The 53,390-nt window shown below is 66.5% G+C and carries 67 protein-coding genes and 6 pseudogenes (1 of these 73 running past the window's edge); 22 read left to right on the top strand and 51 right to left on the bottom strand.

Annotated elements, in window-relative coordinates:
- From C1N74_RS16800 to C1N74_RS16305, 4 genes are all read right to left on the bottom strand, one after another.
- A protein-coding gene (locus C1N74_RS16800) for a PepSY-associated TM helix domain-containing protein (protein ID WP_375538061.1) crosses the window boundary here: on the bottom strand, position 1 shows a 1-nt sliver of it. 788 nt of this gene lie to the left of the window's left edge; a 1-nt sliver of its 789-nt coding sequence is all that appears in the window; its start codon straddles the left edge of the window (only 1 of its three bases is visible, at position 1); its stop codon lies beyond the left edge, outside the window.
- An 8-nt stretch (positions 2-9) separates the two neighbouring features.
- Positions 10-1,236 carry a Dyp-type peroxidase gene (locus tag C1N74_RS16320; protein ID WP_137751089.1) on the bottom strand — a complete coding sequence of 409 codons (1,227 nt, stop codon included), beginning with the start codon at positions 1,234-1,236 and terminating at the stop codon, positions 10-12.
- Positions 1,236-2,408, bottom strand: a complete 1,173-nt coding sequence (locus C1N74_RS16745) for a copper chaperone PCu(A)C (protein WP_309147432.1) — start codon at positions 2,406-2,408, stop codon at positions 1,236-1,238. The genes C1N74_RS16320 and C1N74_RS16745 overlap by 1 nt, the downstream gene beginning before the upstream one ends.
- 117 nt (positions 2,409-2,525) lie before the next feature.
- The gene (locus tag C1N74_RS16305; RefSeq protein WP_137751088.1) at positions 2,526-3,143 is read right to left on the bottom strand and encodes a hypothetical protein; all 618 of its coding nucleotides are present in this window, start codon (positions 3,141-3,143) and stop codon (positions 2,526-2,528) included.
- Positions 3,144-3,890: 747 nt separating this feature from the next.
- Between C1N74_RS16305 and C1N74_RS16300 the strand changes: the two genes are divergently transcribed.
- Positions 3,891-4,733, top strand: coding sequence for an AEC family transporter (locus C1N74_RS16300; protein ID WP_258318048.1), 843 nt, complete (start codon positions 3,891-3,893; stop codon positions 4,731-4,733).
- Between the two features lie 135 nt (positions 4,734-4,868).
- Positions 4,869-5,378 (top strand): CGNR zinc finger domain-containing protein, encoded by a 510-nt coding sequence (locus C1N74_RS16295; RefSeq protein ID WP_309147431.1) that lies wholly within the window; start codon positions 4,869-4,871, stop codon positions 5,376-5,378.
- Positions 5,379-5,388: 10 nt separating this feature from the next.
- Here the strand turns inward: C1N74_RS16295 and C1N74_RS16290 are convergent, their stop codons facing one another.
- Positions 5,389-5,793, bottom strand: coding sequence for a helix-turn-helix domain-containing protein (locus C1N74_RS16290; protein WP_137751086.1), 405 nt, complete (start codon positions 5,791-5,793; stop codon positions 5,389-5,391).
- 55 nt (positions 5,794-5,848) lie between these two features.
- Here C1N74_RS16290 and C1N74_RS16285 point away from each other — a divergent pair, with 55 nt between their 5' ends.
- From C1N74_RS16285 to C1N74_RS16275, 3 genes are all read left to right on the top strand, one after another.
- Positions 5,849-6,694, top strand: a complete 846-nt coding sequence (locus tag C1N74_RS16285; protein WP_137751085.1) for an NmrA family NAD(P)-binding protein — start codon at positions 5,849-5,851, stop codon at positions 6,692-6,694.
- A 338-nt stretch (positions 6,695-7,032) separates the two neighbouring features.
- Positions 7,033-7,377, top strand: a complete 345-nt coding sequence (locus C1N74_RS16280; RefSeq protein ID WP_137751084.1) for a helix-turn-helix transcriptional regulator — start codon at positions 7,033-7,035, stop codon at positions 7,375-7,377.
- Entirely contained in the window at positions 7,374-8,057 is a 684-nt protein-coding gene (locus C1N74_RS16275) for a cation diffusion facilitator family transporter (protein WP_137751083.1), read from the top strand. The genes C1N74_RS16280 and C1N74_RS16275 overlap by 4 nt, the downstream gene beginning before the upstream one ends.
- A 32-nt stretch (positions 8,058-8,089) precedes the next feature.
- Here C1N74_RS16275 and C1N74_RS16270 read toward each other — a convergent pair.
- The 10 genes and pseudogenes from C1N74_RS16270 to C1N74_RS16225 form a co-directional block, all read right to left on the bottom strand.
- Positions 8,090-9,075 (bottom strand): annotated as a pseudogene (locus tag C1N74_RS16270) (arsenic resistance protein).
- Positions 9,072-9,515 carry a MerR family transcriptional regulator gene (locus C1N74_RS16265; RefSeq protein ID WP_137751082.1) on the bottom strand — a complete coding sequence of 148 codons (444 nt, stop codon included), beginning with the start codon at positions 9,513-9,515 and terminating at the stop codon, positions 9,072-9,074. The pseudogene C1N74_RS16270 and the gene C1N74_RS16265 overlap by 4 nt, the downstream one beginning before the upstream one ends.
- A gap of 172 nt (positions 9,516-9,687) precedes the next feature.
- Positions 9,688-10,496 (bottom strand): annotated as a pseudogene (locus C1N74_RS16260) (AAA family ATPase).
- A complete protein-coding gene (locus C1N74_RS16255; RefSeq protein WP_016463903.1) occupies positions 10,496-11,878 on the bottom strand; it encodes a Mu transposase C-terminal domain-containing protein in 1,383 nt (460 codons plus the stop codon). Before C1N74_RS16255 ends, C1N74_RS16260 begins: the two are co-directional and overlap by 1 nt.
- Before the next feature lie 6 nt (positions 11,879-11,884).
- Positions 11,885-12,481: a recombinase family protein gene (locus C1N74_RS16250; protein ID WP_036282733.1), complete on the bottom strand. Its 597-nt coding sequence runs from the start codon at positions 12,479-12,481 to the stop codon at positions 11,885-11,887.
- A 235-nt stretch (positions 12,482-12,716) separates the two neighbouring features.
- The gene (gene crcB / locus C1N74_RS16245; RefSeq protein ID WP_137751081.1) at positions 12,717-13,088 is read right to left on the bottom strand and encodes a fluoride efflux transporter CrcB; all 372 of its coding nucleotides are present in this window, start codon (positions 13,086-13,088) and stop codon (positions 12,717-12,719) included.
- A complete protein-coding gene (locus C1N74_RS16240) occupies positions 13,085-13,588 on the bottom strand; it encodes a CrcB family protein (RefSeq protein ID WP_181405609.1) in 504 nt (167 codons plus the stop codon). The genes crcB and C1N74_RS16240 overlap by 4 nt, the downstream gene beginning before the upstream one ends.
- Positions 13,585-14,331, bottom strand: a complete 747-nt coding sequence (locus C1N74_RS16235; RefSeq protein ID WP_137751080.1) for a 2,3-diphosphoglycerate-dependent phosphoglycerate mutase — start codon at positions 14,329-14,331, stop codon at positions 13,585-13,587. Before C1N74_RS16235 ends, C1N74_RS16240 begins: the two co-directional genes overlap by 4 nt.
- On the bottom strand, positions 14,328-14,834 hold the full coding sequence (locus C1N74_RS16230) for a universal stress protein (RefSeq protein WP_137751079.1): 507 nt from the start codon (positions 14,832-14,834) through the stop codon (positions 14,328-14,330). Before C1N74_RS16230 ends, C1N74_RS16235 begins: the two co-directional genes overlap by 4 nt.
- 468 nt (positions 14,835-15,302) lie before the next feature.
- Complete coding sequence (locus C1N74_RS16225; protein WP_137751078.1) at positions 15,303-15,548, bottom strand: hypothetical protein; 246 nt, start codon at positions 15,546-15,548, stop codon at positions 15,303-15,305.
- A 171-nt stretch (positions 15,549-15,719) separates the two neighbouring features.
- Between C1N74_RS16225 and C1N74_RS16220 the strand changes: the two genes are divergently transcribed.
- From C1N74_RS16220 to C1N74_RS16195, 6 genes are all read left to right on the top strand, one after another.
- Positions 15,720-16,379: a CDP-alcohol phosphatidyltransferase family protein gene (locus tag C1N74_RS16220; RefSeq protein WP_258318047.1), complete on the top strand. Its 660-nt coding sequence runs from the start codon at positions 15,720-15,722 to the stop codon at positions 16,377-16,379.
- Between the two features lie 95 nt (positions 16,380-16,474).
- Positions 16,475-17,506 (top strand): zinc-binding alcohol dehydrogenase, encoded by a 1,032-nt coding sequence (locus C1N74_RS16215; protein WP_137751076.1) that lies wholly within the window; start codon positions 16,475-16,477, stop codon positions 17,504-17,506.
- Between the two features lie 20 nt (positions 17,507-17,526).
- On the top strand, positions 17,527-17,916 hold the full coding sequence (locus tag C1N74_RS16210) for a 6-carboxytetrahydropterin synthase (RefSeq protein WP_137751075.1): 390 nt from the start codon (positions 17,527-17,529) through the stop codon (positions 17,914-17,916).
- Positions 17,891-19,009 carry a glycosyltransferase family 4 protein gene (locus C1N74_RS16205; RefSeq protein ID WP_137751074.1) on the top strand — a complete coding sequence of 373 codons (1,119 nt, stop codon included), beginning with the start codon at positions 17,891-17,893 and terminating at the stop codon, positions 19,007-19,009. Before C1N74_RS16210 ends, C1N74_RS16205 begins: the two co-directional genes overlap by 26 nt.
- Positions 18,942-19,802: an SAM-dependent methyltransferase gene (locus C1N74_RS16200; RefSeq protein WP_137751073.1), complete on the top strand. Its 861-nt coding sequence runs from the start codon at positions 18,942-18,944 to the stop codon at positions 19,800-19,802. The genes C1N74_RS16205 and C1N74_RS16200 overlap by 68 nt, the downstream gene beginning before the upstream one ends.
- Positions 19,799-20,635, top strand: a complete 837-nt coding sequence (locus tag C1N74_RS16195; RefSeq protein WP_137751072.1) for a lysylphosphatidylglycerol synthase transmembrane domain-containing protein — start codon at positions 19,799-19,801, stop codon at positions 20,633-20,635. Before C1N74_RS16200 ends, C1N74_RS16195 begins: the two co-directional genes overlap by 4 nt.
- A gap of 77 nt (positions 20,636-20,712) precedes the next feature.
- On the opposite strand, the gene C1N74_RS16190 is transcribed toward C1N74_RS16195, so the two are convergent.
- Positions 20,713-21,495: a RibD family protein gene (locus C1N74_RS16190; RefSeq protein WP_137751071.1), complete on the bottom strand. Its 783-nt coding sequence runs from the start codon at positions 21,493-21,495 to the stop codon at positions 20,713-20,715.
- A gap of 349 nt (positions 21,496-21,844) precedes the next feature.
- A pseudogene (locus C1N74_RS16185) lies at positions 21,845-22,665 on the bottom strand (LysR substrate-binding domain-containing protein).
- Between the two features lie 204 nt (positions 22,666-22,869).
- On the opposite strand from C1N74_RS16185, the pseudogene C1N74_RS16795 reads away from it, so the two are divergent.
- From C1N74_RS16795 to C1N74_RS16160, 4 genes and pseudogenes are all read left to right on the top strand, one after another.
- Positions 22,870-24,024, top strand: a pseudogene (locus C1N74_RS16795) (TDT family transporter); the annotation flags it as partial.
- Positions 23,946-24,593: a uracil-DNA glycosylase family protein gene (locus tag C1N74_RS16790; protein WP_137751094.1), complete on the top strand. Its 648-nt coding sequence runs from the start codon at positions 23,946-23,948 to the stop codon at positions 24,591-24,593. The pseudogene C1N74_RS16795 and the gene C1N74_RS16790, both read left to right, overlap by 79 nt.
- 261 nt (positions 24,594-24,854) lie before the next feature.
- Positions 24,855-25,169 (top strand): hypothetical protein, encoded by a 315-nt coding sequence (locus C1N74_RS16165; RefSeq protein ID WP_137751070.1) that lies wholly within the window; start codon positions 24,855-24,857, stop codon positions 25,167-25,169.
- Positions 25,170-25,528: 359 nt separating this feature from the next.
- A complete protein-coding gene (locus tag C1N74_RS16160) occupies positions 25,529-25,852 on the top strand; it encodes a hypothetical protein (RefSeq protein WP_137751069.1) in 324 nt (107 codons plus the stop codon).
- 108 nt (positions 25,853-25,960) lie between these two features.
- Here the strand turns inward: C1N74_RS16160 and C1N74_RS16785 are convergent.
- The 10 genes and pseudogenes from C1N74_RS16785 to C1N74_RS16120 all read right to left on the bottom strand — a co-directional run.
- Positions 25,961-26,161 (bottom strand): annotated as a pseudogene (locus tag C1N74_RS16785) (thermonuclease family protein); the annotation flags it as partial.
- A 333-nt stretch (positions 26,162-26,494) separates the two neighbouring features.
- Positions 26,495-27,118: a M23 family metallopeptidase gene (locus C1N74_RS16730; protein WP_258318060.1), complete on the bottom strand. Its 624-nt coding sequence runs from the start codon at positions 27,116-27,118 to the stop codon at positions 26,495-26,497.
- Positions 27,055-27,477, bottom strand: a complete 423-nt coding sequence (locus C1N74_RS16725; RefSeq protein WP_258318059.1) for a hypothetical protein — start codon at positions 27,475-27,477, stop codon at positions 27,055-27,057. Before C1N74_RS16725 ends, C1N74_RS16730 begins: the two co-directional genes overlap by 64 nt.
- Positions 27,474-28,640: an ATP/GTP-binding protein gene (locus C1N74_RS16145; RefSeq protein ID WP_258318058.1), complete on the bottom strand. Its 1,167-nt coding sequence runs from the start codon at positions 28,638-28,640 to the stop codon at positions 27,474-27,476. The genes C1N74_RS16725 and C1N74_RS16145 overlap by 4 nt, the downstream gene beginning before the upstream one ends.
- A complete protein-coding gene (locus C1N74_RS16720) occupies positions 28,604-28,918 on the bottom strand; it encodes a hypothetical protein (RefSeq protein WP_258318057.1) in 315 nt (104 codons plus the stop codon). The genes C1N74_RS16145 and C1N74_RS16720 overlap by 37 nt, the downstream gene beginning before the upstream one ends.
- Positions 28,915-30,585, bottom strand: a complete 1,671-nt coding sequence (locus C1N74_RS16140) for a hypothetical protein (RefSeq protein ID WP_137751068.1) — start codon at positions 30,583-30,585, stop codon at positions 28,915-28,917. Before C1N74_RS16140 ends, C1N74_RS16720 begins: the two co-directional genes overlap by 4 nt.
- A complete protein-coding gene (locus C1N74_RS16135) occupies positions 30,582-31,853 on the bottom strand; it encodes a hypothetical protein (protein WP_137751067.1) in 1,272 nt (423 codons plus the stop codon). The genes C1N74_RS16140 and C1N74_RS16135 overlap by 4 nt, the downstream gene beginning before the upstream one ends.
- Positions 31,853-32,158, bottom strand: coding sequence for a hypothetical protein (locus C1N74_RS16715; protein ID WP_258318056.1), 306 nt, complete (start codon positions 32,156-32,158; stop codon positions 31,853-31,855). The genes C1N74_RS16135 and C1N74_RS16715 overlap by 1 nt, the downstream gene beginning before the upstream one ends.
- 370 nt (positions 32,159-32,528) lie before the next feature.
- Positions 32,529-32,810 (bottom strand): hypothetical protein, encoded by a 282-nt coding sequence (locus tag C1N74_RS16125; protein ID WP_114587663.1) that lies wholly within the window; start codon positions 32,808-32,810, stop codon positions 32,529-32,531.
- A 1-nt stretch (position 32,811) separates the two neighbouring features.
- Positions 32,812-33,804, bottom strand: coding sequence for a hypothetical protein (locus tag C1N74_RS16120; protein ID WP_258318055.1), 993 nt, complete (start codon positions 33,802-33,804; stop codon positions 32,812-32,814).
- A gap of 364 nt (positions 33,805-34,168) precedes the next feature.
- On the opposite strand from C1N74_RS16120, the gene C1N74_RS16115 reads away from it, so the two are divergent.
- Positions 34,169-34,486, top strand: coding sequence for a hypothetical protein (locus C1N74_RS16115; protein ID WP_114587665.1), 318 nt, complete (start codon positions 34,169-34,171; stop codon positions 34,484-34,486).
- A 586-nt stretch (positions 34,487-35,072) separates the two neighbouring features.
- Here C1N74_RS16115 and C1N74_RS16110 read toward each other — a convergent pair.
- The 18 genes from C1N74_RS16110 to C1N74_RS16035 all read right to left on the bottom strand — a co-directional run bounded on the left by C1N74_RS16110 (position 35,073) and on the right by C1N74_RS16035 (position 46,629).
- Complete coding sequence (locus tag C1N74_RS16110; RefSeq protein ID WP_137751066.1) at positions 35,073-35,462, bottom strand: hypothetical protein; 390 nt, start codon at positions 35,460-35,462, stop codon at positions 35,073-35,075.
- Entirely contained in the window at positions 35,459-36,220 is a 762-nt protein-coding gene (locus tag C1N74_RS16105) for a ParA family protein (protein ID WP_258318063.1), read from the bottom strand. Before C1N74_RS16105 ends, C1N74_RS16110 begins: the two co-directional genes overlap by 4 nt.
- A gap of 129 nt (positions 36,221-36,349) precedes the next feature.
- Complete coding sequence (locus C1N74_RS16100) at positions 36,350-36,784, bottom strand: hypothetical protein (protein WP_137751064.1); 435 nt, start codon at positions 36,782-36,784, stop codon at positions 36,350-36,352.
- Positions 36,785-36,795: 11 nt separating this feature from the next.
- Positions 36,796-37,005, bottom strand: coding sequence for a type II toxin-antitoxin system HicA family toxin (locus C1N74_RS16095; protein ID WP_114587669.1), 210 nt, complete (start codon positions 37,003-37,005; stop codon positions 36,796-36,798).
- 41 nt (positions 37,006-37,046) lie between these two features.
- Entirely contained in the window at positions 37,047-37,682 is a 636-nt protein-coding gene (locus C1N74_RS16090) for a hypothetical protein (protein WP_137751063.1), read from the bottom strand.
- Positions 37,679-37,942, bottom strand: coding sequence for a glutaredoxin domain-containing protein (locus C1N74_RS16085; protein ID WP_137751062.1), 264 nt, complete (start codon positions 37,940-37,942; stop codon positions 37,679-37,681). Before C1N74_RS16085 ends, C1N74_RS16090 begins: the two co-directional genes overlap by 4 nt.
- A gap of 990 nt (positions 37,943-38,932) precedes the next feature.
- Positions 38,933-39,496 carry a hypothetical protein gene (locus C1N74_RS16710; protein ID WP_258318054.1) on the bottom strand — a complete coding sequence of 188 codons (564 nt, stop codon included), beginning with the start codon at positions 39,494-39,496 and terminating at the stop codon, positions 38,933-38,935.
- Entirely contained in the window at positions 39,496-40,857 is a 1,362-nt protein-coding gene (locus C1N74_RS16080) for a hypothetical protein (RefSeq protein WP_258318053.1), read from the bottom strand. Before C1N74_RS16080 ends, C1N74_RS16710 begins: the two co-directional genes overlap by 1 nt.
- Entirely contained in the window at positions 40,857-41,435 is a 579-nt protein-coding gene (locus C1N74_RS16075) for a hypothetical protein (RefSeq protein WP_258318052.1), read from the bottom strand. The genes C1N74_RS16080 and C1N74_RS16075 overlap by 1 nt, the downstream gene beginning before the upstream one ends.
- A gap of 371 nt (positions 41,436-41,806) precedes the next feature.
- Positions 41,807-42,784, bottom strand: coding sequence for a helix-turn-helix domain-containing protein (locus tag C1N74_RS16705; protein WP_258318051.1), 978 nt, complete (start codon positions 42,782-42,784; stop codon positions 41,807-41,809).
- A gap of 299 nt (positions 42,785-43,083) precedes the next feature.
- Positions 43,084-43,326 (bottom strand): hypothetical protein, encoded by a 243-nt coding sequence (locus C1N74_RS16065; RefSeq protein WP_137751061.1) that lies wholly within the window; start codon positions 43,324-43,326, stop codon positions 43,084-43,086.
- A 297-nt stretch (positions 43,327-43,623) separates the two neighbouring features.
- Positions 43,624-43,989 (bottom strand): RES family NAD+ phosphorylase, encoded by a 366-nt coding sequence (locus C1N74_RS16060; RefSeq protein WP_181405614.1) that lies wholly within the window; start codon positions 43,987-43,989, stop codon positions 43,624-43,626.
- Positions 43,967-44,545 carry a hypothetical protein gene (locus C1N74_RS16055; RefSeq protein WP_137751059.1) on the bottom strand — a complete coding sequence of 193 codons (579 nt, stop codon included), beginning with the start codon at positions 44,543-44,545 and terminating at the stop codon, positions 43,967-43,969. The genes C1N74_RS16060 and C1N74_RS16055 overlap by 23 nt, the downstream gene beginning before the upstream one ends.
- 19 nt (positions 44,546-44,564) lie before the next feature.
- A complete protein-coding gene (locus C1N74_RS16050) occupies positions 44,565-44,903 on the bottom strand; it encodes a hypothetical protein (protein WP_137751058.1) in 339 nt (112 codons plus the stop codon).
- Positions 44,903-45,214: a hypothetical protein gene (locus C1N74_RS16045; protein ID WP_137751057.1), complete on the bottom strand. Its 312-nt coding sequence runs from the start codon at positions 45,212-45,214 to the stop codon at positions 44,903-44,905. The genes C1N74_RS16050 and C1N74_RS16045 overlap by 1 nt, the downstream gene beginning before the upstream one ends.
- Positions 45,214-45,510 (bottom strand): hypothetical protein, encoded by a 297-nt coding sequence (locus C1N74_RS16040; protein ID WP_137751056.1) that lies wholly within the window; start codon positions 45,508-45,510, stop codon positions 45,214-45,216. Before C1N74_RS16040 ends, C1N74_RS16045 begins: the two co-directional genes overlap by 1 nt.
- Positions 45,507-45,839: a DUF6527 family protein gene (locus tag C1N74_RS16780; RefSeq protein WP_219994774.1), complete on the bottom strand. Its 333-nt coding sequence runs from the start codon at positions 45,837-45,839 to the stop codon at positions 45,507-45,509. Before C1N74_RS16780 ends, C1N74_RS16040 begins: the two co-directional genes overlap by 4 nt.
- A 118-nt stretch (positions 45,840-45,957) precedes the next feature.
- Complete coding sequence (locus tag C1N74_RS16035) at positions 45,958-46,629, bottom strand: ThiF family adenylyltransferase (RefSeq protein ID WP_258318062.1); 672 nt, start codon at positions 46,627-46,629, stop codon at positions 45,958-45,960.
- Positions 46,630-46,765: 136 nt separating this feature from the next.
- On the opposite strand from C1N74_RS16035, the gene C1N74_RS16030 reads away from it, so the two are divergent.
- Positions 46,766-47,242: a hypothetical protein gene (locus C1N74_RS16030; protein ID WP_137751054.1), complete on the top strand. Its 477-nt coding sequence runs from the start codon at positions 46,766-46,768 to the stop codon at positions 47,240-47,242.
- Here C1N74_RS16030 and C1N74_RS16025 read toward each other — a convergent pair.
- Positions 47,197-47,577, bottom strand: a complete 381-nt coding sequence (locus C1N74_RS16025; RefSeq protein ID WP_181405613.1) for an E2/UBC family protein — start codon at positions 47,575-47,577, stop codon at positions 47,197-47,199. The genes C1N74_RS16030 and C1N74_RS16025 overlap by 46 nt on opposite strands.
- Positions 47,574-48,038: a multiubiquitin domain-containing protein gene (locus C1N74_RS16020; RefSeq protein ID WP_181405612.1), complete on the bottom strand. Its 465-nt coding sequence runs from the start codon at positions 48,036-48,038 to the stop codon at positions 47,574-47,576. Before C1N74_RS16020 ends, C1N74_RS16025 begins: the two co-directional genes overlap by 4 nt.
- Positions 48,039-48,170: 132 nt before the next feature.
- Between C1N74_RS16020 and C1N74_RS16015 the strand changes: the two genes are divergently transcribed.
- A complete protein-coding gene (locus C1N74_RS16015) occupies positions 48,171-48,356 on the top strand; it encodes a ribbon-helix-helix protein, CopG family (RefSeq protein ID WP_112617685.1) in 186 nt (61 codons plus the stop codon).
- A 257-nt stretch (positions 48,357-48,613) separates the two neighbouring features.
- On the opposite strand, the gene C1N74_RS16010 is transcribed toward C1N74_RS16015, so the two are convergent.
- From C1N74_RS16010 to C1N74_RS16000, 3 genes are all read right to left on the bottom strand, one after another.
- Positions 48,614-49,747 (bottom strand): ImmA/IrrE family metallo-endopeptidase, encoded by a 1,134-nt coding sequence (locus C1N74_RS16010; RefSeq protein WP_137751051.1) that lies wholly within the window; start codon positions 49,745-49,747, stop codon positions 48,614-48,616.
- Positions 49,740-50,420: a hypothetical protein gene (locus C1N74_RS16005; RefSeq protein WP_137751050.1), complete on the bottom strand. Its 681-nt coding sequence runs from the start codon at positions 50,418-50,420 to the stop codon at positions 49,740-49,742. The genes C1N74_RS16010 and C1N74_RS16005 overlap by 8 nt, the downstream gene beginning before the upstream one ends.
- Positions 50,421-50,739: 319 nt before the next feature.
- Positions 50,740-51,057 carry a recombinase family protein gene (locus tag C1N74_RS16000; protein WP_137751049.1) on the bottom strand — a complete coding sequence of 106 codons (318 nt, stop codon included), beginning with the start codon at positions 51,055-51,057 and terminating at the stop codon, positions 50,740-50,742.
- A gap of 5 nt (positions 51,058-51,062) precedes the next feature.
- Here C1N74_RS16000 and C1N74_RS16775 point away from each other — a divergent pair.
- The 4 genes and pseudogenes from C1N74_RS16775 to C1N74_RS16480 all read left to right on the top strand — a co-directional run.
- Positions 51,063-51,143: pseudogene (locus tag C1N74_RS16775) on the top strand (hypothetical protein); the annotation flags it as partial.
- 281 nt (positions 51,144-51,424) lie between these two features.
- The gene (locus tag C1N74_RS15995; RefSeq protein WP_137751048.1) at positions 51,425-51,880 is read left to right on the top strand and encodes an RHS repeat-associated core domain-containing protein; all 456 of its coding nucleotides are present in this window, start codon (positions 51,425-51,427) and stop codon (positions 51,878-51,880) included.
- Between the two features lie 147 nt (positions 51,881-52,027).
- Positions 52,028-52,390, top strand: a complete 363-nt coding sequence (locus tag C1N74_RS15990) for a hypothetical protein (RefSeq protein WP_137751047.1) — start codon at positions 52,028-52,030, stop codon at positions 52,388-52,390.
- A 278-nt stretch (positions 52,391-52,668) separates the two neighbouring features.
- Positions 52,669-52,947, top strand: a complete 279-nt coding sequence (locus tag C1N74_RS16480) for a DNA gyrase subunit A (protein ID WP_181405611.1) — start codon at positions 52,669-52,671, stop codon at positions 52,945-52,947.
- 68 nt (positions 52,948-53,015) lie between these two features.
- On the opposite strand, the gene C1N74_RS15980 is transcribed toward C1N74_RS16480, so the two are convergent.
- Entirely contained in the window at positions 53,016-53,390 is a 375-nt protein-coding gene (locus C1N74_RS15980) for a hypothetical protein (protein ID WP_141059868.1), read from the bottom strand.

Below are 53,390 nucleotides of genomic sequence, written 5' to 3'. Positions count from 1 at the left end.
TGGGTGCTTTCAGGTGAGGAGGGTTTCGCCGATGTACCCGCCTTCGGCGCAGCCGGGCGGGATCGCGAAGACAGCAGAACCGATCGGAACAGTCCACTCGTTGAGGAGGTCGAGTTCGTCGAGGCGTCTCTGCAATGGGGTGAATTGGGCGTCGACGTCGGCTTGGAAGGACACGAAGATCAGGCCGGAGTCCGACACAGACCCGTTTCCGGGTGGGATGTCGTAGTTGTAGGCGCGGCGGAAGATCCGTTGACGGGTGTCATCGGATCGAGACCGGCGGACGTGGGAGAACTCGGGGATGACGGGGAACCCGATCGTGGTGGTGGCAGTGAAGTCCGGCTCGTCGTGCTCGTTCGTCCCGGTCAGCGGGGCCCCGTTGGTGAGGTTCCGTCCGACGGACTGTTCACGTCCGGGACGGTCTAGACGGTCCCACTTGTCCAGGTCCATGTGAATGCGACGCACGACCATGCTCGTGCCACCGGTCAGCCACCCGCTGGTGTTCCACACGAGATCGTCGAAGTCCGTCGTGCCCGGTTTCGGGTTCGTGGTGCCGTCGACCTGGCCGAACAGGTTGCGCATCGTGGTGCCGGGCGCGACCGACCCGTAGCCCTGCCGGAACCCTTGCTGCACCCACCGCACCTCCGCGAAGCTGCGGGTGTCTTTCAGCATCATCCGCACCGCGTGGGCGAGGGTGATCGGGTCATCCGCTGCAAGCTGGATGAGCAAGTCACCGTCGGAGAACTCCGGCTGCAACCGGTCAATTGCGAACGCCGGCAGCGGCCGCAACCAGGCTGGCCCGCTCCCCTGAGCACGCTCAACGAACCGAGGTCCGAACCCGAACGTGACTGTGAGCCGCGCCGGGGTGGCTGCAAGCTCCGGTTCAGAGTCCGCAAGTGCGGGCACGCCCTGCGTGAGGCGGGCGGCGTCGTCGGTGAGGATTCGCATGAGCCGGCGCAGCCCGTCACGGTCAACGTCGTCGTGGAGGTCGAGGGCGATAAAAGTGCCATTGGATTGGGCGTCGGTGTCGATACCGGCTTGATGCACTCCGTAGAACGGCACGACGGTATCGCCATTGAGGGGGACGGACGCGCCCGCTTCAACGGGTGGCTGGTTCTGGTTGAGGGCAAGGTCGATGCCGATCGCGGCGGCGGCGCCGACGCCGGCGACGGCTCCTCCGAAGAGGAACTGTCGCCGGGTCGCGCCTTTTCGACGTGCGCCCTCATCGGGCACTGTCATCAGTGATCCATTTCCATGTCCATGTCCATGTCGCCGCCCTCGTAGTTCTCGTTCGCGCCGGAGTAGTCCTTCACCGGAGCGGTGAACTCGTACGTCGAGTCGTCGGAGAACGTCAGGGTGAACGTCACCTCATCGCCGGCGACGAGCGGGGCGGTGAGGTCCATGAGCATGATGTGGTTCCCGCCGGGCTCGAGGTCCATCGACCCTCCCGCGGGGATGACGAACCCGCCCTCGATCTGGCGCATGACCATCTCGCCGGACTCGTTCTCGACGGTCTCGTGCAGCTCGAGCATCGACGATGCCTCCGTGGTCGCAGAGACAACGGTCACGTCGGCGTCGGAGTCGTTGGTGAGCTCCCCGAAAGCCGCCGACATTCCCGAGTCAGCTGACTTCACCCAGCTGTCGGTGATCTGGACGCTGTCGCCGGCAATCGACGCTGCGGCTGCTTCTTCCTCGGTCGGGGTTGTGGAGGAGCATCCGGCAAGGATGAGGGTGGCAGCGGCAATGAGGGTGCCGAAACGGATGCTGTTGGTCTTGGTGTTCACAGGGGTGCCTTTCACGAGCGTGTCGACCCGGCCGTGTGCGCGGGGTCGTTGGTGCCGCCGGTGTCGCGTCGAGCGAACCGGCGGCGGATGAAATGGATGGCGATGAAGACGACGGCCGCTACGGCCGCGCCCCAGCGCCGATGAGTGCGATGCGGACAGCGCCGCTGGTTTCCTGTGTTCCCTGATCCGTTGTGTCATCGCCCGCTGCGAGAGCCCCGGGGTGGGGGTGGCCGCGGCGGTGCGGGTGAGTGGCTCGGCATCACCGATCGTGAACGGAATCAGACCGCTGATGGGGTGCCCGTCAGAGGACACCACCCGCCACCGGATTTCGTAACCGGCAACGGGCATCTCCGGGTCGACCATCACCGTGACCCGGCCCATATCCACTGCCGGCTCACCCAGCACCCAGTCCCGGCCCTGACCGTCGGCAATGATCACCGCGGCCCCTACTGTCATCACGTCGGCTGAGAAATCTAGCGTGATATCCGCCGGGGCGCCGGCGAGCCTGTCGCCTGAGGCAGGGCTACTCCCCACCAGCTCGTCGTGCGCGTACGCCGGAGACGCGAACGCCAACGACAGCAGCGCAGCGGCCGCAGCAGCCGCCAGAAGAGTACGGATACGAGACATCGGACCACCGTTCACAAGCACACCCGCGACGCGGGCACGCAACGCATGCCGGGGCAGGCAGCCCGCAGCCGCCCGCTCAGCGCACAGAAACATCGCCGCAGCGCAGCGATAGGAAACTCAGAGCGCCGACAGCGAGGGGGGCCCGCGACGAGATACCGACGCGAACGGAAGCACGCTCGTCAGCACGAGCGTGAGGGAGAAAACAGGTGCGATTCTGCGGCGGGATGGGGCGAGCACCAAGCCCACCAGACGGGCGAACACGAGCCTGACCCACGATCGCAGCTTCGCAAACAGCTCAAGCATCGAGCGCGCCGCGCGCTCTCCCCGGTAGAGGGCAGCGACCGTGACCGCGGCGGCTACCCCATGAGCGAGCCACATCGATACATCGCCGTGCAGAGCGGACGTCATCGCGCCACCGCCGGTCATCACCATTGAATGGGCATGGCTGTGGTGACCCCCGACGCTGCTCGAACCGCTCGGCGAGAAGGACCCCAGCACGAACAGAACGTGGAACAGGGACTGGCTCAGCATCACGGCGAGGGTGAGACGCGCAAGCGAAAGCGCCCGGCCCGCGAGGAGCACACACACGAACAGCGAGAGAACCCACGGCACGACGACACCGAGGACCCCGGGGACCGTGCCACCCGCCGCAACGTGAGACATCAACGCGATGAAAGTAGCGAACGACGAAGCGAGCAACCCCCGCACAACGCGGGGCCCCCTCGACGAACGCATGCGCCCATTGTGTCAGCTTCAAGCAGCCTGATGCCCCGAACCTACGCCGCCGACCGACCAAGCGACGCCGCGGCACCCCAGCGCGGGCTTTCCACCGAAAAGGGCCACCACAACCAGGTACCGGCCCACGTTTCTGGCGGTGGTCCCGAGCGTCCTTTCCGTGGTGCGCCGAAATCGATCGTTTGCGGCGTGGCTCCGGGGTGGAGACTTGGAGTGTGCGAGCACAGACGATTGCCTACAGGCGAACCCTCAGACGCGTCGTGGCCGTTCTCAACGAGGCTGATCCATACGGCCTCGAGCCCGGGACGCCGGAAGGTGCACCGAAAGACGAGTACGAGATGGAAGCGGTCGACCTGACCCGCATGCTTCTCAAGAATGGTGTCGTGACGACCCAAGAGGTCGAGAGAGTCTGGATGCGTTGGTTTGACGAATCCCTCGCTCAGCGGATCGGAGTGCCGCAGCTGACCCGTCTAGTTGACAGGCTGAACGCACTCGTTGGCGGCCCGCGATAGTCGTCGGTCCGGGAAGTAGGTAGGTCCTCTCGACCATGCAGGCTCCGCCATGTTGACGACCTCGACAACATCAGGCGTTAGCGTCGAGTAGGTCGAGCTAGCAATGGGACGTGCAAACCCGGGGGCCTTCGAGCGGTCATACAGCGATTCCTTCCGCCCGCAGCGCTCCGCCCGTCGAGCGGTCGAAGCCGCGTAATGGTTGAAGCGATATGACTGATTGCATCACTGTCGTCGGGTGTCCATCGTCTTCTCGGCTGTTCTGCCGATCGCTGCTGTTCTCACTCTCGGGGCGGTGCTTCGTCGCACGACTTTGAGGAGTCCCGATGTGTGGCGCGGGATCGAGTGGCTGAGCTACTTCGTGTTCACTCCAGCTCTGTTTGTCTCGTCGATCGGCGAGACCGACCTAGGTTCGCTCGACGCTATGCCGCTGCTTGCGAGCTTGGCTGTACCGCTGGTCTTAGCGACAGCTGTTGTCATCGCGTTGCGACGCCCGTTGAGGCTGTCCGGGCCGGCGGTGACATCGATGGTGCAGGGAAGCGTCCGCATCAACACGTACATCGGGCTCGCTTTCGCGGCGGCGCTTCATGGGACAGCGGGAGTGGCGTCGTTTGCGATTGCTAGCGCCGTCGTCGTGCCGTTGGTCAACGTCCTGTGCGTGTCCACCCTTGCCCGTTATGGCGACGTCACGGCGGCGCAGCCGCGGCCGAGGCTTGTGCGCGAGCTCGCCTCGAACCCTTTGATCCTTGCGTGCGCGGCCGGAGTAGCCCTGAGTTTGACCGGGGCGGGCGTGCCGGGTGCTGTCGCACCTCTGCTGGATCTCCTCTCGCCCCCGGCTCTGGTTGCGGGGACCCTTGCGGCGGGAGCAGCCATCCGATTCGACGCGCGCTGGCGGGACCTGTTGGATATCTCGCTAGCCAGCGTGCTGAAGCTTGTCGCGGTCCCGTGGGCCGCGGCTTCCATCGCGGTAGCGATGGGCATCTCGGGGACGCCTTTGGTGGCCATCGTGCTCATCACTGCCGTTCCCACCGCCCCGTCAGCCACAGTCCTCGCAGCCCGAATGGGGGCGACACAAGACTGATGGCCTCCATCACAGCTACTCAAACGATCCTGTCGGTCATCACGCTGCCGGCAGCACTCGCCCTGCTGGCAGGGTCGCCGTGAACGACCTGGACTTAGGTGGTGTAATCACTAAATGCAGTACAACCATGACAACATGACGGGCGTCACCCTCGCGGCCGACCTCGTCAATGCCGTGTCGGGGGGACGGCAATCGCTGTCCCGTGTGGCAGTGCAGGACGTGCTGCTCTCTCACGAGATCCGCCGGGCAGAGCTGTCCGATGAACACCTTCACGCTCTCGCGGAGTGGGCCGACCTCCTCAGGGAAGTGTTTTCAGCGTCCGCCACGGAGAACCGCACACGCGCCGCAAACGTGCTCCTCACAGAGGGGACAACGCGCGCCTACCTCACGACACATGATGGCTGGAGCCCCCACCTGCACTTCACCGGCGAGGACGAAGACATCGCCGCCCGCGTGAAGGCCGTCACCGCCGGTGGTATCGCGATCTTCCTCGTCGAAAGCGGAGGCGAACGGTTGGGTTTGTGCGCCCGCACCGACTGCAACAAGGTCTTCGTCGACACCAGCCGCAATGGGCGTCGGACGTACTGCTCAGCGCGTTGCGGCAACAACGATGCGGTCAGCCGTCACCGGCGACGCCAGAACTAGACCCCTCGCCTCACGCGCGTGAGGTCGGCTGGCTCGGTTCGTAGACGACGCCGGCGCAAGAGGTCGGGAGCGCGACCGCCTCTTCCTCGGCAACGGCCGGGGGAACGGTCTGCGCCCAGGCATTCATCGCATCGAGGACGGGACGGAGGCCTCGCCCTAACTCGGTGAGCTCGTACTCGACCCGGGGCGGGATCTCCGGGTAGGAGGTCCGGGTGACAATCCCGTACGTCTCAAACCGCCGCAGCCTGTCGGTCAACGTGTGCGCACTGATCCCTGGTAGAGCATCCCGTAGCTGCCCGAAACGATGGGGACCGTTCAAGAGTTCACGGACGATCAACGTCGCCCACGGCCCCTCAAGCAGGGACAGGAAGCGAGCGATTCCGCACTCCGGCCAGGTCTGTGCGGTGAACCCCATGACGTCTCCTTAGTGCACTTGAAGTAACCGGTGCATCCTATGCACTAATGGTCTCATGACAATCATCGTTCATGGTGCAACGGGCGCTCAGGGCGCTCCTCTCCTCACTCTCCTGCAGACCGCCGGCCACGACACCGCCGCCGCAGTGCGCGACACGACGAAGGTCGACGGGAAGGCCGTGGCCGTCGACTTCGACTCGGTGGCATCCCTCGCTGGGGCATATCAGGGTGCGGAGGGTGTTTTCGTTCACCTGCCGCTGGGTAGCCCGGACCAGCAGGTCGCGTTCGCCGCGGCGATCGGTGACGCGGTGGCCCAGGCCCGGCCGAGACGTGTCGTGTTCTCCACGAGCGGCTACCCGCTGACCCTGCCCGACGGCACGACGACGGCCCACGGGATCCTCCACGCCAAGCTGGAGGAGTCGGGAGTCTCCTACGCGGTCATCGCCCCGAAGACGTTCCTCGAGAACCTGCTGCTGCCGGTCACCCTCGAACCGGCCCGCACCGAAGGGAAGCTTCGCTACCCGATCCGTGAGGACTACGCCATCTCGTGGATCTCGCACCTGGACATGGCCGACATCGCCGTGAAACTCCTCACCGACAACATCGACGTGCAGGGCGTCGTCACCGCCGGGGCCCTCCCGGCACTTCTCGGCGATGACCTCGCCCAGGGATTCTCGGCTCACCTGAACAAGCCCGTCACCTTCGAAAGCCAGAACCCGGACGAGTACGGCAAGCTGATCATCCCCATCTTCGGCGCAGCCGGCGTCGAACCCGTCATCGCCTCGTACCACGCCCGTTGGTCAATGCCCGATGAGCGAATCGACGAGTCCCGTTCCGCCCAGAAGCTGCTCGGCGTCACCCCTCGCTCGGTCGAGCAGTGGCTCCGCGACTCGGGGGTTTAACTCCCCCACATGTGGCGCCGGCCTGAGGGCCGGCGCCACTAATTGTTTGTGACACCACGCTCCGCTCGGGACCGCGGCTTCACGACGAGCTCAGGTCCGGTGGCGCGGATGAGGACACCATCGGAGGACTCACTGCGTCGGCTACTTCACGCTCACGATCATGCGCGGAAAACGTCCGCCGAAACACGGTTCCGGCTCACCTTTCCGGGGCGCCATCTGAAGACCTCTCGCACCGCGGCCCAGAAACGATCAGTTTCGAGCGATTGCGGAAACCTACAACTACGGGGCGATCTAATACAGGCTTTTGTTAATTCACGGTTCGCTGTACCGTTGCTCACATGTCTACCGTAACCGTGTCCGCGACTGCGACTCACACCGCGGCATTGGCCCGCCTCGGTCACGCGCTCTCCGACTCCACGCGCGCGGGCGTCTTGCTGGCGCTGCGGGAGGCCCCCGCTTACCCCTCAGACTTGGCCGATGCCCTCGGCGTATCTCGACAGGTCATGTCGAACCAACTGGCCTGCCTGCGTGGCTGTGGCCTCGTCGAGGCCGTGCCCGATGGGCGACGCACCTGGTACCGACTCGCGGATGCCCACCTGGCCCCGGCCCTGGATGAGCTGCTGCGCGTCGTTCTCTACGTCGAGCCTGGCTGCTGCGCCGGAGAGAACTGCACCTGCGCATGACCACGACAACTCCCCGTCTCGCCGACGATCGCCGACTCGTTCTGCAACGCCGCATCCGCTGGATCGTCACCGCGACGATCGCCTACAACCTGATCGAGGCGGTGGTCGCGATCGCCGCCGGTACGGTGGCATCGTCGGCCGCGCTGGTCGGATTCGGTCTGGATTCGACGATCGAGGTTCTATCGGCGGCTGTGGTCGCCTGGCAGTTCACCCGCCGCGATCCCGAGCGGTGGGAGAAGGGCACGCTGCGCGTCATCGCAGTCGCGTTCTTCGCCCTGGCCACCTACGTCACGGTGACCTCGGCCCTCGCTCTCGTCGGCCAGGTCGACGTCGAGCACTCCACGCTCGGCATCGTCATCACCGTCCTGAGCGTGGTCATCATGCCCTTCCTTTCGCTCGCTGAGCGTCGCGCCGGTCGAGAGCTGGGATCAGCCACGGCCGTGGCGGACTCCAAGCAAACGCTCATCTGCACATACCTCTCCGCGGCCGTGCTGTTGGGCCTCGTCGTCAACAGCCTGTTTGGCTGGTGGTGGGCCGACGCGATCGCAGGCCTGGTCATCGCGGCCTTCGCAATCCGTGAGGGGATTGAGGCGTGGCGTGGCGACGCCTGCGCGACGTCGGTGGGGATGCTTCTCGAGGATGAGCACGACGATGAGCATCACGATCATCACGGCGCCTGACGACGCCGCTCGTCAAACACCGCCAGAGGCGACTACCAGGCCGTTACGAAGGTGCTTCTGCGGGTGATGCGCGGCACGAGCCGGACGAGCACGACCATGGCAACGAGTTCGACCAGCGTCTGAGTGACAACGGCGAGGGGTGCGATGCTCAGCGAGTCAGGCAAGGCGAGGGCGAGCGGCAAAACGACGAGGGAGTTGCGGGTGGCAGCTGAGAACATCACCGCCTGCGTCGAGGGCACATCGAGTCGAGCGAGACGGCCCGCGAGCAGCCCAGTCGTGACAGCCAGCGCGACAAACACGACGTAAACCGGGACGACCCGCAGGAGTGTGAGCGCCTGCGCACCAACGGCGGCGATCTGTGACCCAACGACCACCGCGAGGGTTGCCATCATCAGGGGGACCATCGCCCCCGCCATCACCCGTTCGATCACCTTCCCGACGGGGTGTCGTCGAGCGACCGCCTGCACGACCGCTGCGGCCGCAAGCGGGAGCACGATCAGCAGCAGGAAGGCTTCGACGAAAGGCCCGACGTCGATCACCGAGAGCACGTCGCCCCCGGCGAACAAGAACAGGAACACGGGCAGGAGAACGATCTGCACGAGCATCAACAGCGGCGCGGCCGCGAGCAGGCGCGCGCGAGCTCCGCCCGCCAGCCCGGTGAACACGATCACGTAATCGATGCACGGTGTAAGGAGGACAAATAGCACCCCCAGCAGCAGCCCCCGGTCATCCGCGACGAACCGAGACAGGCCCCATGCGATGACGGGAACGACGACGAAGTTGGCGACCAGGACCGTGCCGAGGAAGCGGATATCGCGCAGCGCCCGCCGACCTCGATGAGCGGCACGCCCAGGAAGGTAGCGAACAGCAGCACCATCAGCACCGGCTCGATCGAGTGCTCCAACGCGGGGGCGAGCTGCGGCGCAGCCAGGCCCAGGAGCGCCCCGCCCCCAATGGCTACGACGTAGAGCACGATCTGCTGGCGATCCCACCATTCGACGATCGCGGCAAGCTTCATCCAGCGCCGCCGATCGGCCCCGACTCCGACACGCACGACGCGCCCGATCGCGCGAGCACACATTGCGTCTGGCAGCGATCGCCGCTGTCGGGGCAGGCCGTGACCCGAGCCGTTGCCTCCACCAACCGCTCTCGAAGCTTGATCAGAACAGCCAGCCGCTCGTCGACGTCACGCAGGCGCTCATCCAGCTTCGGGCGCAAAGTCTCGCGGACCTGGGTGCAGCTCTCCGCCTCCACCACATCGAGCAACTCGACAATCTCGGGCAACGACAGGTCGAGCTGCTTCGCCCCATGCACGAAGGTCAGCTGGTCGACGGCACTCTCGTCATAGTCGCGATATCCGTTCGCCGCACGCGCGGCCACGATCAGGCCTACCGACTCGTAGAACCGGAGGGCGGTCGCCGGCACGCCGGAACGACGGGACAACTCAGAGATACGCACGGCCCGACACTAAACCTTCGAGTTGAGTCGAAGGTCAAAGCCGCGCCCCGAAACTGTGTCCCGAAACCGATCGGCCCGAAAGGTGGTTACGAGACGGCCCTACGTTTTGAGAGGTCGGTTTGTGGAGTTGCTCGCTTGATGGCGGTGTTCTGTGATCGTTCGGTGGCGCCGGTCAGCTCCCGATGACGAGTACGCTGGCGGCGGCTTCGACGACGTCGTCGGTGATTGTCTCGAGTTCGTTGATCTTGAGGATGCGGTTGATCTGGGGAACAAGCGCTCGAGGAGGCGGAAGTTTCCGCGGGTGATGCGTTCGATGGCGGCGACGGCTTGGGCGTCGGTGAAGTCGTCTGGGTTGAGGGTGCGTCCGAGGCGTGTCCAGTGTCGGTCGAGGACGAAGAGGAGTTCGTCTCGGCCAAGGGCGCGGTAGCGGTGGGAGAACCCGAGGCGGCTGTAGAGCTGGGGGTAGTGGCGGAAGCGTTGGTCGATGCCGGGCATGCCGATCAAGATGATCGCGAGATGGGTACGGTCGTGTTCGTCGCGAAGCAGCTCGAGCGCGGTGGGCGTGAGGCGCTCGGCTTCGTCGACGATGAGCAGTTCGACCCACCGTGTGGTGTCGGCGGTGTTCACTCCGGTGACTTTCCCGATGGTGCGGAGGTGCTCGTCGATACAGATGCCGACTTTGACACGCCATCTGCTGATGTCTCCCATGAGGTCTCTGGGTCGCGGGAGGACCTCGGGTGTGTAGAACACGGTGCGGGAGCGATGCGCGAGCGCGTAGTGTTTCGCGTCGTCCTCGCTCCTCGGGCCCCACGCGGTGATGAAAGGCTGGAGGGTGTCCCAGTTGGCGTAGCGGCGGGCGGAGTTGGTCTTTCCGACTCCAGCGTCACCGTGGCAGATGCCGATGGTGCGTTCCTTCTTCACCGCGTTCGCGAACTCGGTGAAGCGGCGGTGTTCCTTCGTGACGATGAAGCTCTGGGTCATCACTCCTCCTCGTAGGTGCGGAGTCGTTTCTTGGGCGGGGTCGAGTCCGCGAGGTGGGGTTCTTCGCGGTGGGCGATGGTGGGGATGCGGTCGTTGATGGTGCGGCGGAGTTCGTGGCGGCGGGCGCGGCGGGCGGCTTCGATGTCTCGGAGGCTGAGGCGGGTGTTGGGGTGGGCTTCGTCGACGGCGACGCAGATGAAGGTGCCGTGGTCGTAGACGCGGATCTCGGAGAGGTCGCGGGGGTCGTAGCGGATGGTGACTGCGTGTCCGACGAACGGTGCGAGGGTGGGCGCGAGATAGCGCTGGCCTTGGAAGTGGATGCCGTCTCGTTGCACGGTCCGATGCGTGGGCACGGTGAGCAGCAGGCCGTCGAGCTCGTTGAGGGTGTCGGGCATGCGGGGTATCCAGCCGTCCGCGACCCATGCGTCGCGTGGGGAGATGCCGAGCGCCTGATGGGTGCGCTGGTTGTAGGTCGCGATGAAGGCGCCGATCGCTCGGTCCAGGCCCGGGAGGTCGAGCACGGGCTGCGGGTTGCGGTTCCCGGGGCCGAGGTGGCCGGGGAGGGTTGGGAGGACTTCGGTGTTGATGGTGCCGAAGAATCGCTCGATTTTGCCGCGCCCCTGGGGCCTGCCGACGGTCGAGAAGATGAGCCGTAGGTGCAGCTCGATGGCGGTGCGTTCGAGGTGGTGGCTGGTGAAGTCGGAGCCGTGGTCGACGTGCAGCACATCGGGGATTCCGCACATCGCCCACGCGGGGTCGGTCTTTCGCCAGATCGCCTGCCGCAACGCGAGCGCGGTGTTCAATGACGAGGGCGCTCCGGTGAAGACCATGTATCCGCAGATCGCGCGGGAGTGATCATCCATGACGGTTGTCAGCCAGGGCCGGTCGGGCTTCCCGTTCGCGCCGATGATGAGGATGTCGAGTTCGGTATGGTCGGCCTGCCAGATCTGGTTCGGCCGTTGTGCGCGACGGCGGAACACCAGCTCGTGACGATCGCGGTAGGACGCGGGACCCTCCAACGCGAGGGTGACGAGTGCGGGGTCGAGGGCCTGCACGATTTCTCGGACGGTCGCGTAGCTCGGCGCCGGCCTACTCTCGCGTAGGCACTCTTCGACGATGAGTCGATGCAGCGTCGCGATTGACGGACGAGGCCGGGTCAGGGCGAGCCGCTCGATGGCGGCGACGGTTGCGGGGTCAGTGCGTCGGCTGCCCTTGTCTCTTCGTGCGGTGTCGTCGAGTCCTGCGAGCCCGTGTTTCTCGTAGAGCTGATGCCAGCGTTGGAGCGTCCGCGTGCCGATGCCGCTCTCGCGGGCGAGGGCCGCGAGGGGGATCTGATCTTCGACGTGAAGTCGGAGGATCCGCCACCGCTCGAGGCCGTCCATGAGCCGCTACATCGCTGCGCTCTCGCGGGCCGCATGGACCTGCTGATGGCGGTAGAGCGTCGCGCGACTCCACCCGACGAGACGAGCGGCGTCCTCGGCGGTGCGGCCGCGCGCTCGCGCATCCGCGGCAATCGCGAGCTTGTCCGCGATCACGACCGGGTCCGACAGAGGCCGGCCAAACCGGGTCCCGTTCGCTCGGGCGGCTGCGATGCCGGCGTTGACCCGTTCGACGATGAGCTCCCGCTCGTACTCCGCGAGCGTGGCCAACATGTTCAACATCAGCCGGCCCGTCGACGTCGACGGATCGATGCCATCCGAGATCGACCGCACCTGCACGCCGCGCTCGCGCAGCAGATTCACGGTGTTCAGCACGTCGATCAGGGAGCGGCCGAGGCGGTCGACTCGCCAGACGACGACGGTGTCGCCGTCTTCGGCGTACTCGAGGAGCTTCTTCATCCCGGTCCGCTCGATCGCGGTCTTGCTCCCCGAGGTGACATCCGCGAAGACGTCGCGCTTTTGCACCCCGGCAGCAACGAGCGCGTCGAGCTGCAGCTGCGCGTCCTGACTCGACGTACTCACGCGCGTGTATCCGAGAAGCCTCACGAGCCCATTCTGACTCGGAAACACCCTTTATGACCCCTGCTGAGACGAATTATGGCGAGACGCCTTTCTGAGACGACGCGCGGCCCGAGATTTCGGGCAAAGGGGCGCTGTCGAGGGCCACTTGGTCCGGCGTCTCAGAAAGCTACAGCTACCTGAGACGCTTCCTTTCGGGTCGAGCCAGCTACACAGCAGCTCCCGCGACGCAAGAGTTGTGAACGGTGAAGGGTGACGACGGTCATAGTGCGCCGCCGAGAAGGATGCCGACGGTCGCTGCGGAGACGGAGACGACGAGCATCCCGAGTCCGTTCACGGCGGCAGCGGTCAGCCGGCCGCTTCGGGCGAGTCGAACGGTCTCGAAGCTGGCCGTGCTGAAGGTGGTGTACCCGCCCATTACCCCGGTGCCGAGCACTGCGACCGGTTCCGCACCGAGGTGGCTTGCCGCTCCGACGATGACGCCGAGCAGCAGGGACCCGGTGATGTTGATCGTCAGGGTTCCGGCGGGGAGGCGGAATTGCCGGCCGGTGTTGATTAGGCCGTCAAGGAGGAACCGGGCGGCAGCGCCGACACCACCGCCGACAGCGATGAGAAGGACCAGGAGCGCGCTCATGCGGGTACCGTCCGCGGGCGCATCGAGGAGGCGGCCATGAGGCCGCCCGCGGTCGCGATCGCGCCGGACACCACGGTCAGAAGTGCGTAGCCGGTGCCGGCGAGGCCGTGTCCGTCGAGGAAGAGTGCGGCGGTCGCTTCTGCGAGGGCGCTGTAGGTGGTGAAGCCGCCCAGCACCCCGGTTCCCAGGAGCAGCCGCAGGGTGCGGCGGTGACCGTGATCGGGTCCGCGGCGCGCGAGTGCCTCCAGGAGCAGGCCGAGCAGCAGCGCGCCGACAATATTGATCCAGAAGATGGACCAGCTCACCCCATCGACAGCGGGGAACATCTCGGCGACGATCTCGCGTACCGCGGTACCGATGGCGCCGCCTAGAGCGACCAGCGAGAGGTAGCGCCAACGCAGGTGGATCGGACGCGTTGCCGCCGACGGTGCGGGGGTATAGACGTCGGGGTCGGGTGGGAGCTGATCATCGGGCATCGAGGTGTCCGTGGGGGTGTTCATGTCCCGCCTTCTGCCGCGACGAGTGCTGCGGCGTCGTGTGCTGCCGGATCGAGGTAGGCCCCGCCTCGGGGCGTGAGCGTGTTGTCTGCGTCGTCCATCCGGTAGAGCAGGGGCTGTCCTGTGGGGAGGTTGAGGTCGGCGAGCTCTGCATCGGAGAGGTCGTCGATGACGGCGCAGAGGGCGCGCCAGGAGTTGCCGTGCGCGACGATGAGCACGCTCTGCACTGACTGCAACGCGGGAAGAAGCCGTGTCCGCACCACGGGCGTGAGGCGGTCGATGACATCCATCAGCGCCTCCGTCCGCCGGACCGCCGCTTCGGGGAGTCCGCGCAGTGCGGGTGTTTGTCGCAGAGCTCTCCAGTGGTCACCTGACATTTCCGGTGGTCGACCGTCCCGCGACCGACGCATGTGTGTGTACTGGTTGTCGCCGAGCTCGGCGCGGGCCTCTGCTTTGGTGCGTCCGGTGAGGGCGCCGTAGTTGCGTTCGTTGAACTCCCACATCGCGGTGGTGGGGGCACCCGTGCCGAGAGTGTCTCGAACAAGGTCAGCGGTGTGGACGGCGCGCTGCAGCGTCGATGTGAATATCAGATCCGGCATCACGTGGTGGGTTCGCAGTAGGAGCCCGGCATGGTGGGCCTGCTGGATACCGCGGGTGGTGAGCTGCACGTCGAGTAATCCCGTGAAGATCCCGGTTTGGTTCGCGGTGCTTTCGCCGTGTCGGAGGAGCGCGAGGGTCCCGGTCATGACGGATCCGCTGGTGAGTGGTGATTGAACCCGACGGGGTCTGTCGGCACGACCAGCACCGGGCGGTGCTGGTGACGGGTGAGTCGCGCAGCGACGCTGCCGTTGAACAACTCCGCCAGCCGATGCCACCCGGTGTTCGTGCCCACCACGATCATCACGGCGTCACGCTCCTCGGCGATCGTGGTGAGGGCTCGGACAGGATCCCCGACTCTCGTCAACACTGCGACCTCGACCGACCGGGCGGCAGCGATCGCATCAATCGCGGCGCGGTCGGGATCCGAAAGATGCTGCGGGTCCCTGTCGATGGAGTCCGGGTCAAGCGGCTCGATGATCGCGGAACCGTCCGCTCGCTTTCCCAAAGCCAGCAGCCCTGCATCGACGGTGACGCACACCACAGGTACGGCGAATTTTTCGGCTACCTGCGCCGCGACTTCCATGACGTCACGCACGTGACCCGTTTGTACGCCGATGACGACTGCGCCCGGCACCGTCAAATCTGCCATCACATCTCCCTACCTCAGGCGCGCGTGAGCGCGACCAACTGAGATAGGGACTGTTGTCGACGAGTGTCGAGGTTGGGTCCGGGCAAGCCCCACTGCCGGGTCCGAAGACACCACCAGTATGCACCCACCCGGGCACCTGTCATAGAGGCAGGTCGATAGCGCCCATCATCAACGACGCGGTCGAATCCGATGCGCCTGATCTCCACCCCCGCTGGGACTTGACCTTCCCCAGCGCGCGGAGCGGCCGCGATGTGATGCCTGGCTGGCGTCGCCCTTTGCCCCGGCAACGTACTCCGCACGGATTCGTCGACGAGTTGAACGATGTGGCGGTGCACCGGGTACACCAGATGACGGGTGTCAGCCGGTGACGAGGACGCTTGCGGTGGTTTCGATGTCGTCGTCAGTCATGGTTTCGAGTTGATTGACGCGCAGTACTCGTTGAACTTGGGAAAAGAGGCGTTCGAGGAGTCAGAAATTGCCGCGCGTGATGCTTTCGGTAGCGGCGACGGTTTGTGTCGGTGAAGTCGTGGAGGTCGAGAACGCACCGAGGCGTTTGCAGTGACAGTCGAGGACAAACAGGAGTTCGTCGAAGCCGAGCACTTCTGTACCGGTGAGAGAAGCCGAGCCGGCTGTCGACCGGCGGGCAATGGCGGGATCGTTAGTCGATACCGGGCATGCCGATGAGTGCGACCGCGATCCGGGTGCGGTCGTCATGGTCGCGGATCAGTTCGAGGCCAGTCGTCGCGTCGACAACGGCGTCGGAATGCGCTCTTAGCCGCGGATGTTTGCGTCGCGTTACTGTGAGGGAATGACTCCCATCGATTAAAGACCGCTTCTGGCGAGGCGCGCCCGTCGCGGTCCGGCGGAGCGGTCGACGTGGGCGTCGTGGTGCTCTTGCCCCTGATCGGCGCGTTCGTGTGGGCGCTGCTGTACACCCCGCACGGCGTCGAGATCGTCGTGACGGTCGCCGTGGCCCTCGTCGTTCCCCTGGTCGCCGCCGCCTCGATCCTGCGCCGTCGGCCCCGCACGATCACCCCCGCCGATCGCGTCACTCTGGGGCGCGTAGCGCTCACCGGGTTGATCGCCGCCGTCACGGTGCTGGTCCTCTTGGACAGTTTTCCCGTCCGCACCTGGACGACGGCCGCGGTGGTGAGCGCGGCACTCCTCCTCGACGCCGTTGATGGGTGGGTGGCACGCCGCACGGGCACCGCCACCGACGCTGGTGCACGCCTCGACATGGAGTCGGATGCCGCCCTCTTGCTCGTGCTCTCGGTCCTCGTGTCGCAGACGGTGGGCTGGTGGGTGCTGGCGATTGGCCTCATGCGCTACGTGTTCGTTGCGGCATCCTGGGTGCACCCCAAGCTGCGGGCTGATCTGTCGTACAGCTCGTTCCGCCGTGTGGTTGCCGCGATCCAGGGGATTGCCCTCCTGCTCGCGCTCGTTCCGATCGTGCCGCCCGCGATGGCCGTCGCATCCGTCGCGATCGCCTTGGCACTGTTGACGGTTTCGTTCGGTCGGGACGTCGTCGCCTTGGAACGCGCGTGAGTATCGCGGACGACGACGGGTTCGCTCCGCGCGAGCGGCACCCAGCCGCTGTAACGGCCCGCGCCTTCTGGTTCGTTGCTCCAAATGAGGGTCGGATGCAGATTGAAGAGCTGCCTCCGGTGCGCGACGGCGAGGCGCGTGTGCGGACGCTGTACACGGGCATCAGCCGGGGAACCGAGCTCCTCGTGCGCCGCGGCGAAGTTCCCGACTCGCAGCATGCGCGCATGCGCGCCCCGTTCCAAGAGGGCGACTTCCCTTTTCCCATCAAGTACGGATACCTGTCGGTGGGAGTGGTCGAGGCGGGGCCCGACGCGCTGCTTGGTCGCCGCGTGTTCTGCCTGTATCCGCACCAGGACCAGTACGTCGTCGATGCGCGCGCGCTCACGCCCCTCCCCGATGAGCTGCCGTCGCGTCGCGCCGTGCTCGCCGGAACGGTCGAGACGGCGTTGAACGCCCTCTGGGATGCCCCTCCCTGTGCGGGCGACCGAGTGGCGGTCGTCGGGGGCGGGCTCGTCGGCGGTGCGGTCGCGCTACTGCTGCGGCGTTTTCCGCTCGCGCGCCTGCAGATCGTCGATCCGGATGCCGCGCGCCGGGCACGCCTCATCAGCGCGGGCCTCGACGTGGTGGAGGCCGGGGAGGCGATGAACGACTGCGATCTCGTGTTTCACGCGTCGGCGTCGGAGGAAGGCCTAGCGCTCGCCCTGGGCCTGCTCGGCGACGAAGCGGAGCTGATCGAGATGTCGTGGTTCGGCACTCATCCGACGCGGGTGCCGCTGGGCGAGGACTTTCACTCCCGGCGGTTGCGAATCACGGCGAGCCAAGTCTCGCGGATCGGCATGGCGCGACGCGCCCGCCGCGATGCAGCAACCCGTCTCGCGACGGCGCTCGAGCTGCTCACCGACCCTGCCTTCGAGGAGCTGATCGCCGCCGACGTCACATTCGACGACATCGGTGACGCTTACGCCGCGATGGAGAAGGGCGAGATCGGCCCCGGCTGCGTGGTCGTGGCCCATCCCGGGGCCTCCGACGATCCCCGCTCGAAGCGAGCGGCCACCCCCGGGCCGCTTGATCCCCCGACCGGTTCGGTCATCCGTCCGAACCCCTCCGCAGAGATCGCCGCGACCTGACGCGTCGCCGAAAGGACCCCATGTTCGGACTCACCGTCCGCGATCACATCATGATCGCTCACAGCCTGCCCGACCCGTTCTTCGGCCCTGCTCAGGGGCTCCATGGCGCGACGCTCGTCGTGGAGGCGACATGGCGCAGCCCCAGCCTCAACGACCACGCGGTCGTGATGGACATCGGCGAAGCGTCGCGCCATCTGTCCGAGGTGCTCGATCCGCTGCGGTACGCCAACCTCGATGAGCACCCCGCCTTCGCCGGGACGCTGAGCACGACCGAGGCCGTGGCCCGGCACATCGCCAATGAGCTGGCGGCACGACTGGAGGCCGACCGCGGAATCGCGAGCATCGGCATCGTGGTTCGCGAGCACCCCGATGCGTGGGTGACCTTTGAGATCGACCTCTCGGGTCGCTGATCGCGCTTTCGTCGTCCCCGCCGATCTCGGTGGTCCGAGCGGCGGCAGCGCATACAACGACGCGGTTCTCGCCGCGCTGCGGGCGGGCGGCACGCACGTGGCGGAGTTCCGTGTCGCGGGCGCGTGGCCACGACCCTCGAGGTCCGACCTCGAAATTCTCGCGCGCGCCCTTTCGCACGCGGACGAGGTCGTCGTCGACGGGATCGTGGCCTGCGCTGCGCCCCGTCAGATCCGGGACGCCGTAGCCTCCGGCATCCGCGTCGTCGTGCTTGTTCACCTTCCCCTCCCCGCCGAGTCCGGACTCGGGCGCATCGATGTTGACGCCCTGGCCCGGTCGGAGCGCACAACGCTCGAGGCGGCGAACGCGGTGCTCTGCACGAGCGATTGGACGCGCGCCGACCTCGCGGCACGGTACGGGGTAGATGCCGATATCGTGCGTCCAGGCGTCGAAGAAGCCGCACTGTCCGCGGGGAGCAGCCCACCGCGTCTGATGCTGCTCGGGTCGGTGACGCCGCGGAAGAACACCCTGCTCGCGCTCCGCGCGCTAGCCTCGGTTCGTGAGCTGCCGTGGGAGGTGGTGGTGGCAGGGCCCGTGATTCCCGGCGATCCCTTCCCCGCCGAGGTCGCTCGCGCCGTTCACACCCTCGGAGCCGACCGCGCCCGCCTCGTCGGCGCCGTGACCGGGCGTCGCCGCGAGCGTCTGTGGCACGAAACCGACCTCCTCCTTCTGCCCTCGCTCGTCGAACCGTACGGCATGGTCGTCACCGAGGCCCTGGCCCGAGGCATCCCGGCCCTTGTCGCCTCGGGGACGGGGGCCGTCGAGGCGCTCGGCGACGGCACGCCGCCCGGTGCCCCGCTGCCTGGCGCAGCACTTCCCCCGGCGACCCCGCGGCCTGGAGCGACGCCGTCGCCCGCTGGTCGGACGATGCCTCTCTCCGCGGCGCCTGGCGGTCCGCCGCTCTGCAGGCGCGGTCTAGACTTCGACGATGGCCCGACGCCGCAACTCAGCTGCGAGAGCTGCTCCGATGGTAACCCGGCCGGTTCCCGCCGCCTGGCTGTCGCTGCGCCGAGGGGCCGACCACGCCGCCCGTGAGGCGTCTCTCCCCCTTGTTGATGAGCTCGTCGGAACCCTCGTCCGCCGAGATCGGGCCCGCACCGAGGGGACGGTACCCCGCCCCGACGAGACGGTCGAGGTCCGCGTGGTCGACGTCGGCGCGGGCACCGGGTCGAACCTCATGTGGCTCGCCGATCGCCTGGCGCCGCTGCCGCAGCACTGGATCCTCGTCGATCACGACGCTGAACTCATCGGCACGACCGATCTGGTCGCCCCACCGTCCATCTCGCGACTCACCCGCCGTATCGCGACCGTCGCCGAGCTTCCGGACATCGTCACCGGCGGGGCGGGACCCGTCGTGATCACCTGCGCGGCGCTTCTCGATCTGCTCTCCCCCGATGACGCTGCCGTGCTCGTCGACGTCATCGTCCAAACGGGCTCCGCGGCCCTGCTGAGCCTCAGCGTGACCGGGGAGGTGTCGATCGATCCTCCTCACCCCGCGGATGCGCCGATCTCCGCGGCCTTCGACGCCCATCAGCGGCGTGATGACCTGCTCGGTCCAGATGCGATCGACCACGTCGGCGCTCTGCTGCGCGACCGTGGACACCGGGTGCGCGTGATGCAGACGCCCTGGCGGTTGGATGCCGCCGATCAGTCCGCACTCCTCGCGCGCTACCTCGCCGATCGTGGCGCCGTCGCCGTCGAGCAGGACCCGGCGCTCACCGATCTCGTCGCCGTGTGGGGTGCGGCGCGGCAGGAGCAGATCCGACGCGGTAACCTCGTCGTGCGCGTCGGGCATGCCGACATCCTCAGCTTGCCCCCCAACGGATGACGGGCACCGTGGGCCGGGGGCGATACGTGTTCTTCTCGGTCGCGCAGGCGGCCGCTACGGTCGGCATCCTCTCTTTTCTCGTATGGAGCTTCGGTCTGACGCCATTCGTCAACGCCGTGATGCGCCTTCCGCCGTGGACCTACCCCGCCGGTATCGGCCTGGGAGCGCTCGGCGTCGTCGCCCAGGCGCTTCGATGGAGCATCGTCGCGCGACACCACGCCATCCGCGTCCCATTCGGATCGGCGGTCGCCAGGTGCTGGCAGGCGTCGTTCCTCAACAGTGTGCTCCCCGGTGGTCTGGCCGGAGACGCACTGCGGGCGGCCGACGACAGCAGCGACGCGCGTGTGGACCGAGGTCGCCGGGCTCTCGCGAGCAGCTTCGCCGCGGTCGCGGCGGAGCGGTTGATCGGCACGGCGGTGGTCTTTGCGGCGGCGTCGATCGCGCTGGCCTTTGTGGCTCCCATCTTCGCAGCCGGGTGCGCCGTGATCGCCGCGTTCGCCGCTGCCATCGCCGGACGATGGATGCGGCGGCTCTCGCGCGGCGAGACGCTCGCCGTCGTCGGCCTCGCGATCGTCGGGTGGGCGGCATTCACGGCGATCTTCGTCGTCTCCGCGGTTGCGCTCGTACCCGACCCGAGCGCTGCGGTACTGACGAGCACCTCCGCCGTCGCCGTCGCCGGGATGTCCGTTCCGCTCGGTGTCGGCGGGTGGGGCACCCGGGAAGCAGCCGCGGCGTGGGCCTTCGAGATGCTCGGGTCGACCGCAGAAGACGGTCTCACCGTGTCGATCGGCTACGGCATCCTGGCCCTCGCGTCGACGCTGCCGGGGCGGTGATCCTCGGCGCACGCGTCGTTCCGCGCGTTCGCGAAATCGGGCGAGCGCGCGCGCGTCGCCGGGCGCACGGTACCGCGTCAGAACGTGAACTCGGTGCAGAGGTCGGCGCCGAGGGGGAACCTACGCACGGCTCCGCGCAGCGCGTCGGCGAGACGGTCCTCCCCGTCGAAGCGGATGCCGGGCACCCCGTCGCCGATCAGCACCGGAGCGGTCGTCAGGTAGAGCCGGCGGAGGGCGCCGTCGACGACAAAGCGTGAGACCGTGACCCCTCCGCCCTCGACGAGCACCCGTGACAGCCCCCGCTCAGCGAGTACGGCGAGGATCGCCCGCGGGCTGAGTGCAGAGAGCCCGGGGACGCGGACCACCTCGACGTGATTGCCAACGGTCACGTCGACGTCGGTATCGGCATCCACCAGCCAGAGGGTCGTCGCCGCGCCGTCGCGCAACAGCACGGCCTCCGACGGAATGCGCGCCGACGGGTCGAGGACCACCCGCACCGGGTTGAGACCGGCCACGGCGCGGACGGTGAGGCGGGGATCGTCCTGCGCGACGGTGCGCCAGCCGACCACGACGGCGTCGACGAGGGCGCGAAGCCGGTGCAGGTGTCGCCGATCCTCGACGCCCGTGACGTAGTTGGCGTCACCCGTGCGCGCGGCGATGAACCCATCGAGACTCTGCCCCAGCTGGGCGATCGCGAGAGACCCCGTATCGTTCATGATCGGCTCGTACATCGACGCGATCACCGGGCACGACGACGCCTCTCCGGCGATCAGCTGCCGCCAGGCCACGTCGTCGGGGTCGGGCACTGCTTCGCCGGACGAGGGAGGCGGTGGGTGTCCCGCGTCATCGATGGACGTCATTGCGTCAGCGTATCCGGCCTTCCCGGGCAAACGCAGGGCATGCGGTGGCTCCGTACTCCGCCTGCGGGGCAGGGCAGCCGCGGGGCACGGCCGTCACCAGGTGCGGAAGGATCGATAGTCAGATTGGGCTGTCGGCAGGGCGGTCGACGTACTCCGGCGCAGTTCGCTCGCGGATAATGCGTCGTAGGGCTTTCGGGCAGTCGCGCAGCAGTTCCTTCCGAGGTCGCCCCAGGGCCCGGGTAGCTCTATGGACTGAGGTGACCGAAAGCGCCGGGTCCGTGAGCGATGCTTAAGAACGCTGTCGCGGCAGACCCGGGCCGGGTGGACCACACCGCGCGCAGCGGGCGAGTCAGAGGGGGTGCGAGCAGGGAACCTGGACGAGGGTCCCGTCGGCAAGGTCACCGTCCACCGTGCGCAAGCTCATCACCGCCGGTGCGATACCGGCGCGCGCGTTCGCTCGGATGATGCCCGTCGTGTCGAGCACCGCCGCCGGCGAAGAGAGGTGAAGCCCCGCATCGGCGAGCCAGGTTTCCAGCGTGGCGCGTGTTCCGGAGCCTTCCTCCCGCAACAGCAGGGGGGTGTCGGCGAGTTCTTTCGCGGTGACGCCGGCAACGTGTGCCCACGGATGGTGCGGCGCGACGACGACCGCGAGCTCGTCCACAGCGACCACCACCGAGGAGACGTCCGGTGCGTCGATGGGGTCTCGACGAAGCCGAGATCTGCCGCACCGGAGCGGACCAGGTCCGTCACGGCGGCGGAGTTACCGGCGAGCAACCGCACGCTCACATCAGGTGCAGCGTCCCGGTGCACCAGCAGCCAACCGGGCATCAGCACCTCCGCGATCGTCTGTGACGCGGCCACGACGAGGGCACCACCAGGCTCCCTGAGCGCAACGATCCCCGCCTCCAACCGTCGGGACGCCTCCAACACCGGAACAGCCAGCCCGAGAACCACCCGGCCCACATCGGTGAGCTGCGAACCGGATGCCGTCCGGTGCACGAGAGGCTGACCGGTCGCCCGCTCCGCAACGCGCAAGCGCGCAGACACTGCCTGCTGCGTCACCCCCAGCGCCTCGGCGGCGCGGGTCAACGAACCGGTCTCCGCGATGCCCGCGAGAACCTCGAGAGTGTCCAGGTCCAAGGTCCGGTCCGTCAACCGCCGCGTCTTCACAAACACTCATTGTGCCCTGCCAAAACGATCGCCGTTCCGAAAGAAGCCGATGCCGCTCAGGCTGGAACCATGCCTTCCCTGCTTGCTGAGTCCGCACCCGCCCGCACGCGTGTCACGACGGATACCCGCAAGCGCTTCTTCCGCGAGTTGGAGGGACCGGCGCAGATCGTGTCGAACCTGACACCGAACTGGTTCGCATCCATCATGGGAACAGGGATCGTCGCCGTCGCCGCAGCCTCGCTCCCGCTGCAGTTCCCCGGCCTTCGCACCGCAGCGACCGTCGTGTGGGCGATCGCCGCTGTTCTGCTCGTTGCGCTCACAGTAGCCACGGGTCTGCACTGGACCCGGTACCGGCACGTCGCCAAGAACCACCACCTGCACCCGGTCATCTCGCACTTCTACGGCGCTCCGCCGATGGCGTTTCTCACTGTCGGTGCGGGCACCCTTCTCCTCGGAAAAGACTGGATCGGGTTACCCGCCGCGGTCGCCGTCGACTGGGTGCTCTGGGCCATCGGTACCGTCGGCGGGCTCCTCACCGCGGCGCTGGTGCCGTATCTGGCATTCACTCGACACGAGAACAAGCCCGACTCCGCGTTCGGCGGGTGGTTGATGCCGGTCGTCCCCCCATGGTGTCCGCCTCCACCGGCGCACTGTTGCTGCCCTACACCCCCGCCGGACAAGCGCGAGAAACGCTGCTGTGGGCGTGCTACGGGTTCTTCGGGCTCAGCCTGATCGCCTCGCTGGTGGCCCCCCATGGTGTCCGCCTCCACCGGCGCACTGTTGCTGCCCTACACCCCCGCCGGACAAGCGCGAGAAACGCTGCTGTGGGCGTGCTACGGGTTCTTCGGGCTCAGCCTGATCGCCTCGCTGGTGGTCATCACCCTGATCTGGAACCGCCTCGCGCAGCACAAAATCGGTACCGCCGCGATGGTCCCAACCCTTTGGATCGTTCTCGGCCCCGTGGGGCAGTCGATCACCGCCGTGAACCTCCTCGCAACGAACGCCTCCACCGCCGTCGACGCGAGCACGACCCACGCGCTACTCATCGTCGCTTTCGTATACGGTTTCGCGATGCTCGGCTTCGCGCTGCTGTGGACCGTTATCGCCCTTGCCATCACCATCCGCACCGCCCGCGAGCACCTCCCGTTCAGCCTGACCTGGTGGTCTTTCACCTTCCCCGTCGGCACCTGCGTCACCGGGCTGAACGGCCTCGCCCTGCACTCCGGGCTCACCGCTGTTGGGGCCCTCGCCGTGATCTACTACGTCGGCCTGGTCGCGGCATGGATTACCGTCGCCGTTCGCACCTTCCACGGCTCCGTCATCCGCGGAACCCTCCTCGCACCGCCGCGTCCAGCATGAAAACTCTCGACGTGCCCGCAGACGTCCACACGCTCAACGCTCTCGCCGAAACCTGGCGGACAGCACCCGATGGCACACGGCGGTTCGTGCCAAACTTCGATCCACTCTCCGGCGGCACCACCAGCCGGGTTCTGGTTCTCATGCAATCCCCCGGCCCGCAGACGATCGCCGCCGGAGAAAACGCGGTCTGCAGTGAGGACAACCCCGGCCCAACCGCGCGCGCGTTTCGAGCAGCCCGCATCACCTCCGGGCTCGCTCGAAGCGACTACCTCCGGTGGAACCTCATCCCCTGGGCGACACACAGCCCGGTCCGCGCATCGGAGATCGAGCTGGGCCGCCGTGCGCTGGGCGAACTACTCCCACTCCTCCCCGCGCTTGAGACAGTGGTCACCTACGGCGCCGTCGCCCTCAACGGGATCATGCGCCACCTCACACTCGATGACAACGCACGCCTCGTTCACGTCATAGCCGCTCCGCACCCCTCGCCTGCAAACGGCCATCACCGCTCCGAACAAGCAGAACGCTCCGTACGAGCACTCCGACTCGCTACGCGCCCACGAACCCCCTGAACGGCATCGCGAGATGCGCGAATCGCACCACGCCCAAGCAATTCAGCGCTCGCCTCACCGTCTTCGTCATCGGAAGCTGACCGGCGCCATCGAGCGATCAGAGAACGCCGCCATCAAGCGAGCAACCCCACAGGTCGGTTCTAGGAACACCGACCCCGTGCCGGAATCGATCGTTATTGGTCGATCGCGACGGCGGTTGCCGCGGGGCTCCACTAGCGTCAACCCTGCGCATGGCGCACGCAATCGACACAGGGGGAGAACATGACGATCGATCGAAGCGAGCCCACACGTGCGGAGAAGGTGCTGTCGATGCTGAGCGTGCCCCTCGTGGTCTTGATCACGCTGGTGGGGGTCGGGGTGGCCGTTGCCGGCCCCGATCTCGTTTCGAGGCTGAAAATCATTGCCGTGTCGGCCGGAGTGATAGGCGCCATCAGTGCCGGCCTCACCCTCTGGGCGCACAAGGGTTCCGACGTGCTCGACGGGATCGCGAAGATGCTCGGATTCAGCGCGGCGAATCTGGCAGCGATCGCGGCATTCGTTCTGCTGAGTGTGGAGCTGATCATCGCGCCCAGCTAGGCGCGCGGCAGTGGTGCCGGCGACGGCTGAGCGGGTGAAGTGAGGATGGTGTCGTTCGGAAACAAACCTCACTCCAACCGTCAGTGACAGTCAGTCGCGGTAGCTGTCTTGCTGCGACACGAACAGAGCCGGCCTTCGGGTCGGCTTTTTTGCCCTTCCACCAGAACTTTTCATTGGCCCGCTCGGTGCGTCGGCGCGTGGTCCCTCTCCCCGGGTGCCCCACGGTCGCGCCACTGGCCGGCCGTCCGCTGCGCGGCTTCGGGTGTCCGCTGCAGCGGACGCCCCTGCCTACGTCCCGAGCAGGATAGAACGAATGTTCGAACGCGGTTACCCTGGTTCCGAGAGGGGCAGGTGGGACCGTGGGGACGAACAAGCGTTATGCGGCCTCGGTCGACCGGCGGATGGATCAGAAGATCCTGGAACGCATCGCGCGCGATGCCGGCCCGCTGCAGTCCCTCTCCCGCGAGGAGATCGGCCTCGACACCGAGCCCGTGACGATCGACCCGAAACCAAAGTCCGTCCGCGCCTGGGTGCGGTTCGGCGCAACACCGGTCTGGGTTGACGGGCAGGCGTGCCGGTGGACGGCGGACGCCGTGGCGGTCCGGTTTCTCGTAGGCGAGACGGAACACCGCGCCTGGGTGTGGGCCTCGGCCGTGACGCCCATCGTCGCCGCTCCGCGCTGACAGCTCAGCGCTCGCACGCGGACCACAGGCCCACCCCCGCCGCGGCCGCCGCGTCCTGGGCGGCTTCGTGTGCATCTGGCCGCCGTAGGGCGCGTCGTAGGTGTACTCGTAGCCCATGCCGGCGGCGATGGCTCCCTCCGCGATACTGCGGTCGTCGACAATGACGTGGCGCAGCAGCCGACCGTACCGGTCGGCGTCATCTTGGGTGGGATCGGGGTAGAGCTCGACGGCGCGCCCATACAGGGCGCCGTTGACGTACTCGCGGGCTTCCTGGGCGTAGCACTCGTCAGCGGCGCCGTCGCGGCCGATCTCGGGGTGTCTATCCCACGACGGCAGTGACCTCAGCCCTGAGCCCCAGCACTACGGGCGCACCACTGGGAACGGGTGTACAGATCGGCGCGGGCTTGCATCCGACAAGAACGATCGCGAGGACGGGAGCAGTGATGATGCGTCTCCGGGGAGTCTTCGTCATCTGGTAGCCCCGTTTCGATTCGGCGAAAGGTTGCACGGCCCGCGGGCGCCGACGTTTGATCACGGTGATGGTTCGCTGACAACGGTCCTGGTGGAAGACGATGCATTTACCTTCGCATCGATCATCGAGTCACCGTTCCTATGTACATGGGGGTTCCTCTCTCTCGGTGGTCAGCGCGGCAGTGGCGCGCCGGCGTTCTGCATGAACGGCTCGGGGTTGATCGGCTTGCCGTTGTTGTGGATCTCAAAGTGGAGGTGGCACCCGAACGAGAACCCTGTCTCGCCCATCGTGCCGATCTGCGTTCCCGCGGCGATCTGGTCGCCCTTGGCCACCCGCAGACTGCTGTCTTCCATGTGAAAGTAGCCGGACTCGATGCCGTTGCCGTGGTCGATCCACACGACGTTTCCCCGGTAGGGCTGCACGCCGGCGAAGGTCACGGTGCCGCTGCCGGCTGCCCAGATGGGGCTCCCGCATGAGCCGGTGGCCAGGTCGGTGCCCTTGTGGCATTCATCGCCGGGGCGGTTGATGGTGCAGGTCCCGAACGTGTCGGTGACCGTCCCGCGTGCGGGAACGACCCACTCCCCCGTTCCTGCGCTGCACGCGGTGGTCAGCGCCGTCACGATCGCTTTCGCGTCCGTCTCGAATCGGGCGTAATGCTCGGGGTTGTCGTTGACCTGTGTCTTGTGGATCGCGAGCGTGGCAGGCATGTCTTCCCACCCGTCGACCTGGGTCAGCCGGTCGTAGAACAGCGCTGCGGAGCGTGCGGGGTTGAGCCGGTCCTCAACGCTCCCCATGAGTCCTGCTGTTGGAACAGTCCGATCGAAGTTGTGCGGGTGCCGTTGGGGTTGGTGACGCCGGAGGTCTCCCAATCGCCGTAGGTGATGTTCCGCAGTGACGATTCGCCTATCGCGGTCATGACTGCGAGGAGCTGGCCGTGCTGGTTGATGCCGAGATCCATGCCGGCTCGGATGATCGCCGCGGCGTTGGTGAGCTGGTCGCGCTTGTACCCGTTCACCTCTGCCGGCAGCGCGCCGGTGTTGGCCATGCACATGCCGGCGGCGTCGGCTCGCTGCACGGAGGAGAGGATGAACGTCGCCCCGAACATGAGCGCCACGGCGACGGCCACGACGGCGGCGATCAGCTTGGTTTTCATGCCGCGTCCTGGTCGCCGTCTCCTCGCATCCCCTCGTCGGTGTCAGTCAGGCTGACCTCGATGGATGAACGCACGTGCTGCACGTGCGTTTCGGGGACGCTGCCGTACTTGAACACGAAGTGACCGGGTGCGAGGTTCTGCAACGTCTCGGCCGTCGACGGGTCGAATCCGAAGGTCTGAACTGCCCAGTCGGCATCCTCGTGGCGGTCCTGCCGGAAGATGTAGATGCTCTGCGCCTCGCTGATGACGGTTCGCCCGGGCGAATCAGCGGGGATATCGGCGCCCTTGTGGAACACGAAGACGTTGCTCAGGCCGAGGCCACGAGAGAGCTTCTGGTTCGACTTCAACAGGTGCGCGGTGGGGCCTTGAACCATGTCCCACCCTTCCTCGTTGATGCAGGTCGTCTGCCAGCCCGGATCGGCACGGAGCCGGCCCAGCATCCACTGGTTGCCGATCGCGCGGACAACGTGCGAGGACGGGCCCTCCCCGGGGAGCTGAGAGATATCGAAGCTCGTCAGCTTGCCCGTCAGCGCCACCTCTTTGCTGGTGTCGCCGTCGAGCAGGCCGCCGTACTCCTCCAAGAGCCCTTCGAGGGTGAATCGGACGCCGAGGCCCGCCTGGTGCAGCCGGTCACGGGCTGACTCGCTGCCGTTTAGCTCCTCCGCGTCGACGTCGCCCAGCAGCGGCAGGAGGTCGCTCATCGTGGGAGCACGACCGCCCTCGAACTGTACGAGAGCGCGCGTAAGGGCCGATCGAGCTGCCTTCTCTTCCCATTCGTCGATGCGCTCACCGTCTCGCGCGATACGGAGGATCGCGTGCAGCAGCCGGTACGTGCCGGCGGAGCCGATCTGGGAGACGATCAGCGGGTCGAGGAGGTTGAGTCGAGAGCCGGTGCCGTCCGTGGTGAACCGGATGGGTTCACCAGTTCCCCATTCCCGCACCAGCTCGGCGTACTCGCCTTCGCCGCCGCGGTTCTTCTTGTCGAAGATCACCGCGCGTCGACGACGGATCAGCAGCGGCCGGACGACGTAAACGGTCTTCACGAAGGAGGACTTGCCGCCACCGACGCCACCAGCGACAACCGTGTTGGGGCTGGAAATCAGGCGCGGGGTGGAGTTGTACGCCGTTACCGGATCGTGCGCGATGAGCGTGTGCGAGAGCATGTCACGCCGTTGGCCACACCAGCGGTTCCCGTGACCGGGCCGATGAGTGCGGTGTTCAGCACGGACGTCTGTCGCGTCGTCGACGGGGCGCCCTCAAACGTGGGTGCGTAGTAGCCGCGCGCTGCTTTCCGTGCGTTCGCGCGCCGGCTGGGACCGGGCAGATCGTATGGGGAGATCTCCCCGTGCGTCTCGTCGACCGGCTCGGGCACCTCCGCGGCTGTGCTGTCGGGCTGCTTCTTGCCGCGCCGCAACCGGCGGGGCGATGTGGTGTCGCTCACGCGATCGCCTCCTTGTCTCCGCCGCCCGCGATGACGCGCATTGCGCGTGCACCGAAGGAAGGCGTGTGCGGGCGTAGCCCGCGAGCAATGGGCCAGGTCGTGCCGCTCGCGGCCGCCTGATACGAGTCCAGCCACTCCAAGCGCTGGATACCGACCTCGTTTGCGCATACCTCTGCCAGCTCGCGGCTCGCCGCCGCGAGTCGATCCCGGCTGGCGGCGGTGATCGTGACGAAACCGACCCAGTTGGTGCCGTGGTGTCCGCTGCCTTCTGCGAGGTCGTTGCGGCGCCGCTGCGCGGCCAGGACTTTGACCTTCCCCTCGTCGAGCGGGATCTTTCCGTTCGCGCTCTCGGAGATGTCGGCGGCCATATCCGACACCAGGTCGCGACGCGCGGCGTGGCGGGCCTCGGCAGCCGGGATCAGCTCGATGTGGAAGCTGACGGTGCGGATCATGTCGAGCTCGCGGCCGACCAGCAGCTCGAGCAGCCACAAGGGCCGGCGCTGCGCGACGGTGAGCGATTCGGCCCGGATCGCCGCGGTGCGGTGCCACCACTCGACGCGCTCCCCCGTCTCAGGGTCGACGCCCTCAACGACGTGCGCGGAGTACTCGCCGCCACGGGCACGCTCCCCCGTGCTTGTCGGCTGCATGTCGCGCACGAGGTCGAGCGGGCGTGAGGGGTTCTGCATGTGGCGGATCACTGCCGCGGTACCGCGTGCGGTGAGCGGTTCGGCCCACGAGTGGCGCGCGTCGAGCAGGCCACGGCGGAACGATTCGATCTCTGCGGCCATGAGCTTGCGCCAACCGTCACGGCCACGGCCGTACTTCTTCGCCTGCTCCACGAACCGGGCGTTCACGGGCCAGCGACCAACGACGTAATGCCGCTGCACCATCGCACCTCGTGAGGTCTCGATCAGGACTTCGTTGTAAGACTCTTTCGCCCAATCCGGTGCCGCCGGGTCGATGTTGTTGAGCACCCAGAACTCCTGCAGAGCGGTGTCAGCCGGCAGCACGCGGGTTACCGACTGCACGATTCGCATGAGCGAGCCGGGGACTGCTTTCGCGGCCTGGAACGCGCCGAAGGCCTCGGCGCCGCGCACGACGTTCTCCGTGGACTCCATGCCGCGGAGCTGCCCGCTGACGGAGAAAGCGACACTCAGATAAGGCTCCTCCCCGACGGGGCCGTGCCAGGCGATGCCGGGGACACCGCGACCGGACTGCAACCAGCCCATACCGTCGCATCCGTCCGGGTTCGCCCGCATGGCGGCCAGCTCGCGTGCCCACGCAACACGAGCAGTCTGGTCGGTCTTCTCTTTGCTCTTCCGGGTCTGTTCGAGCGCCGTGGTCAGCAGAGCTGCCCGGTCGGCGTCGTACGGGATGAACTCGTCCGCGTGGGTGCGCTGCGCGAGACAGTGTCGGCGGGATCGGCGCCGCCGCTCGATGATGCTGCCGTTATGGGTACCGCTGGTGAGGATGACCAGCGCGGCAACGCCCACGAAAGCGGAGATGATCGCCACCCACCCGAAAGCCGGAGTGAAGACCATGCCGACAGCAATGATCGCCACGGTGCCCCAGCCACGAGACTTGTTCTGAGCGCCCCAGAAGCCTCGGTGACCACCCTCTCCGCCGAGAATGTAAACGCCGCGCTCGGGCTCGTGTGCATCGCTCATTCCGGACGCTCCTTCCCATGAACTGGCGGCGGCGTCACAGTCGTGTGCGCCGTCTCGCTGGACTTGCGGGCTACCGTCTCGGCACCCTTGACGGCCACGGCCGCCCCAGCGGCGGTGGCTCCCACAGCCTTGGTGCCGGCACCGGACGCCGCCGAGGCGCCAGCCCTCGATGATGTGGCGGTCGCGGCACGGCCGCGCCCTGCCGCTCCCGCTGTCTGCGGGCCGATCTTTGTCGCCACGGCGCCCTGCGCATCAGCCGGCCTGGCAGCGGAGCGCACGGCCTGCGGAGTCGACGTCTGCGGCACAGATCGCGGGGGCGTGTGTCGAACGTTCGCCAAGGAGCTCGGGCCGAGTGGGCGAGTCGGGGTCGAGTCGGACGCCGGCGCGCCGGCAAGGTGCTTCTTGGCCCACCCGATGAGAACGAACGGAGCAAAAACCGCGAGGCCGATCGCGATGACCGCGACAAGAAGGCCGGCGAGATTCTTGAAGCCGTCGTTGCCCCACTGGCCGACCGCATCGATGTTCAGTCGGAAGGCGAATCCGAGCAGCAGGAAGAGGAGCGGCTGGATGACCAGCATCCCTACCCAGAGCTGAACGGCTGCGAGGCCGCTCGCGCGTCGACCTGCGTCGACGATCCAGACGACGGCGAGAGGGATGAGAACACCCATGAAGTACTGCACGACGAGCTGGAAGACGAAGATCAGCGGGATGACGAGCATGCCGATCGCCATCGCCCAGATGACCATCGAGCCGATCGCCGCGCCGCCGGTGATCCGCGCCGGATCGTCTGCGGCAAGGGTCGAGAACGTCGCGACCATTTCCTCGACGGTTCCGCCGTAAGCCCAATCGATGATGCCGCGAGTGAGCCAGCGCATCAGCTCGATGAGGAGGATGCCGAACGCGGGTCCAAAGCTCACGCCGAGAATGAAGCCGGGGAAGTACATCCCGATCGACTCGAAGAGGTCTTGACCGCTCATCCGGCCCCGCGCGACGCGCACGAACTGGAACATCAGCAGCAGCACGGCGAGCATCATGCTCAACGCGAACGACACCGCGTAAGTGTTGAGGAACGACGGCATGGAGAGATTCGGCAACGTCGACTCGGTGATCGCCGGGATGACGTCTCGGCTCAGGCCGATCGTCGCTTCCCGGCCGGCCTTGTACATGTTCCCGAACGGGTCGGACCAGAAGTTGACGACCCCGCCCACGGCGTCGACTGCACCGCCGACGATGTCTCCCACGCCGTCGAGCAACCCGAGTGACTTCATCAGCAGCCTCCCGGAATCGCGACTCCGGTAGTGCGAAGCGTGTTCACGTCCTCCACGTCAGAGCTGCCGGTCAACACCCAACCGCGATCGCTCCACTCGATTACCCATGCCGGCATGAGGTTGAGGGTGGGGTCGATTGCCCCCTGGACGACCAGCGGCAGCATGAGCGACAGCTCCACCCGACCCTCGTCGAAGGTGTCGATCCGGTAGTAGCCGTTCAAGCTCGTGACATGGAACTGCGCCGCGTCGACGTCAGCGGCCGACGCAGCGGCTTGCGCGAGGTTCGGGACGTCCTGAACCGCCACACCGTCGAGCTGCGCGATCTCCTCGTCGGGAACGACAGGCTTCTGTCCGAACCATCGAGCAAACGCGATCGCAAACGATACGGCGCCCTCCGGGGTTCGCGGTGCCGCGGCCTGAGCGTCGAGTACGGCCTCCGGGCCCCGTGAGTCGCCTCCGAGGCAGCCGTCGACGCCCGCCAGCGCAGGGGGGAGGTGCTGGCGGGCGTCGACGGGGTTTGGGGGTTGGTGGGCTCGGCCGGCGACTGCGGTGCCGGCTCGGCGCCTCGTCCGCCGTAGACCAAGCCAAGCCCGATGCCACCGGCGACGAGGAGCACGGCGGCCGCGATGATCGCGGCCCAGACCCAGCGACGGCGGGGTGCAGTCGTCGGCGTGCTCATGGCTGGAAGATCGCGATGATTGCGCCGACGATCACAGCCAGGGCGACCAGGCCGCCGAGGGAGATAGAGGACCAGAGGACCTGCTTCTTGCCCTCGGCAACGGCCTGCGGGTTGCTCTCGCCGTTCTGAGCCACTTTGACGATGCCGATGATGAGGGCGACGATCACGAAGACGATCGCGATGCCCCAGACGCCGGCGAGGATCTTCTGCCAGAGTTCGGTGAACTGGGCGCCGAAGATTGTGAAGTCGGGGATGATCCCGTCAAGAGGGTTCTGCATGTCACTGCGCCTTTCGGAGTTCGGTGTTGAGGTGATCGACCACGCCCGCGGTGAGCAAGGTGATCGCGTCGGTGGTCGCCGGTGCGAGCTGTCCGTATGTGAGGGTCGTCCGCTCCGCGATGTGGCGATCCATCGGCACGTGGTAGACGGCCCGGATGCCGGCCTTCTCGATCAGCTCGTCCGCGTACGCGCTCACTTCGGAGTCCTCGGGGCGCCCGTCGTGAGTGCGAACCACGATCGCGTTTCGGGCCAGGTGCGCCGCGTGGCCACCGAGCTGGTGGAGGTGTCGGAGCAGCTGCATCGCGCCCTGCAACGCGTCGAGCGCGTCGAGCACGGGAATCACGAGCACGTCAGTCACCTCGAGCGCGCCGTGGAAGGCGCTTGAGCTGGGCTGGTTGCCCGTATCCATGACGCGCACCGGGAAGAACTCGTCTACCTTGCTCGTGATCCGCTTGACGTCATCACCGTTCAGTGGGTCACGATCTCCCACCGTTCCGATGACGGAGGCGTAGCTGGTCTGCTGGGAGACGTAGCCGGCAAGGTGGCCGGCGCCACGAATCTGGTCGAGGTCGCGCAGCAGCTCGGCAACGCCTACGGACGCGCGCCCCTCGGAACGCACCGACAGAGCGCCGGCGTCGTCTGCGACCTCGACAACGACCGCCCCTCCCCCGCGGATGGTGGCGAAGCAGCCACCGATTGCGAGCGAGAGCGGCGTCTTGCCCACGCCACCCTTGGGGTTTGCGACGAGGATGCCGACGCTGCGCTGCCACCGCGACAGTCGGATCAGGGAGCGGGCGCTGCCCAGCTCGGCGGCCCGCGCTTCGGCGGGGCTCTGCTTCACGGTGAAGCCGAGATTGCGGGCGATCGCCCGCCACCCGAACGACGGCGACTCCGCGGCGCGCTCGCGTCGGTTGATTCGGAGATCGACAGACGGCACGCCGCCGGGTACGTCCTCCGAACCGTGCGCTTCATCCGGAAGGGGAGCCTTGGTCACTGCCGGCGCTTCCTCAAACCGCGGTGTGTCGTTGCGGAACCGAGCCAGCATCTCCTCCGACGAGATACCAGCCGCATTAAGCGTCTTGTCCCCTTTTGGGGGACAACGTGGGTGGCCTCGTCGAGCGGATCAGTCTCCGGCTCTTCGATGTACCCCTCCGCGCGTGACGCGCCTCGAAAGCTTGTATTTCCAACGTTCTCGGTCATATCGCACCCCCTGCGTGCACCATGCTAACGACGAGCGAGGACACGCTGCCCGCGGGGAGCGTGAATTCACCCTCGGGTCAACGGTAACGCGTTATCCGAGATGTTGGATGAGAGTGCTTTAACAATCTGGGTCATACCACTGCTGGCACAATGAACGCATGCCGATTCGCACCCCGATACCCGACCTGACGGGGGAACCGCTGAACGCGCATCGGGTCATTCAGAACGAATCGCGCCTGATCTGCCTGCGGTACCTCCTCAGCGTCGAGTCCGCATCCCGCGCCGAGATCACACAAGCCACCGGCCTTGCGGTGACGACGACTGTCGAAGCCCTCGCAGAGCTTGAAGAGCGCGGTTACGTGACAGACCCGAACATGCCCGCTCATTCGCGTGCCGGCAGGCGCCCGCAGTACAAGGCGAATCGGGAACGAGTCACGACCGAACTTCTCGCGTTCGTGAGCTGGGTTCTCAGGTAGTCACGCACGCCGACATGGCACTCGGGGTTGACACGTACGTGTCAACCCGAGTGCCATCTGCGCTTTCAACTAACTGACTGTTCCGTATTGAAAGGTGGAAGCAGCCCAGCCAAGGATGATCCACGTCAGGGCGGGGGCGACAACGCTCACGGAAGCAAGACCCCACAGCAGGCGGTCGCGTGTCCGGTGTGCCAGGTAGCCCGCACACACAGCGAGCAAGATGCAGACGGCGGTTGCACCAACTGTCAGGAATGTGACTGTCCAGCTCGAGTGAATCGTGGCTGTAGTGCCGTCTGCAAGCAACCAAGTGCACTGCCGCCCGATGGGCCATGCAGAGGCCTCGGCGTACGTCAGCGCCTGCTCTGTCAAGGCAACGTTGGCAGGCGGAGCAAGTTGACATTGCGCCTCTGCGCTGACCCTCGTTTCCAGGTACTGCGCAGCAAGTCCGACTACGAGAAACGATCCCGCCACAAAGAAAACGGCCGTTAGGGCAGCTCTGAGCCGCCCGTGCCCTTTGTTTCTCATAGTCGGACCTCCGCTAAGAAAGTACTGGGGTCAGCACGGGTGGTTCGGCTTGGCGCTGCGGTTATTGGCTCCAGAGCGCGAGGATCGCTTCTTCGACGAGTACGCGCTTTGAAGCCTTGCTTCCGCGCCTGGCCTTCTCGCGCGCGACTGCGGCATCGAGCACGGCCGCGACGTCGGGGCTGATGCGCGTCGCGAGCTGGACGGTCACTTCCGAACCCCCAGCGACGGGGGCCGGCGGGGTCGACGCAGCGAACCGCGCGTTCGTCGTCGGAGCATGCGACGGGGCTGCCGCGGGCGCCTCGGCGCCCTTGCCCTCGATAGGGCTGTTGGACACGGTTGCCGGCGCCGGTGCCGGTGCGGGGCTGGGTTTGTAATCGATCGGGTCAACCCCGGCGTCGGGAGCGGGACGTGGGCGGGAACGGGCGGGCCGGTCGGGCTGGTTCGCGGTCATCGGATCACCTTTCGCATCACTTCGCTGTATGCCTCTCGCACCGGCGTTCCCTTGCGGTACGCGCCGTACCACTCCCCCGCCATGCGAACCTCGGGGACGATCGCCAGGTGCGGGACGATCGGCTCGATGATCGGCGCGAGCTCGCGCACCTGGTCGATCGCATCCTGTTCGGCGTAGGACAAGAAGCCCGTGCCGTCACGGGTCATCGTGACGCCGGCTTCTTCGATCCCGGTTGCCGCTCCCAGGCGCGCCATGCTGCGCCTGAACGCCTCCACGGTGCGCTTCGCACCGGTCACCCCATCGATGCCCGAATCGGACGCCGTAGCGGCGTACAACACCCGGTCCGAGGCATGCAGAGCGGACAGGGTGAGGGGGCCGCCCTGGCGGTTCGCGCAGTCGATCACCACGACGTCAGCGTCGAGGTCGACCAGGGACGCCTTAAGCCGCAGCTCGGCGTAGTCGTCGCGCTCGCTCTCGCGGTTGCTGAGGTCGCGAGCGGAGGGAATCACGCGCAGCATTTCGTGCCAACGGCTCGGCACGGCGAGATCCTGCGCCCAACCGGTGGGCTCTTCCTTGGCGCCGAGGATCGCTCCGACGTGCAGCCCCTCCCCCACCGGCTCAGTGCGCGTCCACTTCGTCGATGCCGCACGGGGGTCGAGGTCGATGAGCACCGTGCGATGTCCGGCTTCGGCCGAGGTCATCGCCACCGATACCGCCGCGGTCGTCTTGCTGACTCCGCCCGCCTCGCTGTAGACCATCACGGTTTGCATGCTTCAATCCTACCTTCTAGCTAGCCTTCCAGCTAGCTTTCTTTCTGTCTATCTGACTAGCTAGCTTTCTAGCAAGAAAGCTAGCTCTCTTGTTTCGTGGTGCCTCGCCTGGGGCTCTTACGACGCGAGCTTGCTGGTCCGCACGGGCGCGGACTTGCCGAGCTGGTCGATGCGTTGGCGGCTGATGCCGAGCGCTGCCGCCGCGGCCTCGGCGGGGTAGCCCTGGGCTCGTAGCGCTCGAACGGCGTCACGGCGGAGGGTGGCAGCCCGTGCCTGCTGTTCGCGGGCGGCCTCCTCGGCGGCCGTGCTGTCCTTCCAGAGCTGGGCGACGTCTTCGGGGATCACGACGTCGACGTCGACGGTTACCGAGTCGTCATCGAGCCATGCTGCTGCGAGTTCGTGAGCGGCCTTCTCGATGCCTCGGAAGGTCGTTGCCGCGCCGGTCGCGATGATCGTTCCGCCTGCGGGGGAGGAGCTTGTGAGTTCGGGGATCTCGATCGTCCACCACCCGTCTTCGTCTCGGTAGGCGCGTGCGGCGAGCTGGCGCGTCATGGGGGCTCCTCTCAGTTCCAGGTACTCGGGGTGTCGTCGAAGACGTTTTGGATCTGTCGCACGATGCCCGCAGATACCTCGCCGCCGTGGGCGGCAACCACTAGCGTCATGGCACCGTCTGGCGATTTCCACGTCTCGTGACTGCCTTTGGTGCGCACGTGCTCCCAGCCCTTCGAGCGCAGGAACTTCGCCACATCCCGATGCTTCTGTCGCTTGGTCATAAGACTATGCTAGTCCCCCTAGCACTGCAATGCAAGGGGGCCTAGCTATTTTCTTCGGATTCGAACGGGGTGCCGCAGATCCCGCAGATAATGGGGCCCGCCTCGATGACGGTGAGCGAGGCGCGGACCTTCCGCCCGCATCCGCAGACGACTGCCGCACCGTTGTTGTTGCTCTTCCGTCCTCCGCCGGTGGCGATCACTTCGGCACGGCGGTGAGCGGTGATCGCAGTGTGCAGGGTCGCGATCGTCTCGGCGTATTCGGCTTCGGTGTGGCGGGGGAGTGTGGTCACGCTCCATCCGATGCTCTGATCGTGCTCGATGGTGAGCCCGAGGCCTTCGGCAATGCTCTTGAATCGTTGGTTGTGGTAGCGGCCCTGACGGCTGGTGTCCTGGATACCGCGGGACTGTGCGGCCGCGTGTGCGGCCTCGTGCAGCAGCGTCGCGAGGACGGACGCGGCGCCCCCGGCCAGGCCCTCACCGCCGACGAACAGCTCGTGCAGCTCGTCCTCACCGCGCACCCATCGCGCTGCGGCAAAGTGTCCGAGCTTCATCCCCTTGGCCTCGCTCCCGCTGCCGATCGTGACGACGACCTCGGGAACCTCGGGGTGACGTTCGCGGATATCGGCCCACGCCTGCTCGATTGCGGCGACCAGGGGAGCGGCGACGGTGGCGCTCATGCGTTCACCGCCTCGGGGTCGATCTCCTCGATGAGGTCGGGGCGGAACCCGGACCATGCCGAAGTGCCGGGGACTTTCACCACGGGGAGGCGGGTGAACCCGAGGGCTCGCAGCTCCTCGGCCGCGCCCTCGCGCAGCTCGTCGACGTCAACGATCCGGTAGTCGACGCCGCGACCGTCAAGGGCCCGATATGTGGCGTTGCACTGCACGCACCCCTCACGGCTGAACACCGTGACCCGGCCTGTGGTTGTTGCGCCCATGATCTTCTCTCCTCCCCCTCACGTTTTTTTGCCGTGAAGGCGACTTGTCGCCGCTAGGGAGGACGGCCTGAGCGCAAGCAGCGGAGGAGAGAATTTCGGCGCGAAATAAGGGAGCACAGCGACCGCGTGCCGAAAATCTCGGGGGAGTCGCTTGCGCTCAGGCTGGCCGACCGTACGCTGCCGAAGGCTTCACGGCAGAAAAACGTGCGCCCGGAGGGCGCTGGACTGCGGCCGCATCGCGGCCGTCGTCTACGGGCAGAGCCCGCCCGGCGCCTCGTGCGCCGGCTCAGCTCTCTGGGCCCTCGTTCTCAGGCCGAATCAATCGTGCGGGCGCGACGGAGCTACGGGTCCACGTCTGACCCGCGACCGTGTAGGTGATTTCCGCCACGAATCGGGCTATTGGCTCGCGTCCGGAAGCCTCGCGATCAGAAACGCGGACGCGAGCTACACGCACTGTGAGGCGATGAGTGTCGTTCGCGTCGATGCCTATGGGCTCCGCGAGCGCAGCGCGCGAGAGCAGCGGGCCCCCAACTTGAACGATTTGAACATGATGCGTTCCCGCGATTCGTTCGTGATACGGAGAACCACACTGTCCACGTTCATGTCGTTGTTGCGTCCAGACGCTCCATTGGGGAAAACCGCTACCGTCACGCGGTTGGCTTGCTCGACCGCTGCCGCCTGGGATCGCCTTTCCGCTTCCTCTACCTCGCGGCGCTCGTCTACAGCAGCTTGAACGCGAGCGGCCTCCTGATCGGCTCGTTCCACCTCCCTGCGGGTCTGGTCGGCGCGGAAGGTCTGCACGGCCCACAGCAACGTAAGCACGGTCGCGATCGCCCCGAACCAGGTGCCGGTCGCACCGACCCAGTTCGCGTCAAAACCTCCACACCCACAGCAGCGCCACAGCGGCACCCGCTGCAAAGCCCGCCACCGCCCAGATGATATGGACGATGACGGGCTTTGCGGGACGCATACGAGGAACCTACCGATTTCTCATTGCGGCTCGGTCTGGGGCTCGCGCTCCTGTTGGTCCGCTGTCGGCTCGGCCTGGTCCGTCGCCGGCGTTGCGTGGGCGCCGGCCGGGATCGTGGGGGAGGGGAGCGCCCGGAATGGCGCGATCGCGCCGCCCTGGACAATCCAGAACTGCCCCACGGCCGCGCGACGCACGTCGTCGGGTGGGATGACATAGGTGTGTTGAGCTCGCGCCGATCGCAGCTCCTCACCGGTCGCAGCGCCAGACGATTCGAGCCGCATCGCCGTGCCGGCGAAGGTCACAATGTCCTCCGGGTCCTTAGAGCGACCCACGATCAGGGCGGCGCCGCTCGCGAGCGCGCGACGTCGCCGTGTGTCGTCCTGCGAGACGCCGGCGACGGACTGAGCGGCAAGCCACAGCCCGAGCCCCGCCGACCGGGCAGTTTCGAACATCGATGCGGCAATGTCGCCGGGGTCGCTGTCGTCAGTGACGAGCTGGGCAAACTCGTCGACGAACACCACAGCGGGTGTCTTGTCTCTGCGGGCCAGCCTTGCGCTCATGTAACGGCGGAGGTCGACGAGCATCAGGTCGCCCACGGTGGCCTGGGCTCGGTCGGAGGGAGCAAGCGGAACGATGGTGAGCTCCGCGGTGCGGTTCTCAAAGCTCCACCCCGACGCCGCCAGGTGCGGCTCCAACGGCCCGAGGGCCAGAAGCAGCCGGTCCCGCACCCGGAACACCCGGGGCGTGCCCTGCTTGTCGACGGGCGCGGTGAGCATCGCGAACTGAGCCCCATCGCGGACGTCCTCTGGCGTGATGTTGCTGAGCCGAGTGAACAGGTCGCGCATGCCCGTGAGCGGGCGGAGGCTCTGGATCGCGTTGAGTACCGATTCCACCTCGTCGTTGTAGAACTGCCCGTCTCCGGAGGACCGGGGAGGGTGCGCATCAGCTTCGTGGTGATTTCGGCCGCGGAGCCGGTGAACAGGTTCCACGGTTCACCGACGAGCACGGAGTGACCGCGGGCCGCCGCGACGGCGGCGAGCTTCTCGGCGTCGTCGGGGTCGCCTTTCGCATCGATGAAGAACACCGGCCACCCCAGCTCGAGCACGGCGAGGATCGCGTCGTGCAGCAGCACGGACTTTCCCGAGCCGCTTTCGGCGAACATGAGCACGCGCTGGGCGCCGGCGCTTTCCGGGAGCACGACGTAGCGGCCGGCATCGTCGGTCCAGTCGGGCACCCGCCGGGTGTCCTGCATCCGGTCACCGAAGGTGCGGATGGTGGGGCGCTCGACCATACCGATGCCCTGCAAGGTCACCTTCTCCCGCGCACCGTTTCGTGCGCGCACCGCGGGCACGGGGTGCGGAGCGACGATGGGGGAGCCGCCGCGTAGCGGCGTCAGCGAACCGGTGCGCGAGTCCAGCCGCAGCCCGAGCGTGCGAGCTGTGACGATATCGGCTGCCCGCTTGCGGGCGCTCTCGATGTGCTCCTGCGTGAGCACATCGGGGATCTTCCGGTTCCGCACCAGCTCCGCGAGCTGACGGCGCCGCCAGGCCCAGGCGACCGGCAGCAGCAGCACGCCCAGCAGCAGGTTGACCAGCAGGAACGGCCACCACCACTCAACAAGTGCGAGGGGCCAGCCGTCCTGCTGCACGAACGTACGGGCGTCGCCACTGGTGATCCAGCCCGTCAACGCCACGATCTCGGCCGTGAGCACTGCCGCGGCGATGACGATCGCTGCGGTGTTCACCCACGGGTGCCACTTGTGGGTAATCCAGAACCAGTGTCGCTTAGCTATCCGGTTACCCGTCAGGCTGACCGCGAGTAGCGGCACGGCCAACGGGAGGAAGATCACGGTGAAGGCCAGGGCGAGCACTATCTTGACCACCCCGAAGAGTGCTTCGGTCGTGGCGTCCGTGGACGACTGTTGCTGGGTGTTGTTCTGGCTCATCAGTCCCGACCTCCCCATACCGGAAGCGTCGGCGCCGGCAGAGTCCGCGGCGCCTCCATCGTCTGTTCTTCGACGACCTGACCGTCATTGGGGGAAGACGCCCAGAGGGCGTCGAGGCTTCCCTCGATATGGCCCCGCTCGTCGAGCGCGGCCACGGTCACCAGGCGATCGCGGACCGCCGGGTGAACCCACTTGTCGGCCTCACGCGAGACAGCCCGCATCGCTGCCGCCGTACCGACATAAACCACCCGCTCGACCCCCTCGGTGAGCCACCGAGCGTGACCGAGAAGGATGCTCTGGTACCGCGCCAGCGTCTTCGCTGTCAGCTCCACCTCGACCCGCTCGACGCGCTCCCCACGGCGGGCGATTCCGTCCGCCGCGTGCTCCCTCGTCGACGCTGGTTGACGGTCCCGGCTCCACGCGTAGCCGGCAGCCATGAACCGCACCGAGATCGCGGACACCGCGACCTCATGGCGGGTCGTCGCACGGAACAGGTTGGGTGCCGCTCGACCCGACATTGCGTGAGACAGCCAGACAACGGAACCATCCCGAAAAATCGGCCGAGCCTTCTCGATCACGCCGGCCTCGACGCCGCGCGCGATCCACTGCTGAGCCCGCCGCGCAGTCACCGGCTCGCTCCGCCCATCCGCCGCTGCCAGAGCCCACCGCAGCGCTTCCGCATCTGCCAGCCGCACCTCTCGCAGCCACTCGAACAGCCGCTCATCCCGAGCCGTTATCTGCACCGCACACCCACCTTCACCACCACACAATCCCTTCCATCTTTGGACCGCCCTTGTCCTGCCGTCCCCACCAGAACTTGCCAACCACCGTCCCGAACAGAGTATCTGCTGAGGGCCGGTGGTTGGTAAGCGCGAAGCGTGGTGGGGACGGTAGGACAGGGGCAAACGAACCAAATCGGTTCGTTTGCCTATTCGCTCTGAGTGAATACTCAGACGAATAGGCGTGGGGTGCTCGGCCGCTTCGGGAACTGCTGGCGCATCGCCGCGATCACCGCGTCGATCTCGGCCGCCTCAGCGGCAATCTGCTGCCGGCGCGCCTGCTCTGCGGCAGCTCGTTCCTGAGCAGCCGCGATCCGCTGCTGACGCTCCCGAGCGACCTGCTCGAACGGTGCCAGCTCATCCGCGGAGATAGCTCGATCCGCAAGCCAAGCGAAGTACCCCAGCGGGTTCCGCTGGGCCACGGCCGGTGCCACTTGGATCCCTGCCGAGCGGCTGTGCCGCTCGATCTGATCCACGATCTGCTGCGCGGTCCAGCCTCGCTCGACCAGCTTCAATCGGCCGAGCAGACGGCACAACCGGCCGATGTGCTGTCGCTCTCCGAGCCACGGCATCCGCTGCACGAGACGAGCTGCGAGCTGCTGCACTGCCAAGCTCCGAGGCGTCGTCTCGATCTTCCTCTTCGTCATTGCTGGGCGCCGCGGAGCGGTGCCCTTCCGAGCGCGCATCGCGCGCGTTGGTGATGATTCAGGAAGGTGACTTACCTGCTCTCCTGACGGAGAGACAGGTAGGTGGACATTCTCCACAGATTCGGGTTTCGCCGGCGCCGACGTCGAGCGCGTCGAGGGGGGAGTGGAGGGCATCACCAGCGCCCGCGTCGACGCGGCGCGCACCTGGTCGCCTCCGTGAGTACGTCGGGCCTGCTCGCGCTCCTCGTTCGTCAGATAGCGGCCTCCCACGACCGTCACCGCGAGTCCCATCGCCTCGAGCAGCAGCCGTGCGCGCTGCACCGTCTTGGCGCTCATGCCCAGCCGCTCTGCGACCGTCTCGTGAGCCGTCGTGACGTCCCGGCCCGTCGATCGATCGGCCGACATCCGGTCGTCGTACGCGACCCGCAGCAGCGTGCCCGGAGCTACCCGAGCGGCACGCCGTAGCGCCTCACCCTCGGGCGTGGCCAGGGCGTCCATCACGGCGTCAAACCACGCGTTACCCGATACCCAAGCCCGCAGCAGGCCATACGCCCCGGAGGGCGCCGGCAGCGCCCACGACGAGCGGGGCGAGCGGGACTCGCCAACGTCGCGTGCGTCAGTGCTTGCAAAAGGGGCAGCAGCAGCTACCATGTGAACCATCCGTTCGGTACTCCCGTACGGGTACGCCAAGGGCCTGCCACTCGTGGCAGGTGTTTGGGACTATCGATCCGCCAGGTCGGCAAACTCACCGGATCGGACTTGACTCTTTCGCCCCTCGCATCTGCGGGGGGCGAAGTCGTTTATGCGACGTCGCTGATAGGCAGCTCCCCGTCCTTAGGCTCTTGCTCCGGCCACCAGGTCGGTAGCCCGCGCTCGTTCAGCTCCTCTTCGAGGTGGTCGATGACCGCCTCCAGGAACACGGCGTTCGAAACGCCGGCGTGCTGGGCGAGCTGACTGAGCCGGTCCTTCCGAACCCGCTCGATCGCCCAACCCAGGCTCACTGGGTTCTCACGCGAACCCCACGGGAGACGACGGTCGGTCATACCGCGACACTAGCCATAGATCGAGCGAGTCGCGAGGAACACGCCGCGTGTTGCCATAGATCAAGAGAGAGTGACACGTACGTGTCAATCGCTCGAGACGCTGGCGGCATGGGGAAGCACGTCGGACAAGCATCAGCCGATGGCGAGGCATCGGCTGGACGGCAGAGGACCGCAGAGAGGATCAGGAACGATGAGCATTCACGTCACGGTGTACGGGCCAAGGGCTACACGAATACGCGCACAGCGCTGCGCCTGGCTGGCATCGCCTTTGATCTCGTCGTCGTCAACGTCGCGGGACTAGTCGAATGCCGAGCCGTAGGACAGCCCGTCCAAGCCGGCATCTTCGAATGCCTTGGCCCAGGACTGAGGCACCGAGTAGTTCGCCATGGTCGTCAGCTCGCGAACGATGCCGTGCTTCGCGGCGTCAACATGATTCACAGCAGCACACCGGCGCTCGGTGAGGATGGCCACGACGAACGAGCCCGCAAGGTTTCGGGACACGGCCCTTATGCGCGACACTCGACCACGCACTTTCTCTCGCACGGCAGTGTCCACGCTCGATGAAGTGCAGGACGTCCCGCGTGCGCCGTGCAGGTTGAACCGTCCCTCCGTGCCGTTGTCGTAGTACCAGGCGTCACGGCTAGCGCCGTGCGAGCGGTACAAGGGTGCCGTTGCGGGCAAGATGACAGTCGGGGCGCGCCTTGAGGTCAGCCCGGGCGGCGTGCGAGGCGGTCACGCGGCCAAACGCGGCGTCGTAACGTGCTTCGTTGAGCACGGCGCCCAGCTCGCCGGCAAGGGAAAGGTCGATAGGCGCGAGGGAGGTCCTGGCCGCTGTCGTCACTCCGGGAGTATTTAGCCACTGCGTCCACGTCCACGGGTCGTCGATACCGGACTGCAGCACGGTAAGCACCTGTTCAACCCGAGTACAAGCCGGTAATCTGCGGTCTTGGAAGGCCGGGTAGAGGTTCTCGCCGTCGGCGGGCAGCCGGAGGGCGATCCTCCGCGACTTCACGGCCTTGGAGATGACGCCGCGCTCGACACCAAGCTCACGTTGGAGGCCGCTGCTGGGTGAAGCAGGGCCGACGATGTCCGCTTGGGGGCTCTTTGTCGCTCCGAGGCGGTCGACAATGTCCTGGCTGCAGTGGGCGCTGCTCTGGCCTTCGCGGGACGTCGCACCCTCCGCCGGGTTCGACACCGGCCTCCACTCGGCGTTGAGCACGCTGTCGACCTCGCGACCGCTACGGCAACGGGAGCGAAGCGTAGGACCCCTCGAAGAGCTTGATAGAACCGTTGGCGGCCGTGATCTGGAGGCAGAAAAGGCGCCAGTAGAGCTGCCACTGACGGTCGTGCGGGGCAAGGTATTTGACGCTCAGCCCAAGTTTGAGCAGCGCTTCCTGGGGGATCATCTGCCCGTGGGAGTGCCACTTTCGGGTATTGCTGAGCTCGTCCACAATCGCGTTTGCTTCAGCCTCGTCTTTGATCATGCCCGTCGCCAGGAGGGCGGCCGCGATCTTTCGTGACCGCGTCGTGGCTTGCTCCAATCGATGGATCGTGCTGGGTTCCATCTTGTCGATCATCAGGCGGGCGACGGATCGGTGGGGTTCTCCCGAAGCATCTCCGCCCACTTGTTGAACGCGTCGAGGTAGCCCTGTGCGGAGATGGTTTGGAGGTGCCCCTTGCCGTTGGGGAGGTCTACCTGCGGGTCGATGGCGCCGAGTTCTGAGGAGTCGGACATGAGGATGGCGTCGGCGCCGAGGGCGATGAGGGTGGCGGCGCTTTTGGCGTAGTCGGGCACGATCACTCTGACGGGTGCGGTGCCGGCTCGTTTGCGGATGAGGGTGATCAGCTTCTCAGCGGCATCGATGTCTCCGCCTGGTGAATGCAGCATCAGATCGATGGGGCGCCGGGGACCGTGTTGTGCAGAAGGTCGACCATGGCGATGACATCGTCTCGCTCGATCTCGGAGTTTGGGGAGACGTAGCAGATCAGGCTGGTCTTGGTGAGCTGCTCAATCTCTTTAATGAGGGCCTGGCGCGCGTAGCGGGCAGCGTTCATCGCCTCGTAGAGAGGGGTCTTTGAGGGGATGCGCGGGCCTGGGGTTGGTTCAGGGGTCGGAACCGGTGTCGGAACGAAAGTTTCGGGCTTTTCGTCGTCGCCCTCGCCAGGATTCGGCTCGGTGATCATCTGCGGCCCTTTCGTTCGACCCATCGGATGCGTCCGTTGCGCACGATGTAGTGACAGTGGCCAGCGGCGCTTTCTTCGTCGACGCTGGGTATGAGTGTGAGCGGAAGCTCACTGGCGATGCGCCACCGAGGGTAGTGGTTCCCGTCCAGGTTGAGGAGCACCCGGTGCCCGTTTCCGCAGGGGCAGTCGAAGGCGAGCCATTTCTGGTGACTGGTGCCGACGATGACGGCCTGTCGGCGGCGGAGGCGGGTCGGGACGTCGTTGACGGAATCGACGTGCAGACCGACTTTCCATCGCCGCCAGTATCGGAAACGGTTCAGGAGGTCCAATTCAGCCCCAGGAACATGTCACGGTCGGTTCCGACCCGCCGGATGGTCGGGTCGCAGTAGTGCCCGGGGTGCGGGTCCTCAATGTTGCCGCGGAGGGTGCGGTCGTGGATGTAGAGGATCAGTTCGGACGGGGTGGGGTATCGCCGTAGCCGACGAGGCGTTCCAACAGCTCGCTGACGGCGGTCGCCGCGACGAGGGTGGTGAAGGCGACCACGGCCGGTTCCACTCCGGGCAGGGCCGGGGCGTAGCCCTCCTTCTCGAGGCGCTGCTGCTCATCTGTGGAGCGCGTCTCGGCTTCGGCGAGGGCGAAGTCGATCCGGTCCCGGCAGGTGAGGCACGCGGCGCCCGGGTGCAAGGTGGTCACTCGACCGAAGACGCCGGCGATGATGCCGTGCTCGTCGGCGGGGAGCTGGACACCGCAGTCAATCACGGGGATGAGGTAGTAGTACGGCAGGCGAGACAGCCGGAGACGCCCGGCGTTGTCGTCGGTGCAGCCGAACACGACGTCGGCACCAATGAGAGCGCGGGCGATGCGTTCGGTGAGGATGGTGCCCTGGATGCGAGTGGTATGCACCCCGTTGGCGATGCGTTCGAGGTGGTCGCCGAGGACATCGACCTTGGCCCGGCCGACGTCGGCGGGGGTGGAGCCGTAGACGCGGGTCGTGTTGGAGTCGGAGAGGGTGTCGGGGTCGATCAGGATGAACGAGCGGACGCCGAGGCGGGCGAGTTGCTCGGCGGTGGCCGAGCCGGTGCCGCCGGCACCGACGATCGCGACGGTGAGGCTGCTGATGGTGTTCTGAATGCCGTCGCCGAATGCGCGGATGTTCCGGTCGAACAGGGCGCGATCTGCCCCGCGGGGGAGTCATAGGCGGGGCGGAAGATCCACCGTTCCCCGATCGCGGACAGCCGCGTGATGGGGTGGTGATGTGGCCGCTGAGCTCGCCGGTGAAGGTCAGAGCACCGCTGTCTTGGCTGACCACGAGGTACCCGTACTGGTCGGTCTCGGTACGGTCGCCGAAGAGCGGTTCGAGCTGATCGTTAACGCCGCGGTCGTGGATGCTGGGGCGGGGGATTGCCCGGTTCCCTGGGTGGCTGTGGACCCACAGCGCGATTGCGCCACGATCGCGTGCGGTCTTGAGGGCGTGGATGTACCCGTCGGAGGTGATCTGCAGTGCGCGGTCGGTGCGGATCTCGTAGGCGTCGTCGGGGACGGCGATAAGTTCGTCGCCGAGGAGGATGACCTCGCCAGTGTCGGTGACGACCTGGTGGGCGAGGAGCACGGCGCCCGTCTCGATCGGGCTGGTGGCCATGGCCACCAGCCCGACGTGCAGGGGGCCGGTGAGGCGGAGGGTGGCGCTCATGCGGCGGCGCTCCCCAGCTCGGTGCGCAGCAGTCGCACGTAGCTTTCCAACCCGTCGATTCCGGACCGCCAGGCGGCCGGGTCCAGGTGCCGCGACCAGCGCTGCCAGCTGCGGCCGTCGTAGGTCTCGATGATCTCCGTGGCGGGGATCACCCCACCACCGACCGGGGTCAGGTGGGGGATGATCCACCACATGTCCGGAGGGGTGTCGGGGTAGCTGGCCGAGAGACGGAACAGCACGCTGGCGGTGGTCGCGTTCAGCCCGGGCGGCAGGGGGAAGTCGGTCAGTTCGACATTGAGCATGCCGCCGTCGTCGAAGACGCGGTAGGCGATTCCGGACCGGTCGAGGAACTCGCGGTCCGGTTCGGGGAGCTTCACGACTCCTGTCCGGGGTTGATGCGGCCGGGGGCGGTGAAGAACCGCATGCCGTCCCTGAGGTGGACGATGTCCTCGTCCTGCACCTTGACGTCGCGCTTGTCGGGGATGTCGCGCCAGAGGTCGCGGTCGGCGGCGACGTCCGGGCTCGGCAGAGTGCGGAGCTTGGCGCCGGTCATCTTGCGCTCGAAGACCTCGTACTCGACGCGGTCGATGCGGATGGTGATGGCGTCGATCTCGGTGAAGAACCGCATGCCGTCGGTGACGTTGATGCTGCCGACGGGGTCGAGTTCCTGGTCCTGCTCGTCCTCGATGTCCAGCCAGAGATCCTTGTCGTCCGGGACGGGCGGCTGGCGCAGTGCGCGCAGCGCGGCGACGGGAGTCGGGCCGGCGTGGATCTTGTAGGGCTCGCCGTCGATGTGGATGGTGATCTTCCCTGCGCGGGATGCGGAGCTGTCGCTCATGGTGTCCTCCTCAGGACTAGTAGGTGATACCACGATACCATACATCTTCGGTGTCTTGCAGCCGGATAGCCATGATTGCTTGCAATACCCCCTATTTGGTGGCAAAATCGAGGCATGCCGGAACAAAAAGCAATGACCATTCGCCTGCCGGTCGAGCAAGCCGAGCAACTAGAGACGGTTGCCAGCATCGAGAACCGACCCATCTCGGACGTGATCCGAGCGGCTATCGCCACCCACATCGAGACCGTCAGCCAAAGTGACCAGTTCCAGGAGGGACTTCGGGAGCGAATCGAGCGAGCGCAGGGCCTCTTGCGCTGAGCGGAAGACATAGAGAGGGCGTCTGGCAGATGTGCCGGACGCCCTTTCTATGTCTCGGACCGAGTGCCGTGGAGACCGTTCACGGGCCGCTCAGCGTCTCACCGATAATCGACGTTATGTCAGACGGCGGGCGCGTCGATAACTCATGACGCCGGGCTCCGCGACACGACCGTCGACGCAGCTTGCTCAACGCCGCGACGTGGTCGTTCTACCCATACAAAGCAGATGTGGACACAGCACGCACGCTAGGGAGTGATCTACCCCGCTTCGCTGAGCCCGCCGTCGAGTAGCCGCAGTACAGGACGGGCGTCGGTCTCGCCCAGGAGATCGCGTACCTGCGCTGCCGGAAGCCGGAGCAGCTCTGCAAGCGCCGGCACGTTCGTCCCGTACGCGGCCGCCAGATCAGCTGCTTTGCGGAGGAGCGTCGGCACCTCCCCCGGGTACGAGCTCGTGGGGTCAGCGTCTGGATCGAAGCTCGCTGCGAGCCGCTGATAGGCCCTGCGAGCGGACGACTCTGTCACCCTGTTCCGCTCGACCATGCGTCGCACGAGCGAGTGCGGTGACACGCCCCACGTTCGTCCCACCCGGTCCAGCGCGGCGAGATCCAGACGCTGGGGCAGCACGACGTCCATTGCTGTTGCTGGGGTGAGGAACGCTGCCGCGAACTCATCGGCTTCGCGCTCGATCGCAGCACTCTGCTCATCGGAGTCGGCGTGCAGCAGCAGGTGCCCGATCTCATGTGCGATCGAGAACCGGTGTCGGAAGACGTTCTCCGTCCGAGACGGCGTCGTGACTACGATTGGCCGCTCGACAATGAGCGCCGAGAAGGCGTCGACGCGCTCCACTTCGCCCCGCGGAAGAACCACCACGACGACGCCATGTGACTCGGATGTTGCTACGAGGTGCTTCACGGGCCCGTCCGGAACATTCCAATGCGCGCGAAGAGCCTGAGCGGCATCCGCCGGTGACGTTCGCGCGGGAAGTACCGGCAGGTCCGCTTCGGGGAGCTTGATGTATCGCTCGAGCGCGAAAGTCAGCTCCCATATCAGTGTCGTGGTCGCGAGCGCACGCTGCCGATCGCTGACCCGCGTGGATCGCAGGCTTCGGAAGTGCGCGTTGAGAGTCTCGATCCGAGCCATCGGGCGGCCAACGTCAAAGAAGTCAGGGTGCACTTTCAATGCGCGTGCGAGCCGTTCAAGCACTTCGGATCGCGGCGCGTTGACATCAGCTTCGTACTGACCGATTGCGGCAGACGAGACTCCCACTGCCGCAGCGAGTTCTGACTTGCTCAGGCCTTGTCGGGCGCGGGCCTGCGTAAGTCGCGCCGGCTCGAACCTGCCGGACGACCTGCTGCTTGGGAAGTCGAACAGTGTTGGTGGAAGCTCACTCATCGGAAGTCAGGTCCCGAGCGAGCCCGACGACAGGCGCTGCGGGCACGCCACTGTCGAACGATTCGACGTCAAAGTCGATGCCCTCGCCAGCGTAATCGTCGGACCAGATGGACTCCTCACCGTGCAGGTGCACTTGCCCTGAGCGGTACTCCGCGACCGCCCAGTCGATGGAGGAGAGCTGACGTGGTGTCGAGTGCACCATGACGAGAACTACGGGCATCACGGCGCCGGCCGCCTCGACCATCTTCTCGAAGCGCTCTACCTCGTCGGCGTTGCGGGCTTCCTCTCCGCCGTCGATGAAGCTGTTCCCGAAAAGCTCCGGGTCGCGACGGGCGAAGAAGCTGCTCACGCGGGTCTTGCTCGAGGCGAAGTCTCGAACGACGTCGACGCCCTCGGGGACTCGAGTCACGAAGAGCAGCGCGTCGTTGACGATCGGAACGCGGTAGCCGCCCGGAGAGAGCTTGTAGGTCTCGAAACCTCGCTCCTTGAACGCATCGCGTGCGTCGCACAACAGATCACGCCACTGGCTGCCAAAAAAGTTCAGGAACCGTGTCTTCGCGGCATCATGACCATCAGCGGAGCTGTCGTGGCGAGTCTGAACGACTTCGATGATGAGCTCGCGAGCCATGCTCGCATACTCACCGAAGGCCTCGGCAGGTGTGTTGTAGGCCATGAGTGCGTCCCGTCTCGAAGGTCACGGCCGAAGTTCGCCACGACTAAGACTTCAATATAGAACACGATTCGCGCGTCAGGGCTTCATTTGGTGCCGTGTTCCGAAATGGCGCATCGCTCAACGGCCCTACGGGCCCTCCGAACCCCAGCTCACCGGTGCTACAACGACCGCACCCGTGGCGACTCTCGCGAGCGTCGCCCCGTGGAGCCCGGTACGCCTTCCGCCCCCACCGTTCGCCAAAGACCGTCGCCATCACCGGGCCGTCCAGCCTTCGCGCCTCCTGGGTGCACTCTTCTTGGCTGGAGGGTATATACAGCGATCACTGCAACGCCCTGCGGACACTCGAGGCTCCCACACCGAGCACACGGCCGATGCTCTCCCAGCTATGACGTTCGGCGCGTAACTGTCGAGCCGCCGCGATTCGCTCCGGAGTCATCACACTTGGCCGGCCACCAACCCTCCCCTGCGCACGCGCGTACTCGAGGCCGCGTTGCGTGTTCTCGCGAATCGTGTCCACACGCAACTGCGCGAACACCGCGACGATCCCGAACAGGGCGCGGCCCATGGGCGACGTCGTGTCGATCATCGGCTCTGTGAGGCTGACGATGTTCACCTGGCGCGCGTCGAGGTCCTGCAGGAACCATCAACTACGGCTACAACGCCGCGAACCAGCTGACCTCCGCCACCGGACAATCGACAACCTGGACCTACGACGCCGCCGGCAACCAAACCCGCAACGGCGTCACAGGCACCACAACCAGTTACGGAGATCGCGGCGAGGCCACCCAGATCGGCAACACTGCGAACACGTACTTCAACACCGGCAACACCGACCGCCTCAGCGCGGGGTCTGTCCAATTCAACAACTCCGCGCTCGGGCTGATGCAACGCACCAGCGGGAACCAGACCCACAACTACACCCGCACCCCTGATGGCGCACCGGTGGGCTGCGGGCGAGCGGGCAGCACTACTACGTCCACGACCACCTCGGCTCCATCGTGGGCATGTTCACCGCCACCGGCACATACAGCGGCGGGTACTCTTACGCGCCCTACGGCGAAGCGCGCGCCACCTCCACCAACGGAGCCGTGGCCGCAAACAACCTCCGCTACATCGGTGAACACCACGAAGGCGCAGGCATCTACAAGCTCGGGGCCCGCTACTACGACACCACCCAAGGCCGCTTCACCCAGATGGACCCCTCAGGCCAAGAGGACAACGCTTATGCATACGCCAGCTGTAATCCGATCAATATCCAGGATCCGACAGGTCTTGCCGGATGGCAGTGTGCCTTGGATGTCACCGCTGTTATTGGCGGGGCGTACACGGCTGTTCAGATCCTTGGGTTGCTCTCTGGCAGCGTGACGCTGGGATTCGGCACCCTCGTCACCACCGCCTTCCTGCTCAACGGAGTAGCGACAGCGTTCGATGTCGCATCTGCCACAGAGTCCTGCCAGTAGGGTCTGAGAGCATGCGGAACATGAGCGGAACACGGGTGATCGGTCTCGGGGTCATGCTGCTTGTAGCTTCGTCGCTGTCGTTAGCCGCCGGCTTCGCAGGGTCGCGGCCCCTCGTTGCGTGGGTTGTGTCCATTGCGGCTTGCGTCTGTGCTGTCGCACTCATCGTCGCCGGCGTGGTGCGGCGGCGTCGAGGTGACCGCGAGGACAACGATGTCTGATCAAGGTGGCCGAGACGACGACGGAACCGCGGAGGACCGGCTCAGACGGCTCGATCAAGAGGAGCGCGATCTCTACGGCAAGAATCTTGACCCGGTCGCGTTTCTCGGACACTCCGTGCACCTGCGGAGGGATGAGATAGAGCACGAGCGCGCCAGGATACGCTCGGAGAGTGGCATTGAGGACCCGGCTCAGAACAAGAGAACGAGCCAAGTGCCCGGTTGGATAGTGCTATCCGGTGCGGTCATTCTGATCATGGGCGTACTCGCCCTGAGCGTCGGCCTTATGAGGTAGACGTCGGAGGCGATGCCCGGCTGCTGACGATGCGTCGAGATCCATAAGACGGATCAGCTACCTCGTGAGCCAGTTCACGAACGAGGAGCTGGGTCATGACGCGATCCCGATTCGCTTGCGCGGTGGGCGCCTGCCGAGCGTCTGTGACCTCGAACGGTGCAGCGCGATCGAACGGCATCGCGCTGTATATCGGCGTGGGTTCCGCCTGCTCCCGAACGTCCCGGAAACGATCGTTATTGGCAGGCGCTGACGGTGTGCTGGCCCGTAGGGTTGCCGCCATGACAGCCGACCGGAAGAACCTGCTTACTCGACGAGAGATCGTCGCAGCCTACGTCGCGGTGTTGGACCGGCTTGATGAGTTCGTCCAGATCTGCGCCACGACCCAAGGCGGACGTGACCAGGTGAGAGCGGCCGTGCAGGACGCCTTCGGCCTTACTGAGATTCCTTCTGAGGCCGTCTTGACGATGCAGATGCACCGGCTGTCGCCGCCCGAGCGACAAAAGGTCAGAGATGAGCTTGCCGCTCTAGACGCAGAGATTGAGCGCAACGGGTACTGACCCCGGCGTTCTCGCCGGAATCGATCGTTTTCGGCGGGGCGGGACGTCATGGGCCTGCAGGACATGCGTCACGGCTGCACCGCTGTGAGCACGACGTACCAGTCGCCAATCGCCTGCGTCTCCATGACCAACTCGCGATCGCGCAGCTCGATCTCGGTCGTTGCCGTCGCGCCACAGGGAACGTCTACGGAACCGACCTCTCTTCCCGCTGAAGTCAGGAGCAGCTGAACGACGGCAGTTCCGCGGCACGCAGCTGCAACCGTGTACCGACCGGGCGATCCGACCTCGAAGCCGACCGCCGACGTGTTCGACCCGCCGCCCGCTGGCCCCGAGTCACCCGTCGACAATTCAGCCAGCATGCGTTCAGACCATGAACCGAAAGAGTCTGCTTCGCCCGGGGCAGTTGTGGTGCAGCCGGTCATCATCACCAAGACCGCCACCAT

This window comes from Microbacterium sp. SGAir0570, assembly GCF_005491085.2.
Classification (GTDB): domain Bacteria; phylum Actinomycetota; class Actinomycetes; order Actinomycetales; family Microbacteriaceae; genus Microbacterium; species Microbacterium arborescens.
The sequence above is the reverse complement of the archived record's forward strand: the minus strand, read 5'-3'. Positions and strand labels throughout refer to the sequence as shown.

Bases quoted from the DNA above. Each gene is read 5' to 3' on its own strand.
- C1N74_RS16320 (WP_137751089.1), bottom strand. From the start codon at position 1,236: ATGACAGTGCCCGATGAGGGCGCACGTCGAAAAGGCGCGACCCGGCGA.
- C1N74_RS16745 (WP_309147432.1), bottom strand. From the start codon at position 2,408: ATGTCTCGTATCCGTACTCTTCTGGCGGCTGCTGCGGCCGCTGCGCTG.
- C1N74_RS16305 (WP_137751088.1), bottom strand. From the start codon at position 3,143: ATGCGTTCGTCGAGGGGGCCCCGCGTTGTGCGGGGGTTGCTCGCTTCG.
- C1N74_RS16295 (WP_309147431.1), top strand. From the start codon at position 4,869: ATGACGGGCGTCACCCTCGCGGCCGACCTCGTCAATGCCGTGTCGGGG.
- C1N74_RS16290 (WP_137751086.1), bottom strand. From the start codon at position 5,793: ATGGGGTTCACCGCACAGACCTGGCCGGAGTGCGGAATCGCTCGCTTC.
- C1N74_RS16285 (WP_137751085.1), top strand. From the start codon at position 5,849: ATGACAATCATCGTTCATGGTGCAACGGGCGCTCAGGGCGCTCCTCTC.
- C1N74_RS16280 (WP_137751084.1), top strand. From the start codon at position 7,033: ATGTCTACCGTAACCGTGTCCGCGACTGCGACTCACACCGCGGCATTG.
- C1N74_RS16275 (WP_137751083.1), top strand. From the start codon at position 7,374: ATGACCACGACAACTCCCCGTCTCGCCGACGATCGCCGACTCGTTCTG.
- C1N74_RS16255 (WP_016463903.1), bottom strand. From the start codon at position 11,878: ATGGACGGCCTCGAGCGGTGGCGGATCCTCCGACTTCACGTCGAAGAT.
- crcB (WP_137751081.1), bottom strand. From the start codon at position 13,088: ATGAGCGCGCTCCTGGTCCTTCTCATCGCTGTCGGCGGTGGTGTCGGC.
- C1N74_RS16240 (WP_181405609.1), bottom strand. From the start codon at position 13,588: ATGAACACCCCCACGGACACCTCGATGCCCGATGATCAGCTCCCACCC.
- C1N74_RS16235 (WP_137751080.1), bottom strand. From the start codon at position 14,331: ATGACCGGGACCCTCGCGCTCCTCCGACACGGCGAAAGCACCGCGAAC.
- C1N74_RS16230 (WP_137751079.1), bottom strand. From the start codon at position 14,834: ATGGCAGATTTGACGGTGCCGGGCGCAGTCGTCATCGGCGTACAAACG.
- C1N74_RS16225 (WP_137751078.1), bottom strand. From the start codon at position 15,548: ATGACGACCGCACCCGGATCGCGGTCGCACTCATCGGCATGCCCGGTA.
- C1N74_RS16215 (WP_137751076.1), top strand. From the start codon at position 16,475: ATGCAGATTGAAGAGCTGCCTCCGGTGCGCGACGGCGAGGCGCGTGTG.
- C1N74_RS16210 (WP_137751075.1), top strand. From the start codon at position 17,527: ATGTTCGGACTCACCGTCCGCGATCACATCATGATCGCTCACAGCCTG.
- C1N74_RS16200 (WP_137751073.1), top strand. From the start codon at position 18,942: ATGGTAACCCGGCCGGTTCCCGCCGCCTGGCTGTCGCTGCGCCGAGGG.
- C1N74_RS16195 (WP_137751072.1), top strand. From the start codon at position 19,799: ATGACGGGCACCGTGGGCCGGGGGCGATACGTGTTCTTCTCGGTCGCG.
- C1N74_RS16190 (WP_137751071.1), bottom strand. From the start codon at position 21,495: ATGACGTCCATCGATGACGCGGGACACCCACCGCCTCCCTCGTCCGGC.
- C1N74_RS16790 (WP_137751094.1), top strand. From the start codon at position 23,946: ATGGATTACCGTCGCCGTTCGCACCTTCCACGGCTCCGTCATCCGCGG.
- C1N74_RS16165 (WP_137751070.1), top strand. From the start codon at position 24,855: ATGACGATCGATCGAAGCGAGCCCACACGTGCGGAGAAGGTGCTGTCG.
- C1N74_RS16730 (WP_258318060.1), bottom strand. From the start codon at position 27,118: ATGGGGAGCGTTGAGGACCGGCTCAACCCCGCACGCTCCGCAGCGCTG.
- C1N74_RS16725 (WP_258318059.1), bottom strand. From the start codon at position 27,477: ATGAAAACCAAGCTGATCGCCGCCGTCGTGGCCGTCGCCGTGGCGCTC.
- C1N74_RS16145 (WP_258318058.1), bottom strand. From the start codon at position 28,640: ATGCTCTCGCACACGCTCATCGCGCACGATCCGGTAACGGCGTACAAC.
- C1N74_RS16140 (WP_137751068.1), bottom strand. From the start codon at position 30,585: ATGAGCGATGCACACGAGCCCGAGCGCGGCGTTTACATTCTCGGCGGA.
- C1N74_RS16135 (WP_137751067.1), bottom strand. From the start codon at position 31,853: ATGAAGTCACTCGGGTTGCTCGACGGCGTGGGAGACATCGTCGGCGGT.
- C1N74_RS16125 (WP_114587663.1), bottom strand. From the start codon at position 32,810: ATGCAGAACCCTCTTGACGGGATCATCCCCGACTTCACAATCTTCGGC.
- C1N74_RS16115 (WP_114587665.1), top strand. From the start codon at position 34,169: ATGCCGATTCGCACCCCGATACCCGACCTGACGGGGGAACCGCTGAAC.
- C1N74_RS16110 (WP_137751066.1), bottom strand. From the start codon at position 35,462: ATGACCGCGAACCAGCCCGACCGGCCCGCCCGTTCCCGCCCACGTCCC.
- C1N74_RS16105 (WP_258318063.1), bottom strand. From the start codon at position 36,220: ATGGTCTACAGCGAGGCGGGCGGAGTCAGCAAGACGACCGCGGCGGTA.
- C1N74_RS16100 (WP_137751064.1), bottom strand. From the start codon at position 36,784: ATGACGCGCCAGCTCGCCGCACGCGCCTACCGAGACGAAGACGGGTGG.
- C1N74_RS16095 (WP_114587669.1), bottom strand. From the start codon at position 37,005: ATGACCAAGCGACAGAAGCATCGGGATGTGGCGAAGTTCCTGCGCTCG.
- C1N74_RS16090 (WP_137751063.1), bottom strand. From the start codon at position 37,682: ATGAGCGCCACCGTCGCCGCTCCCCTGGTCGCCGCAATCGAGCAGGCG.
- C1N74_RS16085 (WP_137751062.1), bottom strand. From the start codon at position 37,942: ATGGGCGCAACAACCACAGGCCGGGTCACGGTGTTCAGCCGTGAGGGG.
- C1N74_RS16710 (WP_258318054.1), bottom strand. From the start codon at position 39,496: ATGCTCGTCGACCTCCGCCGTTACATGAGCGCAAGGCTGGCCCGCAGA.
- C1N74_RS16080 (WP_258318053.1), bottom strand. From the start codon at position 40,857: ATGAGCCAGAACAACACCCAGCAACAGTCGTCCACGGACGCCACGACC.
- C1N74_RS16065 (WP_137751061.1), bottom strand. From the start codon at position 43,326: ATGACCGACCGTCGTCTCCCGTGGGGTTCGCGTGAGAACCCAGTGAGC.
- C1N74_RS16050 (WP_137751058.1), bottom strand. From the start codon at position 44,903: ATGATCGACAAGATGGAACCCAGCACGATCCATCGATTGGAGCAAGCC.
- C1N74_RS16045 (WP_137751057.1), bottom strand. From the start codon at position 45,214: ATGCTGCATTCACCAGGCGGAGACATCGATGCCGCTGAGAAGCTGATC.
- C1N74_RS16040 (WP_137751056.1), bottom strand. From the start codon at position 45,510: ATGATCACCGAGCCGAATCCTGGCGAGGGCGACGACGAAAAGCCCGAA.
- C1N74_RS16020 (WP_181405612.1), bottom strand. From the start codon at position 48,038: ATGAGCGACAGCTCCGCATCCCGCGCAGGGAAGATCACCATCCACATC.
- C1N74_RS16015 (WP_112617685.1), top strand. From the start codon at position 48,171: ATGACCATTCGCCTGCCGGTCGAGCAAGCCGAGCAACTAGAGACGGTT.
- C1N74_RS16010 (WP_137751051.1), bottom strand. From the start codon at position 49,747: ATGAGTGAGCTTCCACCAACACTGTTCGACTTCCCAAGCAGCAGGTCG.
- C1N74_RS16005 (WP_137751050.1), bottom strand. From the start codon at position 50,420: ATGGCCTACAACACACCTGCCGAGGCCTTCGGTGAGTATGCGAGCATG.
- C1N74_RS15995 (WP_137751048.1), top strand. From the start codon at position 51,425: ATGTTCACCGCCACCGGCACATACAGCGGCGGGTACTCTTACGCGCCC.
- C1N74_RS16480 (WP_181405611.1), top strand. From the start codon at position 52,669: ATGACAGCCGACCGGAAGAACCTGCTTACTCGACGAGAGATCGTCGCA.
- C1N74_RS15980 (WP_141059868.1), bottom strand. From the start codon at position 53,390: ATGGTGGCGGTCTTGGTGATGATGACCGGCTGCACCACAACTGCCCCG.